This window comes from Neoroseomonas terrae (assembly GCF_018129025.1).
In the GTDB taxonomy this organism is placed as follows: Bacteria; Pseudomonadota; Alphaproteobacteria; order Acetobacterales; family Acetobacteraceae; genus Neoroseomonas; species Neoroseomonas terrae.
This window is the reverse complement of the sequence record NZ_JAAEDI010000024.1, coordinates 56,187-98,491: the sequence shown is the minus strand read 5'-3', so window position 1 is coordinate 98,491 and position 42,305 is coordinate 56,187. Positions and strand designations below refer to the sequence as shown.

The following is a 42,305-nucleotide window of genomic DNA, read 5'->3' as shown; positions in this document are numbered from 1 at the left end:
GGGGCCCCGGGCTGGCGGGGCGCGTGGCGTTGCCGGCGGCGCTGCCGGCGTTGGCCGCCGAGTAGCCGGCCACCTTGTTCCGCGCCTCGCGGTGCACGCCGTATTTGTCGGGACCTGCCGGCTCGACCTTCAACGTTACGATCAGCGGCTTGAAGTGCAGCTGCTCGCTGTCGCTGACATGCACCTGGCCCACCGCGTGGCAGATGGCCGACAGCGTGCGCTGCGCGATCTCGACCGTCTGCTCGTTGCGGTTCACCAGATTGAGCTGGTCGAAGATCTTCCGGCGCGCGGAGGGGCCCTCCAGCACCTCGAACACCAGCTTGAGGAGCTGCCCATCGCCCGCCTTCGTCGGCAGCATCTCGCTCTCGATCAGATGCGCGAGGTACTTGCCGGGCGGCAGCACCTCGAGCGGGACGGCGGGGGCGACCTCGGTCGCGTCAAAGGTTCCATTGAGGGATGCCATGGGTCAGCTCCGGGCTTCGGTGGTGGAGGCGGGGGCGCCGCTCGGCGGCGTCGCGTAGAAGGGGATGCCGGCGGCGAGGTCGGGCCAGGACAGCGGCAGCGTCTCGGCCAGGCCGAAGCGGTTCTTCGCCAGGAAAGCCGGGCGCTCGGCGGTGTGCAGCAGGCGGTCGCCGCCGCTGACGCCGCGGACCACCTTCTTGTTGAAGCCGACGTCGGACTTCAGCGTGCTGACGCGGTAGTTCGCGAAGAGCACGGCATCGACATGCTCCTGCACCAGGGCCGATGCGCTGCGGTGCAGCTTGGGCTGGTAGCGGTCGTAGGGTTCCGTCTCGGGGCTGTCGAAGCGCCGGATCTCGGCGTGGGCAATCAGGATGACGCCCATGCCGCGCTCGTCGCGCAGCGCATTCACGCCATCGAGGAAGCTGCGCCAGTTATCCAGCGCGGCGAGATACCCCTTGCCGTATCCGAAGGATTCGATGTCCGGCTGGTTATGGGTCTGCGCGGTGTGCTGCCAGACCAGCGGCTCCAGCCAGTCGAGGCTATCCACCACCAGCGTCTCGAAGTCGTGCACCTCGGTGTAGAGGCTGCCGAGCGCCTCCATCACCGCGTCGAAGCTGCGCAGCACGCCGAAGGTGGCCGCGCTGATCGTGCCGAGCCCGTCCTCGGTCTGCACGACAACCGGCCGCGGCGCGGATGTCGCGAAAAGCGTCTTGCCGACGCCGGCCACACCATAGGTGAGCAGCCGCGGCGGGCGCGCGTCGCCACCGCGCCGCAGGGATGCGAGGGAGATCGCCATCAGTGCGCCTCCTGCTTTACCGCACGAGGCTTGGCCTTGATGACGTCGACCTTGATGTCGCCGCCGGCGCGCGCGACGACCTCGGTGAAGCTGTCGAGCGTTGGTTCGAAGGCAGCGACGTCCTTCGCCCGGGCGACGGCATCGCCCTGCAGCGGGATGACGACCTGGATGCGGAGCTCGTGCGCCATCACGCGGCGTCCTTCTGTTCGAGGGTGTAGGAGGGGCGGCCGGTGGCGACGGTGCGCGCCGGCTCGAACACCGCACGGATGCGCGGCGGCCAGGCCGTGAAGCGGCTCTCCGGCACTCGGATCTCGGTGGTGACGTAGTCCGCGGGGTCCTCGCCCCAGGACACGATGGTGGCGACCGCCGCGGCCAGCTTCGGCTGGTCCCACGCCGCTTTCTTCGGCAGGTCGGCTACGACTTCGAAGGCGTCATCCGCGATGCGGACACGACCGGTGTCCTTGCCCTCGGCGCGACGGGCCGCCGCCGCGTGGGCGCCATACCGGGCATGCAGCGCGTCGTGCAGCAGGTCGGCGAGGTGCTTGGCGTCGGCCTTCAGCGCCCCGACCTCTTCCAGCAGCAGCGCCAGATGATCGGCGGGCAGGCGTGCGGCCTGCGCGGCGTCCATCTCGCGCAGCTGCGCCAGAGTCGTTCGATTGGTCATAGTGGTCCTGTTGGTTGAGGGGGTGGTGCTCATCGGATGGTCACCAAGCCGGCGAACCAGCAGAGCGCGATGAAGCCGCCGGCCAGCAGCGCGCCACTGGTCAGGTCGCGGAGGGCTTCGCCGACGGCGCGCGGGCGGAGGGTGTTGCCTGGGCTCACGGCGTCACCTCTGCGATCGCGTCGGCCGGCGCCCGCGGGCCTTGCTCGGCCAGGCGCGCGCGGCGGGCACGATCGCGATCGGCATCTGGGTTCGCCTGCACGGCGCTGAGGCGGATGATCTCCATCCAGACATGCAGAGGCACAACCACCAGGGGCGTCGCGCGATCGCGAATGAGAAACAGCACGTCGTTACTGCCGAGCCAGCGCTCCAGTGTGCGGAAGCCGCTGCCTTCGCCGCGCGCCTTGACCTCCGCCTTGAGCGGCTCGGGTCCGCGGACGTAGAGATCCACGTCGGCGCCGTTGCCGCGATAGCGCAGGGCGCCGGAGAGCGGCACGCGCTCGGCCCGGATGCCGCACTTGACGTGCAGCTCGACGATGGCGCGCTCGCGGCGCAATCCCTTATCGCGGGAGGGTTTGCCCACTACGCGGCCTCCCGGCCAAGCAGGTCGGCCAGCACGTAGCCGGCGGCGCTGCGGGCACTCAGCGGCCGAGGCCGGACGACCAGCAGATAGGCGCAGCGCCCCTCAGCCATGCGACGCTGCAGAAGGTGACCGAGGCCAGCCTCCGCCATCGCCCAGACGCGCCGCGCCACCGCTTCGAGATCCTCGCGCCGCTCGGGCGACAGTTCGGACGCGGCTTTGTCGCGATCACGTGCCAGCAGGCCAATGTGGTAGACGATGGCATCGCCGGGCGACGCATCGGCAAAGCGATCGCACAGGCCGTTCTCGGTCATCACGACATCGAGCAGATCCTCGATGCTCGACATGAGTGCGGTCGACAGCAGTTCAGGGGATGTGAAGCGCATCGTGTGGGGCTCCCTTCGACGCGTGGTGCTCACTTTGTTATTTACGGATCTGCGCGAAATCCTTCTCACGGCCCCGATCGCATCGGCGCCGTCGCACGCATGGGTGCTGCCGCCGCAGGACGCACGCCGAGCGCGCGAAGCCAGCAGCGCAGGTCGTGGAGCTCGCGATAGAAGGTGGCGGGAGAGACAGCGCCGGCGTCGCGCGCCGCTGCGACATCACGGTGCAGGATGATCCGCCGCAACAGCGCTCGCGGTGCCGGCGGCAGATCCTCGCCGACGCGCCCGAATGCGATGCCGATGTCGGGATCTGCGTGCGGCACCACGAGGGAACTGCGGATGTCAGCAGCAAACTCGCCATCGAGGGACACGCACGCCGGCGGCGATGGCTGCCGCGCCCGATCGATGACCGCACGCCGCGCGAGCACGGCGACGAAGGTGGTCCAGGACGCCCGCGTGACGTCGTAGCGCTGGCCCGCCTCAAGGATGACCAGCAGGATGTCCTGGGTCAGGTCCTCCCGGTCCTCCCGGGGCAGGCGACGCTGCCGGGCGAAACGCGCGGCGTGGCAGCGAGCCGCCGCCAGAGCCACGCGGACCTGACGTTCGTCCCATTTTTCAGGAAGATTCGCCTGCGACTTCTGTTTCTCTCTCATCCCACGGCCCTTCCGGCTCGGTTGATTGCGATGAGCCGAGATCAGCGCCGCGGTAGGGGGTGCGGCTAGGGCAAGGGGGTGCGCAGGGGTGCGCTGAACACTTCCACTGATCCCCGCACCCCATAACGAATCAATGCACTAGCACTCACCGTCAATCACTTACGCACCAGGGGGTGCAGGGTGCCCGCGACCACCGCACCCCCTCCCGCCGAGAGCGCTGGACTCTCCTGCGGGCAGGAACATACAGTGAACTTACCGTTGCCCAATCATCTCTAAACCAGGGACCTGGTTCCTATGTCCATCGCGATCGCCTATCCCGCAGCCGCTGCGCTCAGCCCGCGCCAGGACGCAGCTGCCCCAGCCATTCGTACTGTCGCCGCCCAGGTCCGGCGCCAGATCCCGCGCGAGCCTGACAGCCTTGCGCTCACCCTTCCGGCACTGATCGATGCCTGTCGCGCGGTCGAGGTGAACGAGCAGCGCCTGTCCGTGTCCTGGGAACTGGGCCGCGCGCTGCGCGACGAGTTCGGCCACACGGTGCTCGGCCTCTGCGACATCGATGCGCACGAACCGGGCTGGGCCTACATCGCGGTCAATGGACCGATGACAGCCAATCGCCCTGACCTGGCGCTGAGCACGGCGGCGCATGAGCTTGGCCATCTGCTGTTCGACGTGCCGGCCGCGCTGGCCAGGGGAGACCAGCGCTATCACGCGGTGGCCAGTTCCCCGCGGGCGCTCGAACGCCAGGGTCGTGGCGCTGAAGCGCGCGCCAATGAATTCATGGGCGCCCTGCTGGTGCCGCCAGTGCCGCTGCACACGCGGTTGCTGGCCTATGCGCGCAGCGAAGGGCTGCGGCTTTGCCGCGGGCCGCACCAGGGCCGGCCGGCCAGTCCGATCGTCGCAGCCGGCAATCCGCCCGATGTTCTCGCCGGCGTGCTGGCGGCGCTGGCCGGCGATTTCGGTGTGTCGGAGCGGTTCATCGCCGTGCGCCTGTCTCGCTACGGCCTGGTGGAAGGAGACGCGTGATGGCGTTCGGCGATGTGGTGCGCGCCCGGCGCACGGAACTCGCGATAGGGCTCAACGATCTGGCCGAGCGGATGGGGATCTCCCCCGGCTACTGGTCTCGGATCGAGCGCAATCTCGACAAGCCACCGAGCGACGAGGTGGTCCAGCGCGCCGCGGCGATCCTTGGCATTCCGCTCGACGCGTTGTTTGTCGAGGCAGAGCGCCTGCCGCCCGACATGCGCAAGGACATGGGTCGCGTCGTGCTGGCCTATCGGCGCCTGCGCAGCATGCGTGCGGGCTGACGGAGGTCGCGATGGCAAATCCGCCGAAGAAGAAGGTCTTCTATCAGATCGACGAAGTGTGCCAGCGGCTCGGGCTGTCGCTGCTCGACATGTCGGTGTTGGTATCCGAGAGAAAGATCCAGCTCTGCACCGCGGTGGCTGGCTTGCTGGTTGAGGACGGGTACCACGAGGTCGAGCTCGATGGCGATGCCGCGCCGATCCCTGATGACCGCCGTCGTGTTCAGGGCCTCGTCGACCTGAAGCCGGACGATGCGTGGTTCGTTCTGCGGCATGGATCGCAGACGATTTTCTGGCTGGCCGCCGAGCCGGGTTTCTATCGGCGCCTGGTCAGCACGAGCGAAGAGGATCGCGGCTACACGGTCATCCGTGACGAGGTCGGTGTGCGCCACGAGGAGCTCGCGCGCTACGCGGCCACCGAGGAAGCGCTGGACAACATCGCGCTTGGCCCGAAGGCCGTAGGACGCGGCTCGCAGCCGACTTACGATTGGGATGCAGCTCGGCTCGAGGCATGCCGGCTGATCTACTTCGAGGGCGTGCCCGACTCCTTCGGCGCTCTGATCCGGCACGTGCAGGGCTGGTTTGCTGAGAAGGGCGGACGGGTGCCCGACGAGAGCACGATGAAGCGTCGGCTGCGCGATGTCTGGGCCATCTTCGGGTCGGAGGCGAAGCGGAAGGCGGCGTGATCGGGGTGCTTCGCGTGATGCCGTGAGAACGGCACCACCCCAAATCCGTACATAACAGGCAGGACCATGCGTGTTGGATCGCGATGCCCCTGCCGAACCCGACCAATCACTACCTCCCGCCCCACATACGCGAGGTCTGCGACCTTCTCGCCCGCGGCCTGCTGCGGCTGCACAGCCGCGCTGCCGAGGAAGCCGCGCGCCACGCCGCGGACCGCGGAGAGCGGTTGCTACACTTCCCGGCCGCTCAGCGCCGTCATGCGAACCGGATCACCCGGAGAGACGCATGACGCGCACCACCAAGCCCAAGCCAGGCACCCCGCCGGCGTTCACCGCTCCCGCCATCCCGCCCGCCGACGTCCTGGGCCGGCTCGCCGCCTTGAAGACCGCGGCGACGCCTCTTCTGAAGCAGCAGTGGCGGGAGCTCTTCGGCACCGAGCCGCCGCCCTACAATCGGCGGTTCCTGGAGAGCCGTCTCGCCTATCGGATCCAGGAGCTTGCCTATGGTGGCCTGAAGCCCGAGACGCTCGCGCGCCTTGAGGTCCTGGGCGAGCAGTTCGATGGGGGCAAGATCGCCGTCCGCCGGAAGCGCGGCGAAGACAAGCCGATCGCTGGGACGCAGCTGATTCGCGAGTACCAGGGCGTCGAGCACATGGTGACCGTGACGCGCGCCGGCTACGAGTATCAAGGCCGGCCCTACCAGTCGCTCTCCGCGATTGCCCGCGCCATCACCGGCACGCGCTGGAACGGGCGTGTGTTCTTCGGGCTGCGCCCGAGCCGGAGCGCGGCATGAAGCGCGATGCGAAGCCAGCCGGCGTGATGCCGGCGCCCGTGCGGAAGCTGCGCTGCGCGGTCTACACTCGAAAATCGAGCGAGGAAGGGCTCGACATGGAGTTCAACTCCCTCGACGCCCAGCGGGAGGCCTGTGAGGCGTTCATTGCCAGCCAGCGCGCCGAGGGATGGGTGCTGGTGCGCGACCGCTACGATGATGGCGGGATCTCCGGCGGTACCCTCGAACGCCCTGCGCTGAAGCGCCTCGTCGCCGACATCCAGGAGGGGCTGGTCGACGTCGTGGTTGTGTACAAGATCGACCGTCTCTCCCGCTCGCTGGTCGACTTCACCAAGCTGGTCGAGGTGTTCGACGCGAACAGCGTGACCTTCGTGTCCGTAACGCAAAGCTTCAACACCACGACCAGCATGGGGCGGCTGACGCTGAACATCCTGCTCAGCTTTGCCCAGTTCGAAAGAGAGGTCATTGGCGAGCGCATCCGCGACAAGGTGGCGGCATCGCGCAAGCGCGGCATGTGGATGGGCGGCTATGTGCCGCTCGGCTACGACGTCCGCGAGCGGAAGCTTGTCGTAAACGATGCCGAACCGGCGCTGGTGCGGCGGATCTTCCAGGGCTTCGTCGAGACGGAGTCCTGCACCAAGCTGGTCCAGGCGCTGCGCGCCGAGGGAGCCACCACGAAGCGGGGCCGCCCGCTCACGAAGAGCGACGTCTACCGGATCCTCAGCAACCGCGTGTATCTCGGCGAGGCGGTACACAAGGGCACGGCCTATCCCGGCGAGCACGACGCCATCGTCGACCAGGCGCAGTGGGATGCGGTGCACGCCGTCCTGCAGGTCAGCCCGAGGGTGCGGATCAACCGGACGCGGAACACGACCGCGCCGCTGCTGCGCGGGCTGATCTTCGACAGCGACGGCCGCGCCATGTCGCCGAGCCACAGCCGCGGCAGGGGCGGGCAGATGTACCGCTACTATGTGAGCCAGGCCGTGCTGAAGGGCGGCGCGACGGAGCGGCCGGCGATCCCGCGGCTTCCGGCCGGCGAGATCGAGGCGGCGGTTGTCGCCCAGGTGCGGGCGCTGCTGCGGCAGCCCGAGATGGTGGTCGGCACGTGGCGGGCGGCGCGCACGACATCGCCGGACGTCACCGAGCAGGAGGTGCTGCTGGCGCTGGAGCGGATCGAACCCCTCTGGGACGAGCTCTTCCCTGCCGAACGGGCGCGCATCGTGCGGCTGCTGGTGGACCGGGTCGACGTTCAGGCCGAGGGCGCAGCGGTGCGGCTGCGGCTGGACGGGCTCGGCAGCCTGGTGCGCGACCTCGCCGCCCAGGCCCCCGACGCCGGGAGGGCGGCGGCATGAGCGACGCGGCGCAGACCCTGACGGTGGTCATCCCCCTCCGGGTGAAGCCGCGCGGCGGGCGGAAGGCGATGGTCGCGCCGGGCGTACTGGCGCTGGAACGCCGGCAGGACATCACGCTCATCAAGGCGGTGGCGCGGGCGTTCCGGTGGCGGCGGATGCTGGAGTCGGGGCGCTTTGCGACCATTAACGAGCTCGCCGCGGCCGAGAAGATCAACTCGTCCTATGTCTCGCGCGTGCTGCGGCTGACGCTGCTGGCGCCGGACATCGTGGAGGCCATCCTCGATGGGCGCCAGCCAGAAGGGATGACGCTGCCGGGGCTGCTGGAGCCGTCCCCTCCGGAATGGGAACAGCAGCGAGCGCAATGGCCGCTTCCCGTTGGTGGTGATCCAGTGCCGCGCCGCCCGAGCGCTCCCACGCTTGCGTAACGCCGGGAGTGTGCCACCGGTTATCAGATACGTTTCATCCACGAAGTGATCGCCGTCACACCTGCTTGCACCAATGGGCTTCACGAAGCACACAAAGTTGATAATCTTGCCGGAAATTTAGCCGGCAGGTGATCCAGCGATGGGCTCCGCATCCTTCATGCGCCTAATACTCGGCTCTCCCTTCGCTATTCCGTATCAGCGCTGGCAGCTCGATCCCGACGGGCAGCCGAAGACCAAGGTAATTGGCGGCCTGCGGTATGCCGACCTAATTGCGCTAGCCTCCAAGCCGAAGAAGCGGCGCCTTGCCCTTCCCGGCATCCGCACGCTCCCTGAGCGGATGATCGATGTGCAGCTCGAGGTGCTACAGCGCGGCTTTTCCGTCACAGAACGCTTCGAGGACATCCGGAAGGACTACCCAGCCGCGAGGCAGTCGTGACGGTCGTCGCGCGACTGCCAGACAGCCTTGATCTGCCTTCCCCTATCTATCTCGACCACAACGCCACGACGCGCCCATTGCCGCAGGTGATTGAACGCGTCGCCCGGACGATGGCCGAGACGTGGGCCAACCCGTCGAGCGCGCATTGGTTAGGTGGCGAGGCTCGAGTTGAGCTGGAGGTGGCGCGCGACGGCGTATGCGAACTGGTAGCTGGGGCGGTTCCAGACGGGGTTTTCTTTACGTCTGGAGGAACCGAGGCGAATAACATCATCCTGCTAGGGGGCGATCCTGCCCCTGCTTGGCGGTGCGTGATCACGTCGCGGGTCGAGCATGCGTCCGTGCTTCGTCCGGCCGAGGCACTCGGAAGGCGCGGTTGCCAAGTCGTGTATCTCGACGTTTCCGCCGACGGTCTTCTTGACCCCGAGGCGCTCCGGCTCGCCGCCGTCGCAGCGTCACCCGGCCCTCTCCTTGTCAGCATTCAGTGGGCGAACAGCGAAACTGGGGTCGTTCAGCCAGTGCACGCGCTCGCTGCCGCCGTACGATCGGTCCGTCCCGACGCATTCTTCCACTGCGACGCTGCCCAAGCAATTGGCCGGATCCCGGTCGATGTTGCGGCAAGCGGGATCGATGCGCTGACATTTTCAGGCCACAAGGTGCATGGTCCCCAAGGGACTGGCGCGCTCATCTTGGCTGATCCGGACGAACGTCGCGTGGCCGCGCTCGTCCGCGGCGGTGGACAGGAGCGGGGTCTCCGCTCCGGCACCCACAACCTACCGGGCGCGGTTGGTCTCGGGTTGGCGGCTGCCATCAGAGCGCGATCGCTGGAGGATGCGGCGGCGCGCATGCGGGCGGCTCGGAACACATTTGAGGACAGCTTGGCTGAGCTTGTGCCTGACGCCCGGATCAACGGTGCCGCATCGCCGCGCCTTCCGAATACTTCCAACGTCCGCTTCCCCGGGAGCGATGGGACGGAGATCATGGCTCGGCTGGACGCTCAGGGAATCGCTTGCTCGCAGGGATCTGCCTGCTCGAGCGGCAAGCCCGAACCGTCGCACGTCTTGCGCGCGATGGGTCTCTCCGAGGGGGATGCCTTTTCCAGCGTCAGGTTCTCCTTTTCGGCGCTCAACACGATCGAAGAGGCACGGCGAGCAGCGCGCGCCGTCGCTCAGGCATTGGGGAAGTACGTATGACGGCGGCAGCCGCGACCAATGAGCGCCGGAAATTCGAGTTCGGGCGGCACGAGACCTTCGCCGTCCGGCATGGCTGGCTCGGGAAGGGCATCAGCCACATGACCGGCGCGGATGAGGGCTTCCACGACGAAGAGACCGCCGTCGTGAAACTCGGTCTGGGCAGCCGGATGGTGAAGTCCCTTCGCTACTGGATGGAGGCGACCGGACTCGCCGAGCGCGACGATGGCGAGGGAGAGGCGCGCCGGTCGCGCGACCTCCGGCTGACCAGGCTTGCGCGCGTGATTCAGGACCACGACCCTTACCTCGAGTATCCGGCCACCTGGTGGTTCGTGCATTTGCACCTGGCCCGTCGCGTGAACAGCGTCTGGGGCTGGTTCTTCTCCGACTTCCGTGAGCGTAATTTCGACCGTGCGGTCTGCGTGGAGGCATACGTCCGGCACCTCAGACTCAACGCCACCAAGGAGCCCTCCCAGCAGGTCGCGCAGCGCGACGTTGCCTGCGCGCTGATCGCCTACGCCGCGCCAGCCGCCGCCGAGCCGCAGGATCCGGAGGACGGCACGTCCTCGCCCCTGCGAGACCTCGGACTCGTGGTGAAGCATGCCGACACCGGCCGCTTCGAAAAGACGCGCCCACTTGACGGCGTGCCGCTTGAGGCGTTCGCGGCTTGCGTCGCGCTCGCGGCGGCTGACGTGGGCCAGGAGGCCATGTCGGTCGGCGAGATGCTCGGGCGCCGCGGCGGCCCGGGCACGGTCTTCAATCTCGACGCCGAGACCATCGAAGACATGGCGATTCGGGCCGCCGCGGAGTTCAAGGGGCGCGGGGTCGCTCTCGACCTGCTCGGCGCGGAGCGTCGGCTGCGTGTCCCGACGACGGACGCGGCGGACTGGCTCGACCGGCACTTCCAGCGCATCGGGGCTGCGGCATGAGCGGCGTGGTCCGGTTCCGCTCGGTCAACCTTCGCGAAGATCTGCTCGATCCGCGCAGGCTAGCCCACTATCAGCCGACTCGGCGCTCAGCGCCGGTCGTTCGCGCCGTCCTCGAGAGCGGGGCGCGCATGGTGATCGCCGCCTACGGCAGCGGGAAGTCGCTGGCGGCGGGGGTGGGATGCCTCCTCGTCTCCAACGGCGACAAGACTGTCCTGCGGGACGTCGTGGCGAAGATGGGGTCGGTGGACCCTGACTTGGCCATCGCGGCCGAGCGCCGCACGAAGCAGCGCGACCGCGGTCGGATCATCGTGCTCAGCGGTCACGTCCGCGATCTTCCAGGCGCGCTGTGCGAGGCAGTCGGCGCGAAGAAGGGCCGCGGAATCGAGGCCGCCCTCGACGCGCTAGAAGCCTTGGACGGCGCGGACCGCATCGCCATCGTGTGGGACGAGTTCGGCCGCCACCTGGAAGGCATCGTCAACGAGGGGCGATCGCGAGAGCTCGACGCGGTGCAGCGGCTGGCGGAGTGGGCCGTCCGCGCGCGCGAGCCGTCGGCGAGCCTCACGCTCCTACTGCACCAGAACCTGCTCGCCTACGCCACCGTCCTGAACCAGACCTCGCGGAACGAGTGGCGGAAGATCGAGGGGCGCTTCGAGCAGATCCGCTTCGTCGAGGACAGCCAAGAGCTATACGGGCTTGCCGCGACAGTCATCTCCGAGCGCCGACCGGACGGGGTCCGGCCCCCTAAGGAGGCGGTCCTCCGCCGCGCCGCGCGCGGCGCCATCGCCGCTGGCTGGTTCGACGGCATGTCCGACGAGGGCCACGTCGCCGCCCTGCTCGGGCGCGCCTATCCTGTCTCGGCGGCGGCACTGCACGTGCTTCCGCGCCTCGTTGCGCGGATCGGCCAGAACGAGCGCAGCCTTTTCGGCTTCATCGACAGCGCCAACCTGTCCCGGTCGATCGGGATGGAGGAGGTGTACCAGGGCATCTCAGACTCCATGCGGTCGGACGTCGGCATCGGCGGCTCTCACCGTCGCTGGGTCGAGACCGAGACCGCACGCAGCCGGGCGGCCGACGACGTGGAGCGCGAGGCGCTCGCGGCGGCTTGCCTTCTCCAGATGGGCGTGGATGGCGAGCGGCGCAGGCTGGCACGCGCAACCCTCGAGACGGCGGTCTCGAGCCACGGCGGCGTTTCCGCCGATCGCGCCGCCCAGGCCGTCGAGGCGCTCATCGCGCGGAAGCTCCTCCTGCACCGTAAGCTGAACGACGACGTCTCCATCTGGCATGGCGCCGACGTGGACCTCGCGAGCCGCGTCCGGGACGAGCGCGCGCGGCGGATGGAGGGGTTCGACCTCCTGTCCTTCCTGGAGGCTCAGCATCCCGCGCCGTTCGTGCGCCCGACAGGTCACAACCTGAAGTTCGGCACGGCGCGATACGTGACGGGTAGATACGTCCGCGCCAGCGACGTGGGAGCGGGCGCTTCTCCGCCCGCGGCCGACCATGGCAGGTCGGAATGGGGACAGGTCTACTACGTGCTGGCCGACTCGGCCGAGGAGCTCGACCGCGCCCGCAGGCGCGTCGAGGCAGGATGGCCGGGTTCCGACTGTGCGCTCGTGGTCCTGCCCTCCGAGCCGATCTCCGTGCTCGAGGCGGCGCTCGAGATCGACGCCCTCGTCGCGCTGCAGGCCGACAGCTCTCTCGAAGCAGAAGACCCGCTCGTCCGCCAGGAGCTGACCGAACTCCTGGCCGTCGCGCGGAGGCAGCTCGCGGTGCTGTTGCACAGGCTGACCACGGACCGACCGACCGCGGCCGAATGGTGGCGTGCCGGGGAGCGCTTGCGGGTGAACCGCGACTACCCTGGGGGCGTGGCCGCCAGCTCGCTGTTGGACGCGCTGTATCCGCGGACGCCTCGGATCGTGAACGACCAGCTGATGCGAAACCGCCTGTCGCGCCAGATGGAGACGGCCCGCATCCGCGTCCTGACCCGGATCCTCGAGCGTGGCGGGAGTCCGCGGTTTGGTTACCGCGAGGAGGAGCTGACCTCCGCCGAAGGCTCGGTCCTCAAGACCGTGCTGGAGGAGACGGGCCTCTACTCCTCGGAGAGTGACGCTGGCCGCTTCGCGGCTCCGGAAGACCTGCGAGACCCGGGCCTCCGCGCCGCCTGGGCCATTGTCGCCGAATTCTTCCGGTCACCGGGCCGGAAGTCCCTCGCCGACATTGTGTCCACCCTGTCGGCTCCCCCGATCGGCCTTCCGGCGGGCGTGCTGCCGCTCTTGGTCGTCGCAGGCTTCAAGGCGTTCGGCCGCGCCGTGAGTCTTCGCGTCGATGGCGCCTACCCGAGCGACGTGCTGGGCTTCGACGCGAGCCGCATGTTCCTCGACCCGCAGCGCGTCGAGGTCGAGGTCCATCCATCGGACGAAGAGACCCGCCGCTACCTTTCGGAATTGGCCTACATCTTCAGCCATCGGACGCCCGGTCCGATGGACGACGCCGTCCGCTTCGCGGCCGACGCGCTGTCCGCGTGGCGGCGTTCCCTGTCGGACGGCGTCCGGCGCTCCAGGCGGCACACGGACGACGGCCGAAAACTGCTGAGCCTGCTGGCCGACATCGACGACCCCCCGCGGCTGATCCTGTCGGCGCTCCCCGAGGCGTTCGGCAACCTGCACAAGGGCGGACGCTTCGCCTCGGCGCTCCGGGTGGCCGAGAAGGCCCGTGCGGACGTGGACCGCCTCGTCGAGGGCTACACGCGCGAGGCCGTGGAGGTCGTTGCCGACGTGCTGAGCCTGCGGCGGAGCGACGACCCGGTCGCCGGCGTCCAGACCTGGGTCCGCTGCTTCGACGTGCCGTCGCTCCTTCGCCGCGAGGACCTGACGATGATCGACAAGGCGGTCTTGCGCACGGCGCTCGATACGACGAACGGGCGATACACCGCCGAGAGCCTGGCGCGCGCGGTGAGCTCGGTCCTGCTCCAAAGAGGAATCGATCGCTGGGAGGACGGCACAGCGTCACAGCTTCGCAAGGCGCTGCGCGAGTGCCGCGTGCGCATAGAGGATGCGGCGCTGTCCGATCTGACGCCGGGCGGCGACCTCGAGGAGGTCATCAACGCCCGAATCGAGGCACTACAGGCGCAGCTCAGGAAGATCCGGGAGAACGCGGCGCCAATGCAGCTGGCCGCAGGGGGGACGAGATGACTACGGTTGCGAAGACGGAGGATGCAGTCCGTGACGCCTCGGCGCGCCACATCGTGCCGCTGTCGGGCGGTAAGGACAGCACGGCGTTGTCGATTTACCTTGCGCAAAGATATCCGCACGTCGCGTTCGAGTATGTCTTCTCCGACACGGGTGCGGAGCTGCCGGAGACCTACGACTACTTCGAGCGGCTTGAGCACGTCCTCGGGCAGAAGGTCACCCGGATCACCGCGCTCGAGATGCTCGGCGTCGGGGAGAAGCCGGGCCGGAACCCGTTCGACGTGGTGCTCTACGACCACTTCTCCGGGTTTCTCCCGAGCCCCCGTTCCCGCTGGTGTACGCGGATGCTGAAGATCCACCCGTTCGAGCGGTACATCGGGCCCGATAGGGCGTACTCCTACATCGCGATCCGCGCAGACGAGAACCGCTCGGGCTATCTGGGCAACGGGAAGCCGGTGCTGCTCTCCGAGCAGCCGAACATCACCCCGGTCTACCCGTTCAAGGACGAAGGTATCACCCTGGCGGACGTGCAGCGCACGCTCGATGAGAGCGGCCTCGGCGCGCCGGGTTACTACGATTGGCGGTCCCGTTCCGGCTGCTACTTCTGCTTCTACCAGCAGATCGGTGAATGGCAGGGACTGCGCGAGCGACACCCCGAGCTGTTCGAGAAGGCAAAGACGTACGAGGGCGGCCGGAACGGACGCCGCTACACTTGGGTGGACGGACGCTCCCTGTCCGACATCGAACGCATGCCGAGGCGCGACATGAAGCCGAAGTCGGACGACGACGGCTGCGCGATCTGCCACCTTTGAGCGGGGGCGCCGTGATGAAGGACAACCCTCTCGTAGCGTTCCTCGCGAGCTACGGCCCATCCGCCGCGTCGGACTCCCTTGCAGACGAGCACGTACAGACGGCGGTCGCACGTCATGGCGTCGCCGCCATCGAGGCGCCCGCGCCGAAGTTCGACGCCATGAAGGAGGCGCTGCTCGGGGTCGACCCATGCAGCGTCATCCTCACCGGGACCGCGGGGGACGGAAAGACCTATCACATCCGCCGCTTCTACATCGACGCGGCGTCGGGCGATCCGAAGCAGTGGCCGGGCAAGGAGGGCGTCCTCCGGACCTCGGTCCATGGACGGCCGCTCCGCATAATTCGGGATCTCAGCCAACTCACCGACGCGGCGAAGGCCGAAGAGATCGAGGGTGTCACCCGTAGCCTCCTAGGTGAGGACCGCGAGACTCTCTACCTGGTCGCGGCGAACGACGGCCAGCTGCTCAAGTTCTGGCGCGACGCCTATGAGAGGGAGGAACAAGCGGCGCCTCGGAAGGCGCGCTACGAGGCTGTGCTCCGGACGCTCACCGACATGCTGCATCGGGATCGGGAAGCCCCCGAGGAGGGCAAGCTGCGCGTCCGCCTTCTGAACCTCAGCCGGACTGTCACCGGCGAGACGCTCGACGCCGTCCTCGACAGCATCCTGAAGCACGAGGCGTGGGACAGCGGCTGCGCGCGGTGCCCCCAGGCGAAGTCGACCACCAATCCGTGCCCGATCCACCTGAACCGTGCGCTCCTGATGGGCTCCGGGCCGGATGGGGCGGACGCGTTCCGGCGCCGCCTCAAGCAGGCTATCCGCATCGCCGCGCTGAACGACCAGCACGTGCCGATCCGCCAGATCCTAATCCTCGTCGTCAACATCCTGCTCGGGGATTCGAAGAAGCGCGACCACCCCATGCTGACCTGCGGGGAGGCGCGGAAGCGGGCGAAGGATCTCGACTACGCGCGCACGAACCCGTTCGGGAACGCCGTCGGCCTCAATGTCCGGCCCGAGAGGCGGCGCGCGCTGACGGTCTTCTCCGCGCTGGAGACTTTCGGTGTTGGGAGCGAGACCAACACGGCGCTCGACAATTTGCTTATGGATTGCACGCCTGCCGATACGGCGGCGAAGCTGGAGACTAGAGACCCGATATACGGGAACGCCCTCTTCCGCCAGCGGCTCCGCCACTACCGCGATGGCACGGAGGCCGCGGCCGGCGTCAACGGCTTCGCCGCGGCCCTCGAGGCGCAGAGGCGCAGACTCTTCTTCCTCATGGACGCGCCCGACGGTGCGGGACAGATCTCGCCCTGGCGGCTCACCATCTATCACCACGCCGGGGAATACTTGGCGTTCGCGCAAGCATTGACCGCGACGCCTCCGGCCGACCCGGCTCTCGTGGACACGATCACGGGCAAGCTCGTGAAGGGGATCAACCGCACCCTGACGGGCATGATGGTCGAGGACACGCAGCGCATCTGGCTCGCCCGGTCGATCGGCAGGTCCGACGGCTCGAGTGGAAGGTTCACTTCGCTCGACCCGGTTCCTCGGCGGGCCGCGACCCCGCAGCGGCTGACGGCCGCCCTCGACCCGGCCACGGGTCGTCCGCGCCTGCATGTGGTGCTGCGGACGCCGGGGCAACCGGACCTGGCCTCGGCGCCGCTGGAGCTGCGGCCGCTCCTGTTCGAGTACCTCATGCGGGTCGCCGACGGCAGCCTTCCCTCGAGTTTCTCGCGTCAGTGCCAACAGGAGGTCCGGCATTTTGCACTGGCAGCCTCCTCGTTCATCGAGAACCACTTCACGCGGGACGAGACGGAGTACCTGCCGATCCAAATTCTCTCGGTCGGCCAGGACGGCCAGATCCAGAGCCGCGACATCGGAGTCTGACCATGCCGTCCAGCAACGCAAACTCCGAACTGTGGCTGTCCAAGGGGGCGCTGGCGGTCCCGGACCACCAAAAAATCCACGCTCTCACCGTCTGGTGTGACCCGGCCATCTGGGGCCTCGCCCTCTACGACGATCAGGCGCCCTGGTTCACGCTTATAGAGTGTCTCCAGCTCCTCACGTTCAGGCACCGAGAGGACAAGGCGTTGTTCCCCGGCCTCGACGGCAAGCCCGACGCGCCCTCGCATGAACGCCAGTCCTACCGCATCAAGCTCAACACCAACCTTCGTCACCTGCTCTTCCGCGACCAGGAGGTCGGGCGCGTCGCCTCCCGCGGCGGCGCGAACGACGAGGTGCGCTGGCATCAGTGGCTCAAGCGAACCGCTGAGGATTTTCCAGACCTCGACTTCTCGTACCTGAAGCCAGCGTTCTCGGACGGCTTCACGCACTTCGCCGAGGCGCTCGAACTCATGCGGTCGGCCGAGGTCGAGCAATTCGGCCAAAAGCGCTGGACGTCGCGTCACCTGCAGCCCGTCGGGGAGGCGATGCTGTTCCCTGACGTGAAAATGAAGGACGACGGCTTCGCGCTGGACCGTCGTTTCTTCCAGCGGACGGGCGAGATCCTCTACTTGATGCTGAACCGCTCCGCCGAGCGCGAACGGCTTGGCCAGCTCGTCGCCAGTCGGATCCTCAAGTCCGATGGACCGTGGAATCGCATCGCGAGGCGGCTCCAGGGGCCGGAGGCGGACGCCACCACCGACCAGCCGAAGTGGGTCGAGGCTCCCACGATCGGCTACCTCCCGCTGGCCCACCTCGCCCGGTACGATGAGTTGGCCCGTGACTGGGTCTCGATCCTGTCGCAGTCGGCGATCCCGCTCGAGGACGCCCTCGAATTCCTCGCGCGCCTCAGCGGCCTGCATCAGGTGATCTACATCGCGGAGCGCGCGGTGGACGTCGCCGGGCGGGCTAGTCTGATGCCATTCGTCCTTGAGATGACCGGGTCGGCCCGCAACAACCCGGTCCAGGTCCTCTCCGCCGAACGCTACAAGGCGCACAAGATGCTGCCGTCGCAGGCAGTCGAGGCGTTCGTCGAGTCCTTCACCGACATGCCCGAATGGCGCGAGATCGGGACCGGGCCGATGGACTGCTCGCACGCCAAGACGCTTCTGTCGAAACGGTTTGCGTGGGCCCCGAAGAAGACAGCCAGCGCCGCAGGGCTGCCGCCTCCTGCGGAGCAGCTCCAGGCCATGCTCGACGCGGCGAAGGCTCGCAACCACGACATCGGCTCGACCTTCACCGCCCACGCCAAGAAGGTGGGCCTGCTCACCGCGCGACAGCGCGCTGGGACGTGGTACTCGCCGTCGGATGGCCTCCTGGAGGCGCTCGTGCTGGCCAACGTGGACGGCGCCATGGAGCTGGGCCAGTTCCTCTCCGTCCTCCGCCGCCGCTACCACGTCGTAGTCGGACCCGAGGAGGCGCGGACGCGCAGCGGTGAACTTCCAGTGCCACTGGAAGACCTGCGCGAGAACGAGCGCAGGCTGGAGGAACGCCTCCGAGTCTTAGGCTTCATCAACAGGAAATCGGACGACTGCGCCTTCGTGGTGAACCCATTCTCCGCTGGACGCGCCATGGCAGGGAGGCCCGCCCATGCAACCGCATGATCTTATCGGGAAGGTCGCGGCCCATCGGCTGCACGGCCTTCTCATGGCCGAGCCCGCAGGGCGCCTGCTCTATGGCATCTTGGGGCTCCCACCCGACGTCACCTGCTCCATCGCTCGCGAGGTCGCCGCCCTCCCCGTGACCGGCGGGCGGATCGACGCCTGCGTGCATCCCGAGCTCGCCGCGGGAGGGAACATTGGCGCGGCGCGGGTGTCCGACGACACGGCGACGCACCACCGGAACCATGCCGATCCGGACGTCGTGCTGACTCTCTTCTCCGTCCCCGCGCGCGAAGTGAAGTCCGTCGAGCAGAGCCTCTCGCACGTCGAGCACCTCGACGATCAATGGCTGCTGGAGGACACCCAGACCTGGGCAGCCAAGACGCTACCCCCGGACGCCGACGAGGAGACGCGCACGCAGCTCGCCGCGATCCTAGCCGGTCTGGTGCGCTCCGGGGTCGGCTTCGATGCCCGGCGCGTGGCCGATTTCGCGGTCAGGCTCGTGCGTCACCACCTCGCCGACGGACTCAAGCTGGCCAACGCGGCGCGCCGCGCGCTGCCCGCGATCCGGCTGTCAGCGGATGCCGGGGACACGCGGGCGAAGCTCGCCGACGCGGCCGAGGCGGAGCAATTCTTCAGACGCCTCCAGGACGAGGTGAAGCCCGCGCTCCACCTGCAGGCGCGGGACGGCGAGCCGCTGTCCAGGTCGGAGCTCCGCAAGCGTCTGGCCGAGCTGAGGGCGGCGGGAGAGGTGTCGGACTCGGCCGCGGACGCCTTCGAAGCCCTGCTGGCCGACGCGAACGTCGGCGACGGGGGGTGGACCAAGGCGCAGGCTGACGCCGCAGAGGTGACCTGGGGCGAAACGGAGAAACTTTTCGCGGACGGCCGCAAGAAGACGAAGGAGACCTTCGGCGACGAGACGCGGAAGTTCTTCGAGCGAAAGTTCCCTTCGGCCCTGACGCAGGTCGATCTCGACCTGCTCGACGACCTGAGGTCCGACACCGCGCGACCGAAGGAGGCGTACGACCGCTTCTTCGGCGAGCACCGCGAGCGGCTGCGGGCTGACCCCAAGCTGTACCGGCGCTGGGAGAAGCTGGTCTTCCGCAAACCGATCGAGACTGACGACCTGGCAGCAGGCCTGCTCCTGCTTGCGGAGCGCGCACGCCCGGATCCTGACGAGGAGGGCGACGACGTCGTCCTCCACATCAGGCTCGACGGCGCCGAGTCCCTCGACTTCTGGACCGATGACAAGAACACCAAGCTGTGTCGCGTGCTTCGCGACCGCTGGCGCGGCCTCGACCGGCTGCTCCAGCCGCATGTGGTCCTCGACTTCGGCCGGTGCTGGAAGGAGCCGTGGGAGGCCCAGATTCCCGCCGATCCGGGCGAGGTGTCTTCCACCGGAAAGGACGCCATCACGTTTAGCCTGAAGGCTTGGGCACTGAAGAAGGCGGACCTGAAAGCGGGCGTTCCGTCGGGCGAGGCCCTCCGGAGGGCACCGCGCGCCCAGATGGTCTGGACGCCCAAGGCCGACAGCATGATCACCGCGTTCCCTCTGGATCTTGAGGTCCTGGCGCATGACGCGGCGCGCACGCCCCTGCTCACGGCGCGCGTCGCGGCGAACCGCTACGACCGACACGGGGCAGTTCAGGCGGTCAACCTGGCGAGCGCGGCCACGATCACCGACGTCGGCGGTAACAGCGACGGCAGGCTCGCGGACCCGCGGAAGCCAGCCCACCGCGTGGACGAGAACTGGCGCGCTAGCCTCGTCAGGGCGGTCACGGACGGCATCGTGACCGCCGACGACGCCGCCACGCTCTCGGCCGCGCTTGAAGCCTTCCAGGCCGAGTACACGAAGGCGATCAAGGCGATGCGCTCCGGCTCCGGCCTCGCCGACGACGCCCTCATCCGACAGGCCGAGCTATACGGCGATCTGCTGCGCGCGTTGGCGGTCCGGGCGCGTGCGGAGGTCTGCGTCCGGGAGCTCTGGGCCCCGCTGCTTGGCATCGGGGCCGCTGTGGTCGAAGGGACCCGGGAAGCCCTCATCGTGACCCCGTGGCACCCCCTGAGGCTGGCCGAGATCGGCGCCAAGGCGAGACAGCTCGCGGAGGGCATGCGGCGCATCGTGCTGAGCCCCGCCCGGCTGGCCGCCGAGGTCGGTGAATACGTGGACGACCTCTCGCGGGCACTCTCGCGGACCTACTACGCGGACGTCGGGGCGCTGCCCGGCACCCCGTACACGCTCGTCGCCGAGACGCGCCACGTCGCAGACGTCAGCCTTCTCCAAAGTCCGGTCGCGGCGCCGGACGCGGTCCTGGCCGACGAACCCGCGGAGGGCACCGTCGAGGCGTACGATCGCGTGGCGAAGGAGTATCTGGACCTGCGCCCGCACGAGAAGGCCAGCTTCTCCACGGTACTGCTCGACGCCGAGTCCGAGGATCTGCCGGTACAGATGGCGGAGAGCATGGCTAGGCGGATCGACAGCGACTCCTGCCTTCGTTGTGACCTCGTCCTGACGCACGAGAACGTCGGGAGCCTTCGGCGCATCTATGAGCGACAGAACCGCCGCATTGGTCACGAGGTCGATGCCTCGCTCACCAGCGAGGCGGCGCGGAATTTCCTGTCCCGCTTGCGCGTCGCCATCGTGGACCGCCAGTTCCTCGACCTCGGCGGAGCCAAGGCCCACGACGTCGTGCTGCTGCAGGATGTCATCGCCCGGCGCGCCGAGGTGAAGTGGATGCGGGCCCTTGGGCTGGGCGCGCCGCAGCTTGCGAGCGCCGTCCCGACGGCGCAGTCGCGGCGCAAGCCGTTCCGGAAAGGGGACACCACGTCCGGCAGCTATCTGACGGCGCCCGGAGGCCCAGAAGCGGTCCAGGCGTACGTCGACGCGCTCCACGACGTTGTCCAGGGACGCGCCTCGGAGAGCGGCGATCCATGGCTTCCGATGCAGGAGGTGGAGTTCCAGTCAGGGCGGGTGCGTGAGGTGCTCGACAAGGCCCACCATCTGGCCAACTGGGTCATGACCTACGACCGGCTCGCTGACCGGCGCCTAGTAGGTTCGTCGGATCGGAGGATCATCCGCTACTTCAGCGACCCTCGGTCCGACCACAACGTCATCGTGTCGGCGGAGATAGGCGAGGAGGTCATCGGGGAGCGGCTGATCGACGACTTGAGGGCCGCCCTCCCGTCCGAGGACGGCGACCGGCTCGCGCGCATGCAGCGGGCGATCCACCGCGCGTCGGCCTCGCTTTCCGGCGCTATCGTCATGCGCGCCGCCCAGAACCTGAATTACGCGCAGGAGCTCCTAGGACTCGTGCTGACCCAGCATGAGCTGAACCTCCTGCTCGGCGCCGAGGCGCAGGAGTTCCGGGCCGCGTGGTTCTTCCTGGACGATGTCGCGCCGTGGCTGTCGCTCGACGGCTCGCGCGCCGATCTCCTTGGTGTCTGCTTCGCGATGACGGAGGCTGGCCCCGTGATCCGCGTCGTGGTCGCCGAGGCGAAGTTCGTGGGGCAGGCGGGCCTCTCCGAACAGCGACACCGCTCGCTCGAGCAGCTCGTCGCGACCTTCGGCACCCTTCACCAGCGTCTTGTCGCACGCGATGGCACGGTGGATCCTTCGACCTGGAGGAACCGGCTCGCCGATCTCGTCCTGGAACACATTGATCCGTTCGACCAGATCGGAGGGCGACCCTCCGCTCAATGGCTCGCGGATCTCCGCTCCCCGGAGACGCCGCTGGAGATGTCGGGCCACTCGCTGGTCTTCGTCCACGACACCAGCGCCGTCCCGGGTGACATGCCGCTTCTTCCCGACGGGGATGAGCCGAAGCTGCGCCGTCGGCGCCTCGCGCAATGGGTGCTCGGCCGTGGCGCGATCTCCAACTCGCTCAAGGGCCTCATCGACACCGGAGCCAAGCCCCAGATCTGGACGCCCCTCGATTGGCCAACTGCATCCGAGGCGATGGAGCCTGTCGCCGAGACCGTCACCGATGAGCAGCAGGGCGACGCCGGGACAGGAACCGAAACACTCGCCGGAGACGGCACCGGGGCGACGAAGGACCAAACCGAGAATCCGCCCCCGGAGTCGGTGACGGGAACCGCGAGCGGAACCGAAGCGCCGGGCGCGACCGTCGCGGGCTGGCTGCCGGAAGTTCACGTCGCACTGGCTGGCATGGGGCACGCGGCGGCGAGCGGCGAGGGCGATGCCTGGCTTCAGGACCAGGTTAAGCGCCTGCAGTCGGCCTTGCAGAAGGAGGGCATGGACGCGCCCGTCCTCGCGTCGCGCCTGACGCCGAATTCCGGCCTGGTGGACCTCGACGGTCGGTCGGTCACCGTCGCGTGGCTTGAGCGGAAGCAGACCGAGCTGCTCACGAAGTACAGCCTCGACATCATACGCATCAGCCCGAAGGCGGGACGGGTGGTAGTCGGCCTCAGGCGCCCGAAGCGCGTTGTGCTGCACCTGGCGGAAGCGTGGCGGAGGCGCCGCCTCGAGGAGACGGCGCCTCGGTCGAACATGGCGTTCGTTCTCGGCGAGAAGGAGGACGACGGCGAGCTATTCTACCTTCCTCTCGGCGCCCCCTTCGGGGAGCAGGAGCGGGCGGCGCCCCACTCGATCGTGTCGGGCACAACTGGCAGCGGCAAGGGCATCCTGGCGACCAGCCTGATGCTGGACGCATGCGCCTTTAACGATCCGTCGTTGGTCGAGGTCCGCCTGATCGACCCCAAGAAGGGGGTCGACTACGGCTGGGCACGCCACCTGCCGCACCTGAAGGGCGACATCGTGGACGAGAAGGCGGACGCAATCGAGCTGTTCAGGCGTCTCGTCCAGGAGATGGAGGACCGCTATGACGTCCTCCGTCAGGCGGGGGTGGCTAACATCGACCAGTTGAACCGCCGCCTCGGGTCAGCCGCGACCGGCCCAATGCCGCGCATCCTCGTCTTCTTCGACGAGGTGGCGAACTGGATGCAGGATGAGGACTTCAAGGAGGCGGTCGAGCCGCTCATCAACGAGATTGCCACCAAGTCGCGCGCAGCGGGCATCCATCTGTTCATGATATACCAGCGCGCCGACAACCAGGTGATGACCATGCAGCTCCGGACCAACCTGGGGAACAAGTTGGTCCTTCGGCTTGGCGACGAGGGCTCGTCGCGCATCGCGCTGGGCGAGAAGGGCGCCGAACGCCTCCTCGGAAAGGGACACCTCATCGCCAAGTTGGACAGCGACGAGAAAGTCTACTGCCAGGTGCCATTCATTGGCGAGGACGAGGTTGTGCGGCTCGCGGAGGCAATTGGTCTCGGCTGGAAGAATGTCTCTCGCGCCGGGCAGCCCGGAGCGAAGGCGGCCTGAACATGGCGACCCAGCGCCCTTCCCGCACTGACAGTGGGAAGCGCGTCAGGGGATCCGTGTACCTGCACGCGAGTGCGCTTGATGAGAACTCGCGTGCCGTCGTCGAGCGGGCCGTTGCCCTGGCAGATGGCTTCCACTGGAACGTGGCCAAGGTGTCTCCCGGCTCGGTGTCCCTCCTGCTGTACGAGGACTTCGATACCGCGGGATTCCCGGCCCTGCTCGCCTCGATGAAGGTGGACCTGGACAGCGGCAAGGCCTCGGCGACGGACTACCGCAGGCGCGAGAACCCGCCGATCTTGCATAGGAAGGAGACCTTGCTCCCGGCCGACGACCCGAGGCGGCCGAGGTTCGCGGCGCTGACGCACGCCGCCGAGGAACAGGGCCTTTTCGCTCAACCGACCAAGATCGGCACGCGTCGACAATGGTCCGAGCTCCTCGCCTCAAAGGGACTTCGGGTCGAAGGCCAAGCCTTGCTGCCGGTGGGCGCAGAGAGCGTGGAGGTGGCGCGGTACAGGACCGCCATTCCCCGGCGCGATCTGTCGCAGCCGATGCAACTCGCCGTCGCTCACGGCGTGCTGCCGTTAGGGAGCACCGTGTTCGACTACGGGTGCGGCCTTGGCGACGACGTGGCGGCGCTTTCGGCGGCGGGATTCGAGGCGTTCGGCTGGGACCCGCACCACGCGCCCGACGGCCCACGACGCTCGGCCGACTTAGTGAACCTCGGCTTCGTGCTCAACGTGATCGAGGATCGGCACGAGCGCGCGGAGACGCTGAGGGCGGCCTGGTCCTTCGCTCGGCGCGCTATGGTCGTGGCCGTCATGGTCATGGGAAAGGCCGATCTGAGGGGCCTGCGCCCGTACCAGGACGGGCATCTGACGTCGCGGGGCACCTTTCAAAAGTACTTCGGTCAGCAGGAGCTCCGCGATTTCATCGAGGAGGCGCTGGGCGCGGCGCCGCTCGCCTTGGGGTCGGGCGTCTTCGCCGTGTTCCAGGACAAGGATCTCGAACAAGAGGTCCTGTTCCGGCGCCAGTCCCGGACCATCATTCGGCCTGTCGGGATGCGACCACCGGAGCGGGATCGTCCGAGAGCGTTGGTGCCCCGGCCCGGCCTGGCCCAGCGCATCCGCCCGGAGTTGGAACTCCTCTGGGCGGCGATGCTGCGACGGGGACGCACGCTCGACGCGGAGGAGCTCCCCACCGACCTGCGCGAGCGCCTGCAGGCCGCGAAGGTCTCCCCGGCGCGCGCCAGCGACCTGTGCCTGTCGGATCTGTTCGAGCAGGAGGAACTCGCCGCGGCGGCAGCCGGACGCCGCGAGGACATCCTGATACGCTTTGCCATGCTAATGTTCCCCGGCGCACCGCGTTACGCCACGCTCGCGCGGTCCATCCAGCGGGACGTCAGGACGTTCTTCGGCAGTCATGCCGCAGCTCTTGAGGAGGCTCGGCGCCTCATGTTTTCGGCCGGTAAGCCGGACGCCATCAGGGAGGGCGTCGAGGCCGCCGTCTCGGCGGGCCTTGGCGCGATGCGCGACGAGAAGACCTTCCGATTCGCAGTGCCGACGTTAGACCGGTTGCCGTCCGCTGTGCGCCTTCGGGTCCTCTGTGGCGGCCTGCTCCGGGGCGGCGTCGAGGGCGCGGACTTCGTCGACATGAAGGTCGGCGCGCCGCGGATGACGTTCATCCAGTGCTTCGATCCATCGGCGCGGTTGCCCGTTGTTTCGGAGACTACGCGGGTGGACCTCGGTCGAGCCCGGATCACCGTCGATCGGCCCGAAGGCATCGTGCTCTACCTGAAGGGCCGCTTTCTTCCCGTGGACGCGCCGGAGCGAGAGGAGCAGTTGGAGTTCGACCGCAGGCTGACGGCCTCGGGCATCGTGACCCCGGACGGCAAGGGACCGCGCATGGCCGCACTACAGGAACTCATGCGGAAGCGTCGCAGCTCGTTGTCCGGCACTGGCGCAAAGGCCGAACTACACCTTGGGCCCTCGGCCTCTCACAAGTCTGGCAGCTAGCGAGGGAATCGGGGCGCACTTTGAAGCGCGTCCAAGAGGGCAAGCGCAGATCGAACCGGGCCGCCGCGCGACCCTCTCCGAAAACATTGGAATCTGTGGTTTTCCAAGTTCCGTACCGAATCGCCCAAGTCAGGAGGTCCGGAGAGAAAGGGCCTCCGGAGAGCGATTTTCCGCCGCTTCCCCGTCCGGCTGATCAACAGGTCTGCCGCAAAAACCCCAGGAAACCTGCCACTCAGCGCGGCGCTTGGTCTGGCGGAGAGCATGGCTCGTATGAGAACTGGCGGAGAGGGTGGGAGCCAATAATTTCCAGAATCCCGCCGAATTTTTTAGTATTGTTTAAGCAACCCATCCACAGACTCATCCACCGACGCCGCATTGAGCGTGGCGTCTGGCGCACGCGGCCCTCCCCCTCACCCAGAGGTTCAATGACGGAACGGTGAGACCACGCCAGGGGACCGTCCTCGCGCCGCGCCGGGGGTCCGCGCGGTCGGCCTTGCGCGAGGCGGGAAGCCGGCCAGAGAACGGAGCGTACGCCGCGCACGGCGCGCTGGCAGTTCCGCATGGCCACCGAGGGCCAGAACGTCGCCGCCGCGATTTTCTGGATGAAGGCCCGGGCCGGCTGGCGCGAGAAGCACGAGCTGGTGCTGACGGCCAAGGAGCCGGGCGAGATGACTGACGAGGAGGAGGAGATCGCGCGGGCGCGGACGGCGCGGCGCACGATCGATGGACAACAATAGCTTTGCCTGGGAGCTGGGACAGCGGCGCAGCATCCGCCGCGAGTTTGGCCTGTGGTGCGAGCACGCCCTCGCGCCGCAGGGCCTGGTCCCCGCCGCCCACCACCGCCTGCTGATCCGCGAGCTGCAGGCCGTGGCCGACGGCGTGCATGACCGGCTGATGGTGTTCATGCCGCCGGGATCAGCAAAGAGCACCTATACCTCCGACCTGTTCCCCGCCTGGTTCCTCGCCCAGGGCCGCGCCCGTCGGGTCATTGCCACCAGCAACACCGCTGATCTTGCGGGAACGTTCTCCCGCCGTGTGCGGGGCCGCATCCGCAGCCATGGCCCAACGCTCGGCTACCGGCTCGACCGCGAGGCGGAGGACCTCTGGACCACCAGCAATGGAGGGGAATACCGCGCCGCCGGGATCGGCGGGGTCATCACTGGGCTGCGGGCTGAACTGGCTCTGATCGACGACCCGGTGAAATCCCGCGAGGAGGCCGATAGCGAGGCGCGCCGGGCCCGCGTGTGGGAATGGTTCCAGGACGACCTGCGCACGCGCCTGCGCCCCGCTGCAGCCATCGTGGTTGTCCAAACCCGCTGGCATCAGGACGATCTGTCCGGAAGGCTGCGCGAGCGCCAAGCCTATGCGGCGCGGCACGCTTTCCCGACGCGTGGGGACAAGGCGGTGAGGGCGCAATAAATCCGCGGCCGGATGGCATTGGAGGGGCTGCACCTGCCGCGGCACGCGCCGTGGCGGCAGGCCTTCGAGGCGGAGCTGGTGACCTTCCCGGCCGGGAAGCACGATGACCAGGTGGATGCGCTTGGGCTGATCGGGCAGTTGCTAGACCAGATGGTCACGGGGCCGGCTGCGAGGCCGGAGCCGGCTCCGCCCAAAGACAGCCGGGCAAGGCTCTTCGACCGCCTGAACGACGGTGACGTGGAGGGCTGGAAGGTCGCCTGACAGCATCAGTGCGGCGGGGCCTGTTCAACACCGACCAACGACCGTTGGTGGGTGGTGAACAGGGAGACCCTGCAGGGAGCTCCTTTAGGATCCAGCGGTTCCCCGCAACTGGCGAAGCAGAGGCAGCAACCGAACAGAGAGCGCCATAAGAGCTGTTGCCGTTCGCTGGCGTGGTCATCAATCAAGGTCGGCGCAGTCGCCGTGTCGCTCGGCCGCATCCGTATTTTCAATCGGGCTGCAAGTTCTATTCCGGGAGGCGCCCGCAGCGACGCTATGTCGTTGCAATCCATACTGCGCCTCCCGCGGACCAAAGCGTTGCCGCGAAAGCTGCCAACATGAGCGCGCCGTCACGCGTGATCAACGCAACGCCGAAGAGCGCAATGGGAGCGCTGACCAGAGTAGTCGCGAACGGAAACACTTCTAGTGGCGGCATCGCCAGCGCGAGGATCAGGGAGGCGAAGCCGGCTCCTCGCACGAATGGCTCCGTCGTGAAGGCCTGCAGCCGGCCGTGAAACCACCTATCCATCCAACGTCCCGCCCGCCTCAGTTTCGCAACAGACTTGCGGAGACGAGACGAGCTGACCCGACGCTCGGCAACGAAAGTGGGGAGCCAAAGGTGCTGGCGTCCGATCGCCAGCTGGCCGGCAAATACAATGATGACAACGGCGAGCACTGTAGGAACGCCCGGGATCGACCCGATCGGCGACATGTCCAGCACCGCTGGTAGGAACAAGAACGGCCCATGACTGCGGTCGCCCATCGCCTCAACAAGACGCCGGACCCGGATCTCGTTCTCTGAAGAACTCGCGGCGTCGAGCTTATCCAATACGTCCGTGATGCTTCTGGTGTCCGGCATCGCCGCGTGAGCCTTCTCAACTGGACACCTCACGCCTCCGAACGACAATAGTTGCAGCTGTCGGCGGCCACAGACGATGATTGGAACTCCAGGTTGGCGCCGGTGCTAGCAGGCGCTATGGCGAGGTGTCTGGAAGAGCATACACGACCAGATAGTCCCCCGGCGTCGTCTCAAGGCGTTGATGGCCAGTAGCGGCAATAGCGACGTACTGGCGACCCTGATGGACATACGTCATGGGCGTGGCCTGCCCTCCGGCCGGGAGCCGGGCCGACCACAGCAGTCGACCACTTTCTGTCTGGAAAGCCCGCAGGTAATTGTCCTGCGCCGCCGCTATGAACGTAAGACCGGACGCCGTAACTAGGGGGCCACCAACATTGGCCGTACCCATCGGAATGCGGAGCCGTGTCGGGATGCCCAGCGGACCGGAATCAAAGCCGGTCCCGATGGGTTGCGACCACAGCAACTCCCCTGACTGGAGGTCGGTCGCCGCGACATAGCCCCAGGGCGGCGCGATGCACGGCATGTTCAGCGGTGAGAACCAGATCGGCCGCTGCGTCCCGTAGGGTGTGCCCGCCTGCGGTGCGATGTCCTGATCCGGGCGGGCACCGCCGTCGCCCACCGCGCGATCCGTCACCTGCGCACGAGGGATCATCTCCACATGGTTCGGCAGACGGCTGTGGTTGGTGATGGCGATAAGCCGTCCTTGGTCCACGCCGATACCGCCCCAGTTCAATCCGCCGATGGTGCCCGGAAACAGGAGCATCCCCAGCCCATCGGTCGTGGGGGGTGTATAGATCCCGTCATACGTCATGCGGTGGAACTGGATGCGGCACCAAGCCGCGTCGATCGGCGTCAGTCCGAAGACGTGGCGGGCATCCAGACGCTCCGGTTCCGCACCCGGCCGGCCCGCAAAGTTGGGGTAGAACGTCGATTGCGGCTGTGTTGGCGACAGGCGTTCGCCCGTGAGCGTATTGCCGCGCGGTGCAGAGCGCCGCTCGATGGGACGCAGCGGCTCACCGGTGGCGGCGTCGAACAGAAAAAGCGACCCGGTCTTGGTGCCGAGCAGCACCGCGCGCCGCGTCTGCCCGTCGATGGGTATGTCAAGCACCGTCGGCTGCGCGCCGATGTCATAGTCCCAGAGGTCGTGGTCCACAGTCGCGAAGGACCATCGGGTCGCGCCGGTCGCCAGATCCACCGCCACGATGGCGGCGGTATAGCGGTCCTCCGCCTCGGTGCGGTCACCGCCCCAGTGGTCGGCGCCGGAATTGCCGGTGCCGAGAAAGACCAGGCCAAGCGTCTCATCCGCCGAAATGACCGTCCAGACATTGGGGGTGCCGCGCGGATAGATCTCGTCAGGGCCGAGCGGGGCCCTGGAATCGGGGCGATGCGCATCCCAAGCCCATGCAAGCGCACCGCTGCGCGCGTCATAGGCGCGGACCACGCCAGACGGCGCATCCCGGCGCTGATTGTCGCTGACCTGCTGGCCGACGATCAGCATGTCGCCGACCACGGCCGGCCCCGAGGTATTGGAGGCGAAGCCGGGATCACGCAGACCCATGCCTTCTGTCAGATCAACGACCCCCTCGCGGCCGAAATCGGGGCATGGCGTTCCGCTTCGGGCATCAAGGCCGATCAGCCGTCCGTCGGCGGTGGCCACGAAGATCCGTTCGCTGCATGCCGCCGCGCCAGGTGCACCGTGGTAGCCGACGGCGCGGCAGGCAACGCTGAACAGGGATTCCATCGCGCGAGCCGGCGTTTTCGGGTCGAAATGCCACCGCTGCTCCCCGGTCGCAGGGTCCAGTGCGAAGACCTGGGCGCTGCTGCTGCACAGATAGAGATTGTCGCCGACCTTGAGAGGTGTGTTCTGGGAGGAAAAGAACACGCGTTCATTGGGCGGAAGATCGCCGGTACGATGGCGCCACGCCTCCTGCAGACGGCTGACGTTGGCCGGGGTGATGTGGTCCGCGGATGAAAAGCGCTGGCCGAGATTCGACCCGGCATAAGCGCGCCATGCGTCGGCGCCGAGGCTCGCCTCATTCGTCGCCGCGGCTTGCGTGATGCTGCGCTCAGCCCCGACCGCCGCAGCAACAGGGCGTTCCCACGCGATGGCGACATAAGCCCCAATCGCGACGACGCCGAGCACAGCGACACCGCCAACGGCGCGGCGCGGACGTCCGCCGGACGGGTACTGCGTCGATACCGACGCCGCAAAGGTGGCGAAAAGCAAGACAAGGACGAGCCCGACGCGGCCAGCGAGATCAAAAATCCAGCTCGGCGGCCAGCCCTTTCCAGCAATCTCCGCGAAAGACCAAATCAAGGCAACGAGGCCGGCTGCAAGCAATGCTAGCCACTCCCGTCGGCCAGCATGCTGCCAGCCGAACCATGCGGCGATCAGCAGCAAGGCACCGCAAGTCACGTACATGTAGGTACCGCCGAGGGCGACGATCCATCCACCGAGTGCGACCTGCGCGCCGCCGATAACGGCGACCCAGGACAGAAGGACAAGATGAACGATGCGCCAGCCGCGCATGCGATCGCCGCGCGCTGGCGAAGTCGTACGTTCGTGCGTCATCATGCTGTCCCCGGCGTTTAGATTACAACCGAGTAACCTTGGAAAGGTTTCTGACCAGCCGACGCTCGGAGATGGAGCGGCATTTCAGTGCGCCGTGCGGTGCGCCGCCTGCCCACCCTCGGGCGGCTAATGGGCTGAGCTTAGGACTGACAATGTGACGCGCTGAGAGCGCGGATTGTCCCGCGGCCCTAACGTCTGCCGGAGACGGTGATCAGGAGCGATCGAACGCGGTGTTCACAGCCTAAGCATCAAGCCTAACCACGCTGCTTTCCGGAGTTTGTCGCCGGGCACTGAGGCGCTCGGAAGCAATTAGCCCTGTACGAGCACGCAGCCGAGCCACCGTGGTATGTGTCCAACGGCCTTTCCGACTGGGCGTCGGAATTCCCTGTGCGTTGAGCCCGCGCGCCATGGCCGCATCCGAGATAGGCGCCCCGGCAGAAATCCGTCTGATATCCAAGTTCAGACGGTGCGCGGCCCGCATCGCAGCCTCTCGTCGCTGGATTGTCGCCAGGACTGGATCCGGGCCCGAGCATGGCCGGTAGCCCCTGTCGCCGCCCAGCACCTTCCCTCGCGCCTTGGCTGCCGCCAGAGCCGCCTTGGTGCGCTCGCTGATCAGCTCCCGCTCCTTCTGCGCCATGGCGGCTTAGATCCGCAGCATCAGGTCGTCGGCGTTCGGCATGGCGGCGGCGCGGATCGAGACACCGTCCTCCAGCAGCTGAGATAGCGTGTGTGCCCGGCGCGTGATCCGATCCAGCCGCGCCGCTACCAGCACGGCGCCCAGCTGCCGACAGCGGGCAAGGGCCGCCTGGAACCCGGGCCGGCGGTCGTCCTTGCCGGACGCGATGTCCGGGTACTCCGCGACCAGGGTCCAGCCCTGGCTCGCGACGAACGACCGGATGCTGGCCTGCTGGGCCTCCAGGCCCAGCCCGCTGTTGCACTGCTCGGCGGTTGAGAACCGGATCAGCCCGACCGCCAGGCGCGGCTGGTGCGTTCCACCGCGCATCATCCGGCGATCCGGTAGATGGAGTAGGAACCCTTTGCGCCCTGGCTACCCGGCCCGACCTGGCGGACGCGCTCCAGCACCTCGATCGTGATGCCGCGGCGCTTGAGGCCGGCGAGGAAGCCGCGGACCGTGTGGGGCTGCCAGCCGGTGGCGTTGCGCGGGTGGCGCGGTGCGCTCCGGTCGCGCGGTGGGCGGCCTGGCTTCGCGGCGAGGACGGCGCGCAGGGCGGCGACGGCGTGGTCCAGGCCCTCGCGCTCAGCGGCGTCCGAGGGCGGCACCGGTGCAGACGCCGCGTGTGAGTCTCCCTGGCGAGCTAAGGGCAAGTCGGACCTGTCGGTTGCCGCGGGTGGGATCGGCGTCGCCAGGGCAACACCGTCCGTATCAGACTCCACCCCGATGGCGCGCAGCCGACGCCGGTGATGCGCAGCAGTCTGGTCCGCCCCTCGATCTGCCAGGCGTCCCGGGTGCTGCAGGCGCTGGCGGGCTCGTCGCTGACCAACCCCTGCTTGAGCAGCGACTTCGCTACCGTCTGCCGCGCCGCCGCCGGCAGCCGCTCGGGCGGGATGGCGAGGCGGTCGGCGCGCTGGCTCGCCTGGCTAAGGATGATCCGCCGCGTGTCGGAGAGTGCCATCTCGCGGCTCCTGGTACAGCACCCCGATGGTCCGCGTGCTACCAGCCCGAGCCCCTTGATGGGGCTGCGCGTGATCCCGCGCCCACGACCATTCGCTCCGAAGCAGCGCGAAGCCAAGCGAAGTTGGTGTAGTTTCCGACCGGGAGGCCCTCATGCACCCCTCTTATCGAAAGACGAAACTGTCGCGCCGGGCACATCTGGCCTGGAGGCCCTGAATCCGACATCCACTGCGCAAGGCGCTCTGGTGTTTCCTTGCAGCGGCGAGCGGCGCCCTCTGCGCCACGTGGATCTTCACGCACGACGAAGCCATCAATGAGATGCTCCTGATCGTAATTGGTGGGCCGAGCCTCCTTGCAATGCCGGTCGGCATCGTCTGGGGCTGCGTGTCACTGCTGGCGTCGCATGGAGAGTTCCGGCTGCGTCATGGCGTCGGCCGGATCGCGTCCTGGGAGGTAGCTCCTGCCGAATGGGAGGAGTTCCGCAGGTTCAACGCCGCGCGTGCCGCCAAAGGAGCAAACCTCCCCAGCGGCTACGCCCCGCGACCGTCGGAGGGACGCAGTGTTAAAGTGATGTTCGGTCGTCGCCAGGTGCTCGTCGATGATTACTACTGCCGGCTGCACCGCTTTGCGCTGCCCGAACTCATCTGGGTAAACTGGCTGAACCGACCGGGCGAGCCGGAATGCTTGGAGTTCGGGCTGCTCTCTGCGTCAGAAACCAGCAGCGTAAGGACGGCGCTGCGGGTGCCTGTGCCGGCAATAGCCAGGGCGGCCGGCGTGCAGGTCTTCTACCATTTCCAGCAGGCGGTGCCGAAGCGCACGGTCGGCCTTGCATTCCGCCGTCCCTGGCAGATTCTGCAGCACGTCGCGGAAGGCAAATCCAATCGCCACGCCGCCGATACCGAGCAGGCCGAACAGGTCGGCCGCGGAGACCGAGGGAAACGCGACGGCGGCGACGATCAAAAACACGATGAGCGTGGCGACGCCGCCCCCGATGCGCCCCAGCACAGCGGCCGAGCCGGCGGAGGCCTCCCGCCGCGACGCGGCGCGGGTGACCGCGGCGCGTATGCCGCGTACCAGGAGCAGACCGAGGCCGAAGACCACTAGGCCCAGAAGCACTCCCGGCAGCATGGCGGCTGCGGAGTGGCCCAGAGCTTCGAGGCGGCCGAGCGCTTCGTCGAACATCATATGATCTCCGTTCAACAGAAAGCAAACGCGCCGGGGGGCGAAAGTGCGCGGGGCGCGGACGGGGCCCATGCCCTGGCTAGCGTGGCCCGCCGTCCGAGGTTCCAACGCCGTCCAGGGTGCCAACAGCCCCGGCCCGGCTCACGTGTCGGATGACGCTGAGGCTACCGTCCGTCTCGAGAATGACGGCCGCGACCTGCGCCGTCTCGACCGCGCCCTGGCCCCGCAGGGCGGCAAGGACCTCCGCGCGCGTCACGCGCTGCGCGCGCATCGCGCCTTCTAGAAAGCGGCCACGGTGGAGCAGGAGAGTCGGCTCCGACTTCACCAAGTCGCTAAACCATGACGACCGGACGGAGAGCCATGCGACGAGGTATTGCAGGCCGGCTAACAGGCTGAACGCGGCGAGGCCCTCAACCAGGGCCACTGACTTGCTGAGCAGCACGGTGGCCAGAGTGGAGCCAAGCGCGACTGTGACGATCAGGTCGAAGGCATTTAGCTTCGCCAGTGTGCGCTTGCCCGAGACGCGGAGCAGCATCACCAGGGCCGCGTAGGCCAGTGTCCCGACCACCACCACGCGGAGCAGGCCGAACCAGCTGTCGAAGAACATTTTCGGGCCTTTCCGAGGGGTCTCGCCTAGCTCGATCCGCGCCTGAGGTTCTGCCAAACACGGCGTGCATGATGATTAGCAAGGTCTACGCAACTGCTTGCCCGGGAGAGGTGGCTTCTACCGTCAAGTTTCGCCTGCTCCCGGACACATTGCTGGCGACGCAGCTCAGCGTTCGCGGGGCGTTGCGGCGCGCGCTGCAGCATCGTCCGAGCTGCCTCGCGGTTGTGACGTTTGTGAGCGTGCTGCGCGGCGGCAGGTCGGGCGCATCGGCGGGATCGGATCGCGCTCCAACGCCGCGATAAGGTCGCCCATCTCGGCGATTTCCCGTTCTTGCGCCTGGATAATCTGGTCCGGCATCGCAGTGAATGGGCAGAGAGGCATCCGGCGCCTCGCAGTCCATTGTCGGTCCGTCGAATGGACGGGCCGGGAGGGACCCAAGGGCAGCATCGCCAACTTCCTATCGTCTCCGTCGTGCGTCGGTGGAAGACGACACGGTTCGGCTGAGCGGCAGGCTGAGCGGCAGCGCCCACGATGCTAGAAGGCTGGCGCTTGGGGCGCTAAGTTGGGGACTGTGCCGCGGACCCGAGGCGAGAGCGGCGCTGGCACGGCCAGCGCCACACCTCGCAGCAAGGCAGAAGTCACCGTCGCGTCGGATAGGTGAATTCCGGACGCGCCTTCAGGCTATCTACGGTTGCGCCAGGCAGCGTCCAGCGCTCACGCTCGCTATTCCAGCGCAACTCGCTGAGCGGGATCGCGATATAGCGCTCGCCCACTCCCAGAAAGCCGCCGACGGACAACACCGCGATTGTGGCACCCCCAGCGGTGTCGACCATCAGGTCGTGGACCTCACCAACGCCGCGGTTCTCTTCGTTAATGATGTTCGCGCCAATGATCTGGCTGGCGCGCCGGGCACTGGCCGCCGGCGTGGGGGTGGTGACCGTGGCTGTCGGAGGCGAGGTAACCGACGGCGACGACGGTGCGGTCTGCGCCGGAGCCGGGGCCTGTGCCAGCGCGAAGCCGGGAATAGCGACGATAGCGATGGCCATCAGAGCGCGCCGCGGAGATGAATGTGTCATTTGGCTTTCCCTCAGATCCTGGAGCGGACTGTCCGCGCAACGCTGGACTGCCATCGAAGTTCCCACGACGAGGCCGGGAACAGATAAGTCGTCACGCCAGGATCACATTTGCCGATCCTTCCCGAGCGCCCGCAACTGCGTTGCCAGCACGAGGGTTAGCAGATCAGCGCAAACATAGGATGGAGGCGGAGATGTCCGATCGCATGGCAGGCAAGGGTGTCGCACTGAACGAAACCCAACAGCTCATCTCCTCGGACAAGGTCGAGGGCACAAGCGTGTATGGCGCTGATCGTGAGAAGATCGGTTCGATCTACACCCTGATGCTCGACAAGCGATCAGGCAGTGTGTCCTACGCCGTGGTCAGCTTCGGCGGCTTCCTGGGTATCGGCGACGATTACTACCCTCTGCCATGGAAGAGCCTTTCCTACGACGTGGATCTAGGCGGCTACGTCACCTCGGTCACGCGCGATCAGCTGGAGAAGGCCCCGCGCTACCGTGCAGATGAAACGCCGTGGGACCGGCCCGATTATGGGCGCGGCATCAGCGAGTACTACGGCACAACGATGATCTGATGTTCCTGCGCGCGCTGGCGCTTCAAATAGCTTCAGCGCGACAGGACCTTACAAATCAAGCAGGAGGAAAGAGCGTGAGCGAGATGACCAGCCAGATCCGCGAGCATATGACCGTCATTGCGAGCTGTGGGAAGCAGGTGGGGACGATCGACCATGTCGAAGGGAAAAGCCTGAAGCTGACCCGCAAGGACAATCCGAATGACAGTGGTGAACACGAGTACCTGCCCATGAGCGCCGTCGCCTCTATCAAGGGCGACGAGGTGCACCTCAACATCAACAGCGAGGAAGCCAAGTCGGCAGTGACAAGATCCGCTCAATAGGCTGCTCGTGTGCGCGAGCGGCAGGGCCGCAGCCACTTAGCTCAGCCAGACGGTCAGTAAGAGCGTGAGCAATTATGTTCGCGGTCGATTGGAAGCGCTGGGTGATGCCTTTTGGCTTCGCCCGGCGCTTCTGGTGCTTTTGGGGGTACTCGCTGGCGAAGGCGCGGTTTCCCTGGAGATTGCGGGTTGGCCAGACGCTGTACTATCAGCTGGTTGGTTGTATGCCGGAGGTGAGTCCGGCGCTCGTGCGCTACTCAGTGCAATTGCAAGTTCGACGATCGGCGTAGCCGGCACCACATTCTCGATTACGGTAGCAGCGTTATCGTTGGCATCCGGCCAGATGGGTCCGCGGCTTCTCCGCAACTTCATTCGCGACGCCGGCAATCAAATTGCGCTTGGAATATTTCTCGGAACATTCGCCTACGCGTTGATTGTCCTGCGGACAGTACGCTCCACTGACGAGGGGGCCTTTGTGCCGCACCTCGCCGTTACTGGCGCTCTCGTTCTTGCCCTTCTGTCCGTGGCAACCCTTGTTTGGTTCGTTCACCACGTTGCCTCCGGAATAAACGTTGAAACGGTGATTGATCTTGTTCACCGCGACTTACAGGAAGCAGTTGGTCGTCTCACCTTGGATTGTCCCGATGCACAGTTTCCGGCGGCCGCACCTTCGGGCTCTCCGGTTCGATTGGAAACAAGCGGCTACCTTCGGGCACTAGATGAGGACGCATTGGCTGACTGGGCGGCGAACGCGGGGCGGACCCTAATCCTCAGAGTGCGGCCAGGCGACTATGTCTTCCCTGGCGTTCCGATAGCTGAAGTGACTCCGGGCGAGCTAGTAGAAGCAGAAGAGCAACTGCGAAATGCAATGGTGCTTGGGCCACGGCAAGCCGCCGCACAGGACCTGGAGTTTGCCGTGCGCCAGCTTGCCGAGGTCGCCGTTCGCGCCCTTTCGCCAGGCATAAACGACCCCTTCACCGCCGTCGCTGTGCTGGATCGGTTCGGCGATGTGCTTTGCTGGATGACACGTCGGCATTTACCTGGCCCCGTTGTGCTCCGCGACGGCCAAGCTGTGCTTTTCCGACGGGCTATCGACTATGACGGGCTGCTGGATGCCATGTTCCACATGATCAGACAGGCCGGCGCAAGCTCGGCGGCCGTCATAGTGCGGCTCGTTGAGGTACTTGGGATAGCCCTCGAGGCGGAGACGAACCCTGTTCGTCGAACCGCCTTGAGAAGGCATGCCGACCTCGCGCTCGCTGCAGGCCAGCGGGAACTTCATGAGCCTGCCTCAGTAGAGGACCTGCGGGTCCGACACACTCGTTGTTACGAGACTGGGCTTTCGCAAGATCAAGATGAGATCGCTCAGTAGTCACTAGACATCAGAGGCTCACGACACAGGCCCCGCGACGGCTGCCGCCCTGGGAGCATAGCGGCTTGGGTTGCTGACTGTGCGGCGATGAACTCACGGGGCGAGCGCATGCGCAAGCCGCTGTGAGGGTGGATGGTATTGTAATCCTCGAACCATTCGGCCAGGCGCTGCAGGACGGAGATGGCGTCTGGCCTTGGGTTCACGCGGACGTAGTCGCGCTTGAAGGTCTTCACGAAGGCCTCGCAGACGCCGTTGCTCTCGGGGCTGCGGACCGGAGTGAAGCAGGCGACGAGGTTCAGGGCGACGGCGAAGTCGGTGGTCTCGCCAGCGGTGTAGGCGGAGCCGTTGTCGGCCAGCCACTGCACGGGCTGCGGGGCGTGCAGGTCATCGAAACGCCGTTCGACGCAGTCGAGCATCATGTCGCGGATCATCTCGCCGCGGATGCCGCCGCCGGAGGTGGCGACCCAAGCCATGACCTCGCGGTCATGGGTGTCGATGGCAAAGGCGACGCGGACGACCTCGCCGTTCCAGCAGGAGATCTCGAAACCGTCCGAGGCCCAGCGCTGGTTGGAGGCCGCGGCGATGACGGTGCCCTCATGCGCGCGGATGGCGCGCCGGCCGGTGTGGGGCTGCAGGAGCAATGAAGCCTGGCGCATGAGACGAAAGACGCGCTTGTGATTGAGCGGCGGCTCGCCCGAGCTGCGCCTGGCGCGGTTGAGCAGCGCCGTGACGCGGCGATAGCCGTAGGTGGGGCGGCGTCGGTGATGGCGCGGATCTCGGCCAGGACAGCATCATCCTCGGCGCGGCGATAGGGGCGCGCCGCGGCCGCTCGGGCCGGCGGAGATGGTCGGCCAGGTTGGACCGGGCGACGCCGATGGTGTCGACCACGGCCTTCACCGGGAACCTGCCGGTGGCGGCGATGGCAAGCGCCACGCGTGTTTTTTTGGGCGGGCCTGCTCGAGGGCCTCGCGCAGGATCTCGGTCTCCATGGTCTTGCGGCCGAGCAGGCGCTCGAGCTCGCGGACACGGTTCTCGAGTTCCCGGACGCGGCTGATCGGGACGACCTCCTCGTCGGCCCTGACCGCCTCCTGCCCGCCCTCGGCCATGCGCCGCCTCCACTGGAACAGCAGGCTGGGGGAGACGCCGTGCAGCCGGGCAACGGCGGAGACCGTCATGCCGGGCTGCAAGGTCTGCTCGACCAGCCGGACCTTTTCCTCGGCAGTGTAGCGCCGGCGGCGATGCATGCTGGTGATGATCTCGACGCGTTCGATGGGCTTCGACATAGGCGTGCGCCTAGGCTTGAACCTAGGCCCTTTGTATCTCGATGTTGCCCGCCGGCAGTGATTCGGCGAGGCTGGCAGCGGCCGGGAGCCCGTTAGGCCCTCGGGTGATCGAGCCCGTCTCAGAGCATGGCGCGCCGTCCGCTGTCATTTCCGAAAACCCGAACGGTCGCTTGGGCCGTCGCACACGACGAGCCCGCATTCGCAAGGACGGGCCATGGAGAAAGCCTCACCAACGCCGGTCTTCGTCGGCATCGACGTCTCCAAGGACCGGCTCGGCCTTCACATCTTGCCTTCGGGCCGGGCCGTGGCACTTCCCAACGACGATCCTGGGGTGTCGCGGATAACGGCCCTGCTGGCTGATCTGCCCGTTGCCCTGGTCGTGCTGGAGGCGACTGGCGGCTACGAGGCTAGGCTCGCCGCAGACCTCGCTACCGCCAACTTGCCGCTCGCCGTCGTAAACCCTCGGCAAGTCCGCGACTTCGCCCGCGTTACGGGTCGGCTCGCCAAGACAGATCGCATCAATGCCGCCCTCCTCGCGCTATTCGCCGAACGTATCCGACCCGAGCCCCGGCCGATGCCCAATGTCCAGGCGCGAACTCTGGCAGAACTGGTCGCCCGGCGGCGCCAGGTCGTCGAGATGATCGTGATGGAGGGCAACCGACGCCGCTGTGCCAACAATCCAAAGGTGCGTGCAGACATAGATGCCGTCTTGGCGATGCTGCCCGCCCAACTCGCCAGCCTGGACGGCGATATCGAAGGCGCTGTGCGATCCTCACCGCTGTGGCGTGCGACCGAGGACCTGCTGCGCTCGGTGCCCGGCATCGGCGGCGTCACGGCGCGCACGCTCATCGCCGAACTGCCTGAGTTGGGTCGCCTGGACCGGCGCAGGCTCGCCGCTTTGGTAGGCGTCGCTCCAGTGAACCGTGACTCCGGCCAACAACGTGGGCACCGGGCAATCGCCGGCGGCCGCACATCGCTACGCAATGCCTTGTTCATGGCCACCCTGGTGGCGGTCCGGCACAACGCCCTGCTGAAGGCTCACTACGATGCGCTCGTCGCCCGAGGGCGGCCCAAGAAAGTCGCCCTGATCGCCTGCATCCGGCGCCTTCTCGGCATCCTCAATGCCATCGTTCGGAGCAAGACCCCGTGGCAGTCCGCTTGACCCGCAAGACGGTCGCTCCAGGCTATGCCGCCTGTCCGGTCGAATTGGGGGCCGCTCCACGCGTCACTTGAACGCTGCCTCCCATTTGACGCAACTAGCGTTTTATCCAGCAGCAGTAGCGTAGCCCCGCTTGTGACGAGCGATGCGCAAAGCACTCAACCACTCCTTGCCTTCAAGCGTTCGCGTCACTGAACCCCCCTTAAGAGGAGAACGTAATGAGTGCGACCCGGCAGACCCCAGAGTCCTCCACCGGTGCCATGCAGCAGGCGTGCACCCACGCATCGCAATGGGTCCGCGACTACCCGATGCATGCGCTTGCGGTCGCGTTCCTGAAGGGCTTGGTGCTGGGTATATGGTTGCGGAGGTAGGGGCGCATTGCGCCAGTTCACCCCAACCGCGTAACCGCAAAGCGCTGGCTGGATTTTTGGTGCGGAGGATCCCCCATGCCACGACATCAACCGCTAATGCACGATGCTAAAGGGGCCTTGCTGGAGGGCGCTGCACGCGCCCTAGCTAGCGCACGAGCGCGTGCGGAGTTTGGCGAAGACGCATTCTGCTTCCGGGCCAACCGCGTCGGCGACAGCCACGTGTTCCGGTGTTCTATCATGTTCCGGCCGGGACGGCCCGGCGAGAAGCCAGCAAGGACCATGATGCTTAGCGTACGCTGAGGCCTATCGGTACGCATTCGGCCAGATCGACCAGCGCCCGAAAGGCGCGCGTCAGGCTCGTGGGTCGGGGTGGGCGGGCGGGCGGGCGGGCGGGCGGTGATGGGAAAATCTGGGCCGCGGGGCAATGTCGAGTGCGATTGCGCGAGCACCGCGGAACTGCCGTGACTTTCGTTGGGCGGGCCTGTTTGTTTTGATACCCGAACCGGGGAACGACCATGGCCGCGTCATTGGCTACTCCTTTCCCACTGAAGCCGGCGCCTCCGGCAGATGCTGTCGTGACGCACTGCTCGGCAGCAACGCGTGGCATGCGTCCTGCCATCACTCAGAGGGCTCCGGAACCATGCAGGGACAGGGCCTGAAAATCGATGCGCGGCTTCCGAAGTTACCCCATAGGCTTTGGGTGAACGCAGCGAACCGCGTTGGCGCCATTGGACTGGAGATGGCCGTCGATAAAGGCAGCCGCCACGGCGATGAGCCGAAGCGGCGCATGGTTAGCTCCGTAGCAGCAGGCCGAGGGCCACGCCGCCGAAGAAGGCGACGCTCAGGGCTGCCAATGGTTAATCCCGCACGGTGATGCCGGCGTGGCGCACGAACAGGTGGGCCTGATCACCGGCATGCCGCAGAGGAGCAGCCGCCGCTCGCTGGGCGGCTATTCGTTCGACCTGCTCGCGGAGGTCGGCGATCTCAGCCGCCAGGGTCGCTGGCGAAGGCGCAGCGAGGTCCAGAAGTGTGTCCTTCGCTTCCTCGAACTCCCGTAGCGCCGCGTCGAGTGTGTCTGCATTGGTGCTGTCGGCGATGCTCGCGGCGCTCATGGCTCCCCCTTCCGGAAGCGCACCACGGGCCCGGCCGGCTACCGGCGAAGGAGCCCCTTCGCCGGTTGCGTCAGTGCCGAAGCAAGGCCCGTCCCGTCGTTGTTGCAGCCCGGGGACGGCGGCCACGGTCGCAGCGCAGCAGCTCCCGTCTCGCCCTAACGCGGCCGAGCCAGTTACGATGCGACAACACCTGCCGGTGAGCGTGCAGGTGCGAAATCCGTGCTTGCGCCGCCTTCAACGCGCGGAGGGCCACATTCGGCTCCCGATCGAGGATTACCAGCAGCGCACGGGCTGAGGGGTGGGGCTTGGTCCGGTGCTGCACCCAATTCCGCACCGTCGCGACCGGAACGCCGATCGCACCGCCGCTGGCTCAGGCGTAGAGTGCGGGCGCGGGAGGTAATACTGACCGCGCTGTAGGGGGAGCCTCGTGCCGATCATTACTCCAGACAAGATGACGCTTGAGCAGAACGGCGACGATGGCCCGTGTGGTGCCTCGGAGGTGCGTTGGATCGGTGACCCCGGTGGGCTGACTCAGTTCGGGGTTCTCGAGGAACGTCTAGCTCCTGGCTCAAGGTCTGCCCTGAAGCACTGGCACATGGCTTAAGACGAGATGGTTTACGTCTTGTCTGGGGAGGTAACCGTCGTAGAGGGAGATGTGGCGACCAGCCTTCGGCCGGGCGATGCGGCGACATTCCCCGCTGGTCTCGCAGTCCGGCACTGTGTGGAGAACCGGTCGTCCGCCCCTTGCCGTTATCTCGTTATGGGGACACGAGCCGACACCGACATAATCACTTACCCTGACAGCGGGAAGCGATGCGTTCGATTGAGGTCTTTGGATAGGGACTTGTGGATCGACACGTCAGGGAAGCCCACTAAGTCGCCCTATCGCGACTAACTCCGATGCCGGACCCGCAGGACTGCGCGGCGGCCATACTCTCAACCCTACCTAGGCGCATCGGCGGCGGGCTGCGAGGTGGCAGTTGAGCG

Annotated in this window: 40 protein-coding genes and 1 pseudogene; 23 read left to right on the top strand and 18 right to left on the bottom strand. The window is 67.2% G+C overall.

Annotation, left to right across the window (positions count from 1 at the left end; all coding sequences use genetic code 11):
- The 8 genes from GXW78_RS20970 to GXW78_RS20940 form a co-directional block, all read right to left on the bottom strand.
- The coding region (locus GXW78_RS20970) for a DUF669 domain-containing protein (protein WP_211870841.1) at positions 1-463 on the bottom strand (463 nt) is incomplete at its 3' end.
- A 3-nt stretch (positions 464-466) separates the two neighbouring features.
- Complete coding sequence (locus tag GXW78_RS20965) at positions 467-1,258, bottom strand: ATP-binding protein (RefSeq protein WP_211870840.1); 792 nt, start codon at positions 1,256-1,258, stop codon at positions 467-469.
- A complete protein-coding gene (locus tag GXW78_RS20960; protein WP_211870839.1) occupies positions 1,258-1,446 on the bottom strand; it encodes a hypothetical protein in 189 nt (62 codons plus the stop codon). Before GXW78_RS20960 ends, GXW78_RS20965 begins: the two co-directional genes overlap by 1 nt.
- Positions 1,446-1,922, bottom strand: a complete 477-nt coding sequence (locus GXW78_RS20955; protein WP_211870838.1) for a hypothetical protein — start codon at positions 1,920-1,922, stop codon at positions 1,446-1,448. The genes GXW78_RS20960 and GXW78_RS20955 overlap by 1 nt, the downstream gene beginning before the upstream one ends.
- Before the next feature lie 29 nt (positions 1,923-1,951).
- Positions 1,952-2,080: a hypothetical protein gene (locus tag GXW78_RS28355; protein ID WP_272876883.1), complete on the bottom strand. Its 129-nt coding sequence runs from the start codon at positions 2,078-2,080 to the stop codon at positions 1,952-1,954.
- The gene (locus GXW78_RS20950) at positions 2,077-2,502 is read right to left on the bottom strand and encodes a hypothetical protein (protein WP_211870837.1); all 426 of its coding nucleotides are present in this window, start codon (positions 2,500-2,502) and stop codon (positions 2,077-2,079) included. Before GXW78_RS20950 ends, GXW78_RS28355 begins: the two co-directional genes overlap by 4 nt.
- The gene (locus tag GXW78_RS20945; protein WP_211870836.1) at positions 2,502-2,885 is read right to left on the bottom strand and encodes a hypothetical protein; all 384 of its coding nucleotides are present in this window, start codon (positions 2,883-2,885) and stop codon (positions 2,502-2,504) included. Before GXW78_RS20945 ends, GXW78_RS20950 begins: the two co-directional genes overlap by 1 nt.
- 65 nt (positions 2,886-2,950) lie before the next feature.
- Positions 2,951-3,472, bottom strand: a complete 522-nt coding sequence (locus tag GXW78_RS20940) for a sigma factor (protein ID WP_211870835.1) — start codon at positions 3,470-3,472, stop codon at positions 2,951-2,953.
- 357 nt (positions 3,473-3,829) lie between these two features.
- Between GXW78_RS20940 and GXW78_RS20935 the strand changes: the two genes are divergently transcribed.
- From GXW78_RS20935 to GXW78_RS20850, 18 genes are all read left to right on the top strand, one after another.
- Positions 3,830-4,558: an ImmA/IrrE family metallo-endopeptidase gene (locus GXW78_RS20935; protein WP_137126661.1), complete on the top strand. Its 729-nt coding sequence runs from the start codon at positions 3,830-3,832 to the stop codon at positions 4,556-4,558.
- Positions 4,558-4,839 (top strand): helix-turn-helix domain-containing protein, encoded by a 282-nt coding sequence (locus GXW78_RS20930; protein WP_137126662.1) that lies wholly within the window; start codon positions 4,558-4,560, stop codon positions 4,837-4,839. The genes GXW78_RS20935 and GXW78_RS20930 overlap by 1 nt, the downstream gene beginning before the upstream one ends.
- Before the next feature lie 11 nt (positions 4,840-4,850).
- Complete coding sequence (locus GXW78_RS20925; RefSeq protein ID WP_211870834.1) at positions 4,851-5,522, top strand: hypothetical protein; 672 nt, start codon at positions 4,851-4,853, stop codon at positions 5,520-5,522.
- Between the two features lie 283 nt (positions 5,523-5,805).
- On the top strand, positions 5,806-6,312 hold the full coding sequence (locus tag GXW78_RS20920) for a DUF2924 domain-containing protein (RefSeq protein ID WP_211870833.1): 507 nt from the start codon (positions 5,806-5,808) through the stop codon (positions 6,310-6,312).
- Entirely contained in the window at positions 6,309-7,661 is a 1,353-nt protein-coding gene (locus GXW78_RS20915) for a recombinase family protein (RefSeq protein WP_211870832.1), read from the top strand. The genes GXW78_RS20920 and GXW78_RS20915 overlap by 4 nt, the downstream gene beginning before the upstream one ends.
- The gene (locus GXW78_RS20910) at positions 7,658-8,086 is read left to right on the top strand and encodes a hypothetical protein (RefSeq protein WP_211870831.1); all 429 of its coding nucleotides are present in this window, start codon (positions 7,658-7,660) and stop codon (positions 8,084-8,086) included. Before GXW78_RS20915 ends, GXW78_RS20910 begins: the two co-directional genes overlap by 4 nt.
- A gap of 139 nt (positions 8,087-8,225) precedes the next feature.
- On the top strand, positions 8,226-8,522 hold the full coding sequence (locus GXW78_RS20905; protein WP_211870830.1) for a hypothetical protein: 297 nt from the start codon (positions 8,226-8,228) through the stop codon (positions 8,520-8,522).
- Positions 8,519-9,712 carry a cysteine desulfurase family protein gene (locus GXW78_RS20900; protein ID WP_211870829.1) on the top strand — a complete coding sequence of 398 codons (1,194 nt, stop codon included), beginning with the start codon at positions 8,519-8,521 and terminating at the stop codon, positions 9,710-9,712. Before GXW78_RS20905 ends, GXW78_RS20900 begins: the two co-directional genes overlap by 4 nt.
- Positions 9,709-10,638: a DUF4007 family protein gene (locus tag GXW78_RS20895; protein WP_211870828.1), complete on the top strand. Its 930-nt coding sequence runs from the start codon at positions 9,709-9,711 to the stop codon at positions 10,636-10,638. Before GXW78_RS20900 ends, GXW78_RS20895 begins: the two co-directional genes overlap by 4 nt.
- Positions 10,635-13,826, top strand: coding sequence for a hypothetical protein (locus GXW78_RS20890; RefSeq protein ID WP_246522481.1), 3,192 nt, complete (start codon positions 10,635-10,637; stop codon positions 13,824-13,826). Before GXW78_RS20895 ends, GXW78_RS20890 begins: the two co-directional genes overlap by 4 nt.
- Positions 13,823-14,635: a phosphoadenosine phosphosulfate reductase domain-containing protein gene (locus GXW78_RS20885; protein ID WP_211870827.1), complete on the top strand. Its 813-nt coding sequence runs from the start codon at positions 13,823-13,825 to the stop codon at positions 14,633-14,635. Before GXW78_RS20890 ends, GXW78_RS20885 begins: the two co-directional genes overlap by 4 nt.
- Before the next feature lie 11 nt (positions 14,636-14,646).
- Positions 14,647-16,518 (top strand): hypothetical protein, encoded by a 1,872-nt coding sequence (locus tag GXW78_RS20880; RefSeq protein WP_211870826.1) that lies wholly within the window; start codon positions 14,647-14,649, stop codon positions 16,516-16,518.
- A 2-nt stretch (positions 16,519-16,520) separates the two neighbouring features.
- Positions 16,521-18,176 (top strand): hypothetical protein, encoded by a 1,656-nt coding sequence (locus GXW78_RS20875; RefSeq protein ID WP_211870825.1) that lies wholly within the window; start codon positions 16,521-16,523, stop codon positions 18,174-18,176.
- A 43-nt stretch (positions 18,177-18,219) separates the two neighbouring features.
- Positions 18,220-23,514 (top strand): FtsK/SpoIIIE domain-containing protein, encoded by a 5,295-nt coding sequence (locus GXW78_RS20870; protein ID WP_211870824.1) that lies wholly within the window; start codon positions 18,220-18,222, stop codon positions 23,512-23,514.
- Between the two features lie 2 nt (positions 23,515-23,516).
- On the top strand, positions 23,517-25,526 hold the full coding sequence (locus GXW78_RS20865; RefSeq protein ID WP_211870823.1) for a DNA phosphorothioation-associated putative methyltransferase: 2,010 nt from the start codon (positions 23,517-23,519) through the stop codon (positions 25,524-25,526).
- Between the two features lie 560 nt (positions 25,527-26,086).
- Positions 26,087-26,263, top strand: coding sequence for a hypothetical protein (locus GXW78_RS20860; RefSeq protein ID WP_211870822.1), 177 nt, complete (start codon positions 26,087-26,089; stop codon positions 26,261-26,263).
- On the top strand, positions 26,250-26,945 hold the full coding sequence (locus GXW78_RS20855) for a terminase large subunit domain-containing protein (RefSeq protein ID WP_211870821.1): 696 nt from the start codon (positions 26,250-26,252) through the stop codon (positions 26,943-26,945). The genes GXW78_RS20860 and GXW78_RS20855 overlap by 14 nt, the downstream gene beginning before the upstream one ends.
- A 12-nt stretch (positions 26,946-26,957) precedes the next feature.
- Positions 26,958-27,206 carry a hypothetical protein gene (locus GXW78_RS20850; RefSeq protein ID WP_211870820.1) on the top strand — a complete coding sequence of 83 codons (249 nt, stop codon included), beginning with the start codon at positions 26,958-26,960 and terminating at the stop codon, positions 27,204-27,206.
- Positions 27,207-27,477: 271 nt separating this feature from the next.
- Here the strand turns inward: GXW78_RS20850 and GXW78_RS20845 are convergent, their stop codons facing one another.
- The 8 genes from GXW78_RS20845 to GXW78_RS20810 all read right to left on the bottom strand — a co-directional run bounded on the left by GXW78_RS20845 (position 27,478) and on the right by GXW78_RS20810 (position 35,102).
- A complete protein-coding gene (locus GXW78_RS20845; RefSeq protein ID WP_211870819.1) occupies positions 27,478-28,062 on the bottom strand; it encodes an exopolysaccharide biosynthesis protein in 585 nt (194 codons plus the stop codon).
- Between the two features lie 115 nt (positions 28,063-28,177).
- On the bottom strand, positions 28,178-30,637 hold the full coding sequence (locus tag GXW78_RS20840) for a pyrroloquinoline quinone-dependent dehydrogenase (protein WP_211870818.1): 2,460 nt from the start codon (positions 30,635-30,637) through the stop codon (positions 28,178-28,180).
- 640 nt (positions 30,638-31,277) lie between these two features.
- A complete protein-coding gene (locus GXW78_RS20835; RefSeq protein ID WP_211870817.1) occupies positions 31,278-31,640 on the bottom strand; it encodes a recombinase family protein in 363 nt (120 codons plus the stop codon).
- A complete protein-coding gene (locus GXW78_RS20830; protein ID WP_211870816.1) occupies positions 31,637-31,915 on the bottom strand; it encodes a DUF3489 domain-containing protein in 279 nt (92 codons plus the stop codon). The genes GXW78_RS20835 and GXW78_RS20830 overlap by 4 nt, the downstream gene beginning before the upstream one ends.
- A gap of 35 nt (positions 31,916-31,950) precedes the next feature.
- A complete protein-coding gene (locus GXW78_RS20825) occupies positions 31,951-32,268 on the bottom strand; it encodes a hypothetical protein (protein ID WP_211870815.1) in 318 nt (105 codons plus the stop codon).
- A 707-nt stretch (positions 32,269-32,975) separates the two neighbouring features.
- Complete coding sequence (locus GXW78_RS20820) at positions 32,976-33,452, bottom strand: mechanosensitive ion channel family protein (RefSeq protein WP_211870814.1); 477 nt, start codon at positions 33,450-33,452, stop codon at positions 32,976-32,978.
- 76 nt (positions 33,453-33,528) lie between these two features.
- On the bottom strand, positions 33,529-34,056 hold the full coding sequence (locus tag GXW78_RS20815; protein WP_211870813.1) for a DUF421 domain-containing protein: 528 nt from the start codon (positions 34,054-34,056) through the stop codon (positions 33,529-33,531).
- A gap of 638 nt (positions 34,057-34,694) precedes the next feature.
- Positions 34,695-35,102 (bottom strand): PRC-barrel domain-containing protein, encoded by a 408-nt coding sequence (locus GXW78_RS20810; protein WP_211870812.1) that lies wholly within the window; start codon positions 35,100-35,102, stop codon positions 34,695-34,697.
- Positions 35,103-35,323: 221 nt separating this feature from the next.
- Here GXW78_RS20810 and GXW78_RS20805 point away from each other — a divergent pair, with 221 nt between their 5' ends.
- The 3 genes from GXW78_RS20805 to GXW78_RS20795 all read left to right on the top strand — a co-directional run bounded on the left by GXW78_RS20805 (position 35,324) and on the right by GXW78_RS20795 (position 37,393).
- Complete coding sequence (locus GXW78_RS20805) at positions 35,324-35,704, top strand: PRC-barrel domain-containing protein (RefSeq protein ID WP_246522477.1); 381 nt, start codon at positions 35,324-35,326, stop codon at positions 35,702-35,704.
- 83 nt (positions 35,705-35,787) lie between these two features.
- A complete protein-coding gene (locus GXW78_RS20800) occupies positions 35,788-36,024 on the top strand; it encodes a DUF2171 domain-containing protein (RefSeq protein ID WP_246522491.1) in 237 nt (78 codons plus the stop codon).
- A gap of 64 nt (positions 36,025-36,088) precedes the next feature.
- On the top strand, positions 36,089-37,393 hold the full coding sequence (locus GXW78_RS20795) for a DUF2254 domain-containing protein (protein WP_211870809.1): 1,305 nt from the start codon (positions 36,089-36,091) through the stop codon (positions 37,391-37,393).
- Positions 37,394-37,461: 68 nt separating this feature from the next.
- Here GXW78_RS20795 and GXW78_RS20790 read toward each other — a convergent pair.
- Positions 37,462-38,676: pseudogene (locus GXW78_RS20790) on the bottom strand (IS3 family transposase); the annotation flags it as partial.
- 214 nt (positions 38,677-38,890) lie between these two features.
- On the opposite strand from GXW78_RS20790, the gene GXW78_RS20785 reads away from it, so the two are divergent.
- Positions 38,891-39,838 carry an IS110 family RNA-guided transposase gene (locus tag GXW78_RS20785; RefSeq protein ID WP_211870808.1) on the top strand — a complete coding sequence of 316 codons (948 nt, stop codon included), beginning with the start codon at positions 38,891-38,893 and terminating at the stop codon, positions 39,836-39,838.
- 1,225 nt (positions 39,839-41,063) lie between these two features.
- On the opposite strand, the gene GXW78_RS20780 is transcribed toward GXW78_RS20785, so the two are convergent.
- The gene (locus GXW78_RS20780) at positions 41,064-41,318 is read right to left on the bottom strand and encodes a hypothetical protein (protein ID WP_211870807.1); all 255 of its coding nucleotides are present in this window, start codon (positions 41,316-41,318) and stop codon (positions 41,064-41,066) included.
- 610 nt (positions 41,319-41,928) lie between these two features.
- Here GXW78_RS20780 and GXW78_RS28670 point away from each other — a divergent pair.
- Complete coding sequence (locus GXW78_RS28670) at positions 41,929-42,213, top strand: cupin domain-containing protein (RefSeq protein ID WP_211870806.1); 285 nt, start codon at positions 41,929-41,931, stop codon at positions 42,211-42,213.
- Positions 42,214-42,305 lie beyond the last annotated feature (92 nt).

Bases quoted from the DNA above. Each gene is read 5' to 3' on its own strand.
- GXW78_RS20965 (WP_211870840.1), bottom strand. From the start codon at position 1,258: ATGGCGATCTCCCTCGCATCCCTGCGGCGCGGTGGCGACGCGCGCCCG.
- GXW78_RS20960 (WP_211870839.1), bottom strand. From the start codon at position 1,446: ATGGCGCACGAGCTCCGCATCCAGGTCGTCATCCCGCTGCAGGGCGAT.
- GXW78_RS20955 (WP_211870838.1), bottom strand. From the start codon at position 1,922: ATGACCAATCGAACGACTCTGGCGCAGCTGCGCGAGATGGACGCCGCG.
- GXW78_RS20945 (WP_211870836.1), bottom strand. From the start codon at position 2,885: ATGCGCTTCACATCCCCTGAACTGCTGTCGACCGCACTCATGTCGAGC.
- GXW78_RS20935 (WP_137126661.1), top strand. From the start codon at position 3,830: ATGTCCATCGCGATCGCCTATCCCGCAGCCGCTGCGCTCAGCCCGCGC.
- GXW78_RS20930 (WP_137126662.1), top strand. From the start codon at position 4,558: ATGGCGTTCGGCGATGTGGTGCGCGCCCGGCGCACGGAACTCGCGATA.
- GXW78_RS20925 (WP_211870834.1), top strand. From the start codon at position 4,851: ATGGCAAATCCGCCGAAGAAGAAGGTCTTCTATCAGATCGACGAAGTG.
- GXW78_RS20920 (WP_211870833.1), top strand. From the start codon at position 5,806: ATGACGCGCACCACCAAGCCCAAGCCAGGCACCCCGCCGGCGTTCACC.
- GXW78_RS20915 (WP_211870832.1), top strand. From the start codon at position 6,309: ATGAAGCGCGATGCGAAGCCAGCCGGCGTGATGCCGGCGCCCGTGCGG.
- GXW78_RS20910 (WP_211870831.1), top strand. From the start codon at position 7,658: ATGAGCGACGCGGCGCAGACCCTGACGGTGGTCATCCCCCTCCGGGTG.
- GXW78_RS20905 (WP_211870830.1), top strand. From the start codon at position 8,226: ATGGGCTCCGCATCCTTCATGCGCCTAATACTCGGCTCTCCCTTCGCT.
- GXW78_RS20895 (WP_211870828.1), top strand. From the start codon at position 9,709: ATGACGGCGGCAGCCGCGACCAATGAGCGCCGGAAATTCGAGTTCGGG.
- GXW78_RS20890 (WP_246522481.1), top strand. From the start codon at position 10,635: ATGAGCGGCGTGGTCCGGTTCCGCTCGGTCAACCTTCGCGAAGATCTG.
- GXW78_RS20885 (WP_211870827.1), top strand. From the start codon at position 13,823: ATGACTACGGTTGCGAAGACGGAGGATGCAGTCCGTGACGCCTCGGCG.
- GXW78_RS20875 (WP_211870825.1), top strand. From the start codon at position 16,521: ATGCCGTCCAGCAACGCAAACTCCGAACTGTGGCTGTCCAAGGGGGCG.
- GXW78_RS20870 (WP_211870824.1), top strand. From the start codon at position 18,220: ATGGCCGAGCCCGCAGGGCGCCTGCTCTATGGCATCTTGGGGCTCCCA.
- GXW78_RS20865 (WP_211870823.1), top strand. From the start codon at position 23,517: ATGGCGACCCAGCGCCCTTCCCGCACTGACAGTGGGAAGCGCGTCAGG.
- GXW78_RS20860 (WP_211870822.1), top strand. From the start codon at position 26,087: ATGGCCACCGAGGGCCAGAACGTCGCCGCCGCGATTTTCTGGATGAAG.
- GXW78_RS20855 (WP_211870821.1), top strand. From the start codon at position 26,250: ATGGACAACAATAGCTTTGCCTGGGAGCTGGGACAGCGGCGCAGCATC.
- GXW78_RS20850 (WP_211870820.1), top strand. From the start codon at position 26,958: ATGGCATTGGAGGGGCTGCACCTGCCGCGGCACGCGCCGTGGCGGCAG.
- GXW78_RS20845 (WP_211870819.1), bottom strand. From the start codon at position 28,062: ATGCCGGACACCAGAAGCATCACGGACGTATTGGATAAGCTCGACGCC.
- GXW78_RS20840 (WP_211870818.1), bottom strand. From the start codon at position 30,637: ATGATGACGCACGAACGTACGACTTCGCCAGCGCGCGGCGATCGCATG.
- GXW78_RS20835 (WP_211870817.1), bottom strand. From the start codon at position 31,640: ATGATGCGCGGTGGAACGCACCAGCCGCGCCTGGCGGTCGGGCTGATC.
- GXW78_RS20825 (WP_211870815.1), bottom strand. From the start codon at position 32,268: ATGGCACTCTCCGACACGCGGCGGATCATCCTTAGCCAGGCGAGCCAG.
- GXW78_RS20820 (WP_211870814.1), bottom strand. From the start codon at position 33,452: ATGATGTTCGACGAAGCGCTCGGCCGCCTCGAAGCTCTGGGCCACTCC.
- GXW78_RS20815 (WP_211870813.1), bottom strand. From the start codon at position 34,056: ATGTTCTTCGACAGCTGGTTCGGCCTGCTCCGCGTGGTGGTGGTCGGG.
- GXW78_RS20810 (WP_211870812.1), bottom strand. From the start codon at position 35,102: ATGGCCATCGCTATCGTCGCTATTCCCGGCTTCGCGCTGGCACAGGCC.
- GXW78_RS20805 (WP_246522477.1), top strand. From the start codon at position 35,324: ATGTCCGATCGCATGGCAGGCAAGGGTGTCGCACTGAACGAAACCCAA.
- GXW78_RS20800 (WP_246522491.1), top strand. From the start codon at position 35,788: ATGACCAGCCAGATCCGCGAGCATATGACCGTCATTGCGAGCTGTGGG.
- GXW78_RS20785 (WP_211870808.1), top strand. From the start codon at position 38,891: ATGGAGAAAGCCTCACCAACGCCGGTCTTCGTCGGCATCGACGTCTCC.
- GXW78_RS20780 (WP_211870807.1), bottom strand. From the start codon at position 41,318: ATGAGCGCCGCGAGCATCGCCGACAGCACCAATGCAGACACACTCGAC.
- GXW78_RS28670 (WP_211870806.1), top strand. From the start codon at position 41,929: ATGGTTTACGTCTTGTCTGGGGAGGTAACCGTCGTAGAGGGAGATGTG.